Origin of the sequence: Nonomuraea coxensis DSM 45129, assembly GCF_019397265.1 — a bacterium.
GTDB lineage: Bacteria > Actinomycetota > Actinomycetes > Streptosporangiales > Streptosporangiaceae > Nonomuraea > Nonomuraea coxensis.
The window spans coordinates 1,396,294-1,453,964 of sequence record NZ_CP068985.1 but is presented as its reverse complement, the minus strand read 5'-3'; the positions used below and the strand labels follow the sequence as shown (position 1 = coordinate 1,453,964).

Annotated in this window: 44 protein-coding genes and 1 pseudogene (2 of these 45 only partly in view); 17 read left to right on the top strand and 28 right to left on the bottom strand. The window is 71.4% G+C overall.

The genetic code is table 11. From position 1 onward, the window contains the following. A pseudogene (locus Nocox_RS07145) lies at positions 1-110 on the top strand (sensory rhodopsin transducer) (it extends 209 nt beyond the left edge of the window). A gap of 52 nt (positions 111-162) precedes the next feature. Here Nocox_RS07145 and Nocox_RS07140 read toward each other — a convergent pair. Genes Nocox_RS07140 through Nocox_RS07130 form a run of 3 tightly spaced genes read right to left on the bottom strand, consistent with a single transcriptional unit; the run spans position 163 to position 1,866 of the window. Beyond that, positions 163-861 (bottom strand): cation efflux transmembrane domain-containing protein, encoded by a 699-nt coding sequence (locus Nocox_RS07140; RefSeq protein ID WP_020544488.1) that lies wholly within the window; start codon positions 859-861, stop codon positions 163-165. Then, positions 858-1,226: an ArsR/SmtB family transcription factor gene (locus tag Nocox_RS07135; RefSeq protein WP_020544489.1), complete on the bottom strand. Its 369-nt coding sequence runs from the start codon at positions 1,224-1,226 to the stop codon at positions 858-860. Before Nocox_RS07135 ends, Nocox_RS07140 begins: the two co-directional genes overlap by 4 nt. A 31-nt stretch (positions 1,227-1,257) precedes the next feature. After that, a complete protein-coding gene (locus Nocox_RS07130; RefSeq protein WP_020544490.1) occupies positions 1,258-1,866 on the bottom strand; it encodes a YHS domain-containing protein in 609 nt (202 codons plus the stop codon). Between the two features lie 308 nt (positions 1,867-2,174). Between Nocox_RS07130 and Nocox_RS07125 the strand changes: the two genes are divergently transcribed. The 4 genes from Nocox_RS07125 to Nocox_RS07110 are packed head-to-tail and all read left to right on the top strand — an operon-like array spanning position 2,175 to position 5,247. Then, on the top strand, positions 2,175-2,996 hold the full coding sequence (locus Nocox_RS07125) for a hypothetical protein (protein ID WP_157383181.1): 822 nt from the start codon (positions 2,175-2,177) through the stop codon (positions 2,994-2,996). Between the two features lie 22 nt (positions 2,997-3,018). Beyond that, positions 3,019-3,462 carry a nucleoside deaminase gene (locus Nocox_RS07120; RefSeq protein ID WP_020544492.1) on the top strand — a complete coding sequence of 148 codons (444 nt, stop codon included), beginning with the start codon at positions 3,019-3,021 and terminating at the stop codon, positions 3,460-3,462. A gap of 10 nt (positions 3,463-3,472) precedes the next feature. Next, positions 3,473-4,363, top strand: a complete 891-nt coding sequence (locus tag Nocox_RS07115) for a nucleotidyltransferase domain-containing protein (RefSeq protein WP_020544493.1) — start codon at positions 3,473-3,475, stop codon at positions 4,361-4,363. Between the two features lie 14 nt (positions 4,364-4,377). Next, positions 4,378-5,247 carry a radical SAM protein gene (locus tag Nocox_RS07110; RefSeq protein WP_084685737.1) on the top strand — a complete coding sequence of 290 codons (870 nt, stop codon included), beginning with the start codon at positions 4,378-4,380 and terminating at the stop codon, positions 5,245-5,247. A gap of 1 nt (position 5,248) precedes the next feature. Here Nocox_RS07110 and Nocox_RS07105 read toward each other — a convergent pair whose 3' ends face one another. From Nocox_RS07105 to Nocox_RS07040, 14 genes are all read right to left on the bottom strand, one after another. After that, on the bottom strand, positions 5,249-5,818 hold the full coding sequence (locus tag Nocox_RS07105) for a 2OG-Fe(II) oxygenase (RefSeq protein WP_020544495.1): 570 nt from the start codon (positions 5,816-5,818) through the stop codon (positions 5,249-5,251). 26 nt (positions 5,819-5,844) lie between these two features. Then, positions 5,845-7,116: an MFS transporter gene (locus Nocox_RS07100; protein WP_020544496.1), complete on the bottom strand. Its 1,272-nt coding sequence runs from the start codon at positions 7,114-7,116 to the stop codon at positions 5,845-5,847. After that, positions 7,109-8,275: an arginase family protein gene (locus Nocox_RS07095; protein WP_084685738.1), complete on the bottom strand. Its 1,167-nt coding sequence runs from the start codon at positions 8,273-8,275 to the stop codon at positions 7,109-7,111. Before Nocox_RS07095 ends, Nocox_RS07100 begins: the two co-directional genes overlap by 8 nt. Continuing rightward, a complete protein-coding gene (locus tag Nocox_RS07090) occupies positions 8,272-9,372 on the bottom strand; it encodes a JmjC domain-containing protein (protein WP_020544498.1) in 1,101 nt (366 codons plus the stop codon). Before Nocox_RS07090 ends, Nocox_RS07095 begins: the two co-directional genes overlap by 4 nt. Further along, positions 9,344-10,504: a cupin domain-containing protein gene (locus Nocox_RS07085; protein ID WP_020544499.1), complete on the bottom strand. Its 1,161-nt coding sequence runs from the start codon at positions 10,502-10,504 to the stop codon at positions 9,344-9,346. The genes Nocox_RS07090 and Nocox_RS07085 overlap by 29 nt, the downstream gene beginning before the upstream one ends. 82 nt (positions 10,505-10,586) lie before the next feature. Next, positions 10,587-10,736, bottom strand: coding sequence for a hypothetical protein (locus Nocox_RS07080; RefSeq protein ID WP_020544500.1), 150 nt, complete (start codon positions 10,734-10,736; stop codon positions 10,587-10,589). Between the two features lie 96 nt (positions 10,737-10,832). Beyond that, positions 10,833-11,525 (bottom strand): respiratory nitrate reductase subunit gamma, encoded by a 693-nt coding sequence (gene narI / locus Nocox_RS07075; RefSeq protein WP_020544501.1) that lies wholly within the window; start codon positions 11,523-11,525, stop codon positions 10,833-10,835. Continuing rightward, positions 11,522-12,235 carry a nitrate reductase molybdenum cofactor assembly chaperone gene (gene narJ, locus Nocox_RS07070; protein ID WP_020544502.1) on the bottom strand — a complete coding sequence of 238 codons (714 nt, stop codon included), beginning with the start codon at positions 12,233-12,235 and terminating at the stop codon, positions 11,522-11,524. Before narJ ends, narI begins: the two co-directional genes overlap by 4 nt. Continuing rightward, a complete protein-coding gene (gene narH, locus Nocox_RS07065) occupies positions 12,232-13,782 on the bottom strand; it encodes a nitrate reductase subunit beta (RefSeq protein ID WP_020544503.1) in 1,551 nt (516 codons plus the stop codon). Before narH ends, narJ begins: the two co-directional genes overlap by 4 nt. Beyond that, entirely contained in the window at positions 13,782-17,438 is a 3,657-nt protein-coding gene (locus Nocox_RS07060) for a nitrate reductase subunit alpha (protein WP_020544504.1), read from the bottom strand. Before Nocox_RS07060 ends, narH begins: the two co-directional genes overlap by 1 nt. A 166-nt stretch (positions 17,439-17,604) precedes the next feature. After that, the gene (locus Nocox_RS07055; protein ID WP_020544505.1) at positions 17,605-18,042 is read right to left on the bottom strand and encodes a hypothetical protein; all 438 of its coding nucleotides are present in this window, start codon (positions 18,040-18,042) and stop codon (positions 17,605-17,607) included. Further along, positions 18,039-20,690: a multicopper oxidase domain-containing protein gene (locus Nocox_RS07050; RefSeq protein WP_020544506.1), complete on the bottom strand. Its 2,652-nt coding sequence runs from the start codon at positions 20,688-20,690 to the stop codon at positions 18,039-18,041. Before Nocox_RS07050 ends, Nocox_RS07055 begins: the two co-directional genes overlap by 4 nt. Before the next feature lie 13 nt (positions 20,691-20,703). Beyond that, on the bottom strand, positions 20,704-21,927 hold the full coding sequence (locus Nocox_RS07045; protein WP_020544507.1) for an MFS transporter: 1,224 nt from the start codon (positions 21,925-21,927) through the stop codon (positions 20,704-20,706). A 23-nt stretch (positions 21,928-21,950) separates the two neighbouring features. Next, complete coding sequence (locus Nocox_RS07040) at positions 21,951-23,150, bottom strand: TIGR04053 family radical SAM/SPASM domain-containing protein (RefSeq protein WP_020544508.1); 1,200 nt, start codon at positions 23,148-23,150, stop codon at positions 21,951-21,953. A 264-nt stretch (positions 23,151-23,414) separates the two neighbouring features. Here Nocox_RS07040 and Nocox_RS07035 point away from each other — a divergent pair, with 264 nt between their 5' ends. Continuing rightward, positions 23,415-23,762 carry a hypothetical protein gene (locus Nocox_RS07035; RefSeq protein WP_157383182.1) on the top strand — a complete coding sequence of 116 codons (348 nt, stop codon included), beginning with the start codon at positions 23,415-23,417 and terminating at the stop codon, positions 23,760-23,762. A gap of 96 nt (positions 23,763-23,858) precedes the next feature. Here Nocox_RS07035 and Nocox_RS07030 read toward each other — a convergent pair whose 3' ends face one another. Both Nocox_RS07030 and Nocox_RS07025 read right to left on the bottom strand, forming a co-directional pair. Beyond that, positions 23,859-24,230: a DUF302 domain-containing protein gene (locus Nocox_RS07030; protein WP_020544510.1), complete on the bottom strand. Its 372-nt coding sequence runs from the start codon at positions 24,228-24,230 to the stop codon at positions 23,859-23,861. Between the two features lie 124 nt (positions 24,231-24,354). Further along, complete coding sequence (locus tag Nocox_RS07025; RefSeq protein ID WP_020544511.1) at positions 24,355-26,721, bottom strand: acetyl-CoA acetyltransferase; 2,367 nt, start codon at positions 26,719-26,721, stop codon at positions 24,355-24,357. A gap of 308 nt (positions 26,722-27,029) precedes the next feature. Here Nocox_RS07025 and Nocox_RS07020 point away from each other — a divergent pair, with 308 nt between their 5' ends. From Nocox_RS07020 to Nocox_RS07010, 3 genes are all read left to right on the top strand, one after another. Further along, positions 27,030-27,521 carry a transposase family protein gene (locus Nocox_RS07020; RefSeq protein ID WP_211212716.1) on the top strand — a complete coding sequence of 164 codons (492 nt, stop codon included), beginning with the start codon at positions 27,030-27,032 and terminating at the stop codon, positions 27,519-27,521. Beyond that, a complete protein-coding gene (locus tag Nocox_RS07015) occupies positions 27,478-28,356 on the top strand; it encodes an ISL3 family transposase (RefSeq protein ID WP_211212717.1) in 879 nt (292 codons plus the stop codon). The genes Nocox_RS07020 and Nocox_RS07015 overlap by 44 nt, the downstream gene beginning before the upstream one ends. A gap of 320 nt (positions 28,357-28,676) precedes the next feature. Then, entirely contained in the window at positions 28,677-30,140 is a 1,464-nt protein-coding gene (locus Nocox_RS07010; RefSeq protein ID WP_084685951.1) for an IS1380 family transposase, read from the top strand. A gap of 285 nt (positions 30,141-30,425) precedes the next feature. Here Nocox_RS07010 and Nocox_RS07005 read toward each other — a convergent pair whose 3' ends face one another. From Nocox_RS07005 to Nocox_RS06990, 4 genes are read right to left on the bottom strand one after another with little or no spacing between them, the layout of a single operon-like run. Continuing rightward, the gene (locus Nocox_RS07005; RefSeq protein WP_157383488.1) at positions 30,426-31,610 is read right to left on the bottom strand and encodes a hypothetical protein; all 1,185 of its coding nucleotides are present in this window, start codon (positions 31,608-31,610) and stop codon (positions 30,426-30,428) included. Between the two features lie 23 nt (positions 31,611-31,633). Beyond that, complete coding sequence (locus Nocox_RS07000; protein ID WP_084685955.1) at positions 31,634-38,998, bottom strand: LamG-like jellyroll fold domain-containing protein; 7,365 nt, start codon at positions 38,996-38,998, stop codon at positions 31,634-31,636. 25 nt (positions 38,999-39,023) lie between these two features. After that, the gene (locus Nocox_RS06995; RefSeq protein ID WP_219495485.1) at positions 39,024-40,031 is read right to left on the bottom strand and encodes an IS3 family transposase; all 1,008 of its coding nucleotides are present in this window, start codon (positions 40,029-40,031) and stop codon (positions 39,024-39,026) included. A 29-nt stretch (positions 40,032-40,060) separates the two neighbouring features. After that, positions 40,061-40,519 carry a hypothetical protein gene (locus tag Nocox_RS06990; protein ID WP_219495483.1) on the bottom strand — a complete coding sequence of 153 codons (459 nt, stop codon included), beginning with the start codon at positions 40,517-40,519 and terminating at the stop codon, positions 40,061-40,063. 460 nt (positions 40,520-40,979) lie between these two features. Between Nocox_RS06990 and Nocox_RS06985 the strand changes: the two genes are divergently transcribed. Beyond that, on the top strand, positions 40,980-44,117 hold the full coding sequence (locus Nocox_RS06985; RefSeq protein ID WP_026213986.1) for an ATP-binding protein: 3,138 nt from the start codon (positions 40,980-40,982) through the stop codon (positions 44,115-44,117). Between the two features lie 7 nt (positions 44,118-44,124). On the opposite strand, the gene Nocox_RS06980 is transcribed toward Nocox_RS06985, so the two are convergent. Both Nocox_RS06980 and Nocox_RS06975 read right to left on the bottom strand, forming a co-directional pair. Continuing rightward, positions 44,125-44,760 carry a response regulator gene (locus Nocox_RS06980; RefSeq protein WP_020541526.1) on the bottom strand — a complete coding sequence of 212 codons (636 nt, stop codon included), beginning with the start codon at positions 44,758-44,760 and terminating at the stop codon, positions 44,125-44,127. Further along, complete coding sequence (locus tag Nocox_RS06975; RefSeq protein ID WP_020541525.1) at positions 44,757-45,881, bottom strand: sensor histidine kinase; 1,125 nt, start codon at positions 45,879-45,881, stop codon at positions 44,757-44,759. Before Nocox_RS06975 ends, Nocox_RS06980 begins: the two co-directional genes overlap by 4 nt. Before the next feature lie 285 nt (positions 45,882-46,166). On the opposite strand from Nocox_RS06975, the gene fdhA reads away from it, so the two are divergent. From fdhA to Nocox_RS06960, 3 genes are all read left to right on the top strand, one after another. Further along, positions 46,167-47,390: a formaldehyde dehydrogenase, glutathione-independent gene (gene fdhA, locus Nocox_RS06970; RefSeq protein WP_020541523.1), complete on the top strand. Its 1,224-nt coding sequence runs from the start codon at positions 46,167-46,169 to the stop codon at positions 47,388-47,390. A 134-nt stretch (positions 47,391-47,524) separates the two neighbouring features. Continuing rightward, the gene (locus Nocox_RS06965; RefSeq protein ID WP_157382855.1) at positions 47,525-47,998 is read left to right on the top strand and encodes a hypothetical protein; all 474 of its coding nucleotides are present in this window, start codon (positions 47,525-47,527) and stop codon (positions 47,996-47,998) included. A gap of 521 nt (positions 47,999-48,519) precedes the next feature. Then, positions 48,520-49,059 (top strand): hypothetical protein, encoded by a 540-nt coding sequence (locus Nocox_RS06960; RefSeq protein WP_020541521.1) that lies wholly within the window; start codon positions 48,520-48,522, stop codon positions 49,057-49,059. A gap of 12 nt (positions 49,060-49,071) precedes the next feature. Here the strand turns inward: Nocox_RS06960 and Nocox_RS06955 are convergent, their stop codons facing one another. Beyond that, entirely contained in the window at positions 49,072-49,944 is an 873-nt protein-coding gene (locus tag Nocox_RS06955) for a GNAT family N-acetyltransferase (protein ID WP_020541520.1), read from the bottom strand. Then, the gene (locus tag Nocox_RS06950; protein ID WP_020541519.1) at positions 49,944-51,371 is read right to left on the bottom strand and encodes an MFS transporter; all 1,428 of its coding nucleotides are present in this window, start codon (positions 51,369-51,371) and stop codon (positions 49,944-49,946) included. Before Nocox_RS06950 ends, Nocox_RS06955 begins: the two co-directional genes overlap by 1 nt. A 125-nt stretch (positions 51,372-51,496) precedes the next feature. Here Nocox_RS06950 and Nocox_RS06945 point away from each other — a divergent pair, with 125 nt between their 5' ends. From Nocox_RS06945 to Nocox_RS06930, 4 genes are all read left to right on the top strand, one after another. Then, positions 51,497-52,102 carry a TetR/AcrR family transcriptional regulator gene (locus Nocox_RS06945; RefSeq protein ID WP_020541518.1) on the top strand — a complete coding sequence of 202 codons (606 nt, stop codon included), beginning with the start codon at positions 51,497-51,499 and terminating at the stop codon, positions 52,100-52,102. 81 nt (positions 52,103-52,183) lie between these two features. Further along, positions 52,184-53,857: an ABC transporter ATP-binding protein gene (locus Nocox_RS06940; protein WP_020541517.1), complete on the top strand. Its 1,674-nt coding sequence runs from the start codon at positions 52,184-52,186 to the stop codon at positions 53,855-53,857. Then, on the top strand, positions 53,854-55,575 hold the full coding sequence (locus Nocox_RS06935) for an ABC transporter ATP-binding protein (protein WP_020541516.1): 1,722 nt from the start codon (positions 53,854-53,856) through the stop codon (positions 55,573-55,575). Before Nocox_RS06940 ends, Nocox_RS06935 begins: the two co-directional genes overlap by 4 nt. 120 nt (positions 55,576-55,695) lie before the next feature. Continuing rightward, on the top strand, positions 55,696-57,273 hold the full coding sequence (locus Nocox_RS06930; protein WP_020541515.1) for a membrane dipeptidase: 1,578 nt from the start codon (positions 55,696-55,698) through the stop codon (positions 57,271-57,273). A gap of 42 nt (positions 57,274-57,315) precedes the next feature. Here Nocox_RS06930 and Nocox_RS06925 read toward each other — a convergent pair whose 3' ends face one another. After that, on the bottom strand, positions 57,316-57,671 hold the 3' portion of the coding sequence (locus Nocox_RS06925; RefSeq protein ID WP_033408304.1) for a GNAT family N-acetyltransferase. The gene runs 271 nt beyond the window's last position; 356 of the gene's 627 nt are visible here — the last part of the coding sequence; the start codon falls outside the window, past its right edge; the stop codon is at positions 57,316-57,318.

Here is a 57,671-nt window from a genome sequence, read left to right as displayed (position 1 = left end):
GCGACGTTCCCATCGTGGTGCAGCACACCCGGCTCGACTCCCGCCAGCCCGCGCTGGCGCTGCTGTCGACCATCGCCTTCCCGGCCGGGGCCGCGGCTCCCGTCACCTGAGCCGCTCGCCCTGGGCATCGCCGGCGGAGCGGTCCTTCCTGGGGCAGGGCGGTCATGCCGGGCCCTGCCGGTCGGAGGAGCAGCAGTCGTCGGCGCAGGCCGGCCCGGAGGGGGCGGGAACGGCGCAGCAGGCGTCCCCGCGCCAGGCTTCACGGCCTTCCTTGACCGCCACGGCGGCGATCACCAGGGCGGCGATCGGGTCGGCCCAGGCCCAGCCGAACAGGCTGTTGAGCGCCAGCCCCGCCAGCAGCACGCCGGACAGGTACGTGCACAGCAGGGTCTGCTTGGAGTCGGCCACGGCGGAGGCGGAGCCGAGCTCTCGTCCGGCGTGGCGTTGCGCCCACGACAGGAACGGCATGATCATCAGGCTGAGTGCGGCCAGGACCAGCCCGGGGGTGGAGTGCTCGGCCTCGCCGGCGCCGAGCAGCGCGCGGACGGCGCCGGCGGTGACGTAGGCGGCCAGCGCGAAGAACGAGATCGCGATGACGCGCAGCGCGGCCTTCTCCCGCTTCTCGTGGTCGGCGGCGGAGAACTGCCAGGCCACGGCGGCGGCGGAGGCGACCTCGACGACGGAGTCGAGGCCGAACCCGATGAGGGCGGCGGAGGAGGCGGCGGCGCCGGCGGTGATGGCGACGGCCGCCTCGATCACGTTGTAGGTGATGGTCGCCGCGACCAGCAGGCGGATCCGGCGCCGCAGCGCCGTGCGCCGGGCCGGGGAGGGGCCGAGGCCGGGCAGGTCGATCGCGCTCATGCCACCACTGCGCTGGGGGCGGGGCGGAGCGTGACCGGGTGGCCGGTGGCGGCCAGGAGCTGTTCGGCGGAGGCGAGCAGGTCCATCAGCTCGGGCCGGGTCAGGCTGTAGAAGGACTGGCGGCCTTCGGCCCGGTAGTCGACCAGGTCGCAGTCGCGCAGGCAGGCCAGGTGCTTGGAGACGGTGGACTGGGCCAGGCCGAGCTCCGCGACGAGGTCCACCACGCGGGCCTCGCCGCGGGCCAGGCGCTGCACGATGCGCAGCCGGTTCTCGTCGGACAGGGAGTGGAACAGCGCGGCCGCCGGGGGGACGCCGGCGGCGATGTCGGCGCTGACGCAGGGGCCGGCTTCACTTTCAATCGCCATAGGGCGATGATAGCCCGATGACGGAATGCTGTCAGGGGGTGCCGGCCTCCTGGAGGCTCCGGGCGAAGTGGCCCCGGCAGTGCGGACAGCAGAAACCGTAGGTGCGGCCGTCGCGTTCCAGCATGACCGCCTCCCCGATCGGCACGGTCGCCCCGCACACCGGGTCGACGACCGTCCCCTCCGGCGCGGGCTCCCGCGGCCCGGTCTTGGCCTGTTCGATGAGCCGGAGCAGGTCCGGCGAGCGGTGCACCCGGCCGCGCAGGCCGTAGCCGCCCTCCGGGACGGTGACGACGTTGACCATGACGTGCGGCTCCGGGCCCTGCTCGGCCTCGGTCAGCTCGGCCGTGATGCGCGTCACCAGGTGATCGCTCAGTTCCTTGCCCCACATGCCGGCGATCACGTTCACGACGTATCGGGCATCCCCCGCCGCCGGCCTCCCGCCCGCGACCCAGACCTCCTCCTCGCGCACCACCACGTCGGTGAGCGAGTCGAGAAGGTCGATCACGCCGGGATCGGCCGCGGCGATGTCGTCGTGCCCGCCGGCCGACAGCAGCCGGCGTCCGGTCAGCCGCTCGGCGAGAGCCTGGCGTCGCCGCATGTCGAACCGACCCTTCGGCACGACGATCTCGATGAACAACATCCTCCTACGCCCCTTTCGCGAGGTTCCGTCCTGGCCCCTCATCGTCTCGGGCCAGGCTCCTCACGTCGTCGGCCCAGGGAAGCGCCTTTCGGCTACCACCGCAGGAGTAGGCGGTCGGACGCGAGGCCCCCGAGTTGACGGAGTTTCGTTCGCGAATGGCGACATGGATCCATTAATTCGATGATCGCCCCGTTTCGGCCACGTCGATACGAGCATTAACGGGCGCTTGCTCCACCCCTGGATGGGCCAGGATATACGTGATACAAGTCGAAGGGAATTGCCCTGAACCGACAGAGCAGAATGTCCAGATGATGGCAACTTCACGAGCCGCGGGCGCGTCACCGCGAGGACATGGCGGGCGGATTTCTGTCACCCTGCGCATCCTGCTGAAGATATCCGTACCCACAACGTTGGGATTTTTTGCCAACTTGGTAGCGAACACCGTCTCCGACGGGCAGAGACTGGCGTCGGTGCCCGGTCGTCTGGGCTGGTGGAATCTCCTGCTACCCATAGGGGTTGCCTTGCTCATCTTCGACCTCATGAACGACATGTTGACGCGCCGGGCGGCCGCGACCGCAGAGCGCAACGCCCATCTGGAGTCCTTGCAACGCCTCAGGGAGAACAACAGGCAGATAATCTCGTCGTTGTTGCAGATGGTGGGCAGGAGCCCGCGCCGGGGGAATGTCAACATCCACCTCTTCTACGCCGGCAGCCTGGACGGCCGGACGGTGCTCCGCAAAGATCGCCTCGTGTATTACGAATGCGAGGACCTTCCGCAGAATTTCTCCCTCGACGTGGCCTATCCCGACACGGACGAGCTGGTCATCTGCGACTCCTACCGGAGCGACGAGATTCTGTACGAAGAGCTGCCCGTGACGCATCCGGAGCGATACAACGCGAGGATCAGGAACAAGGTCGATCCGCAGATCACATGGGTCCTGGCGCTGCCGATGCATCGCGAGGACGCCGCGCCGGCGGGCGTCCTCTGCGCGTTCGGCAACAAGAGGGTGCTGACGGACGCCACGACCCGCCGGACGTTCCAGAGCCTGGCGGTGGGCGTGACGGACGTCATCGTCCGGCTCAAGGCACTGGAGCTGGAAGAAGAGACGAGAGTGACCGAGCGTGCGTGAGGTACATCCCAGCAGACAGGCGATGAGTGAGGCGATCAGGATCGCCGGCAGTGCCGAGCCGTCGGGGAACTACCGGATCGGCGCCATCGTCATGGACGAGGAGATGGAGGTCATCGGGTCGGCCTTCACGGAGTTGCACTCCCGGCCGGACCCGACCGCCCATGCCGAGATACTCGCCCTGCGGCGGGCGTGCGCCGGCGTGAACAGCAGATATCTGCCCGGCTGTTTCCTCTACACCACCTTGGAACCGTGCCCGATGTGCACCTCCGCCGCCATCTGGGCCAAGGTCGGGGGGATCGTCTACGGAGCCGGCCTGGAGGACGCCTCCGACTTCGCCAGGAAGTCCGGTCCGGGCTTCTCGTGGCGGCAGATCGACATCAAGGCGTCCTACGTCGTGGCACGCGGCACCCCCGTCCTCCAGCTTCATGAGCGGTTCATGCGCGACGAATGCCTCAAGCTGATCTGAGCCCGCTCCCATGTATGAGCCCTATGACTACGTCGCGACCTCGAACGGCGTCCTGGGCTCCTTCCGGGCCTACACGGAGAGCGGCGACATCGCGTTCCGGCCCGTCTACCGCCGCTCTGGCGACAGGTGGACCAAGCTCACGCCGTCCGCCGCGGCGGCCCTGCCGGGACGGACCCATCTCCTGCTCGACCGGGACTGCGCGCTGGCCAGGGAGGAGGAGGTCACGCTCGTGGCCTCCTGGCGGTCGCGGGCGGTCGGCGCACCGGGAGCTTCGAGCGGCGAGCATCCTCCCGCGCTCCGCGGGCTGCTGTCCGAGCTCCGTTCCAGAGGGGCCCGGGTCCACCTCTACGGGTCGCGGCTGCTCGGGCGGCGCTCGGACGGCTCCGACTGGGACTTCGTCGTCGAGCACCAGGGCGACCTCGCCGAGCTCCTGAGAAGCTGCCGGACCCGTCCCGGCGCCTTTCTCGGGTCGAGGGAGATTTCGAGCATCGCCACGTCCTACGAGGTCAACACCGCCGGCTCGACCAGCAGGGCGGACGTTCTCCGGATACTCGGAAAGAGCTGGTGCGCGCTGCGGGTGGACGGGGCGGTGATCGATTTCTTCCTGGCCGGCCGGGAAAGCGCGATCATTCCGGACATGCAACTCGCACACCTCCCGCTGACCGATTGCGACGGAATTGTCGAGGAAAGCTCGGGACGGAGTTTCAGCATGCCGCGTCAGGTACGTATACGTATCTCTGCCACCCGGGTAGTCAACCTCCACCATCTTTCCTGGATACTCTGCGGACTTGAACAAATGGCCGGATCCAGAGTGACGCTTCGAGATGTTTTCGTGCGTGACACCGATGATCTCTGGCTGAGCCCTTGGATGTCCAAGCTCTCCTTCGACGCGGACGCATAGGATCACGATGGATCATGGCACGCCATTTCAGCACCCATCGCATTGTCTGCTGGCGCCTGTCCCGCCATTGCAACCGGGCGTGCCCGTTCTGTCTGTCCACCAGCGGCCCGCGCGTCGGACATCCGGAGCACGACCCGTTCGCGATCGCGAACCGGCTGCTTGAGCTGCGGGTGGAGAAGATCTCCTACTCCGGTGGCGAGCCTTTCGTGTATCCGTTGTTCCCCGCTCTCGTCGAGCATGTCCGCGGGCTGGGAATGCTCCAGCTCGTCACGACGAACGGGGACCGGCTGTCCGCCGGCATTCCCGGATGGATCCGCTCCTTCGAGTACGTGAAACTCTCGTTCTACGGGTCACGTCCCCTCCATGACCGCCTGATGGGAAAAGGGAACTACGACCAGCAGCTCTCGCTGGCCGAAAAACTGATCACGGTCCACGGGGTCACGGTGGGCGCCAACTACATGCTGTCCGCGGAATCCGTGCCTCAGGTCCAGGCCTTCATGGCGGACATGGCCGCGGGCGGATTCAACGACGTGTTGTTCCAGACCTACATTCATAACCGGCGCAGGCATGTCGACCGCAGGTTCGCCCTGCGGGACACGCGGCAGACGATAAGGAGCCTGCGCGAGGTGTTGTCCCTCCAGAGCGAGCGACTGCCGGGAGGGATGAAAGTACACGACTACGCGCAGCGCGACTGGTTCGTCGTGCTCGACGACTCGGGGCGGCTCATTCTTCCGACGAGCACCGTGGATCCGGATTTCGTCATGGGGCGGGTGACCGACGACCTGCTCCGGGTCGCCCCCGAGGTGACCACGCCGGCGCGGGACGCGCTGGAGACGATCTGGCAGCGGCGTCACGCGACCGAGGCGATCGTCGATCTCGGCTGAGCTACGGGGCCAGGAAGCCGGTGATGGACCGCCGGAGGTTGTCGCCCGCGCTCGCCTCCACCTTCCGCACCCGGTGGAACGTCCCGGCCACCATCACCACGAGCCGGTTCGGCCGCGGCGCTATGGACGTGGCCGGCACGGGAGCGTTCATGAGGTCCTTGGGGACGTCGACGTCGACGCAGGGCACCTCGTCCACGGGGCAGTCGAAGAGTTCGAGCTCGCCGCCCCACGTCGCCCGCCACTCGCCCGACAGGTAGAGCGTGTAGGCCGCGCCGCGCCCGCGCCCGTCGTCGTGCCAGCCCAGCCCGGAACCCCGGCCGTATCTCCAGAACCGGAAACGGTCGCTGTCCGAGACCCGTACGTCCAGGGCCTCCAGGCCCTTCCTGACGGCCGACCTCACCTCCTGGACGTGGTCGTCGCCGACGTCCACCGAGGCGAACGACGCGTCGGCGTGGAAGGCCACCCCGTCGAAGACCGGGTCGATGGAGCTGAAGGAGGGCCGATGCCTTACGGACCGCTCCTCGGCGGTCCAGGCGGCGAAGGCGTCCTCGGTGAGGGCATCGTCGATCATCACGAATCGTCGCCCCTGTACGGTGATCAAGATCGTCCCCTTTCGAGGTACGGGTCGCGCAGCCCCGTACGCGGGACCGCCCAAGCCAGCACCGCGCCCGCCGTCGCGACGACGACGACGGCCAGCCCGGCCAGGTACGCCGTGCGGCCCACGAGGGTCGCGAGCGGCAGCGCGATCACGAAGCCCAGCGGGACCATGGCGGTGGTCATGGTCGTCTCGAACGATCCGACCCGCGAGAGCATCGCCTTCGGAACGGTGAGCTGCACGAGGGTGTCGAAGACGACGCCGGCGACCCCTGCCGCGAGGCCCGCCAGGAACAGCGCGCCCGCGACGACCGGCACGGACGGGCCGTAGGCGAGGGCGAGCAGCTGCGCCGGCATCGAGATGACCAGCAGGGCGATGGTGAGCAGGCCGCGCCGCTCGCCGCGTACGTGCCCGCTCACCAGCGCCCCCACCAGCCCGCCCGCGGCCAGGAACGTCACGATGACGCCCCACTGCTCGATGCCGCCGAGCCTGTCCTGCGCGATGACCGGGCCGAGCACGCTCACCGAGGCCAGCCCGATCTGGACCGGAAGCCAGACGAGGACGGCGCCCAGGACCAGCGGCAGGCGCGGCATGATCCGCACCGCGTCGAGGAAGCGCACGGGTTCCTCCGGGTCGTCGCCGGCGGGGTCCTCGGCGGGCCGCGCGTCGCCACCGGCGGGGAGCAGCCGCCTCAGCCAGGCGAGTGAGATCAGGGAGACGACGAAGGTGGCGGCGTCGAAGAAGAGCGCCAGCGGCACGCCTCCGGCCACCACCAGCAGCGACGCGAGCGCGGGCCCGGCCAGCCTGCCGGTGTCCCCGGCGACGTCGAGCCAGGAGTTGGCCTTCTGCAACTGGGCGGGGTGCACCAGGTCGGGCAGCAGCCCGACCGCGCCCGGCGTGAAGAACGCCGCCGCCGCGCCGTAGACCGCCGCGGAGGCCACGAGGTGCCACAGCTCCGCGTGCCCGAGCGCGAAGGAGACGGCGGGGAACACCTGGGCGGCGAGGCGGACGGCGTCCGCCCCGATCATGACGGGCAGCCGCCCGATCCGGTCGGGGAGGCTGCCCCCGTGGGCGACGAGGACGAACCGCGAGATCCACAGGGCGAGGAGCACCATCGGGATCCCCCGGCCGTCGGGCGCGACGGCGAGGGCGGCGAACGCGAACGTGACCGAGACGACGCCGTCCCCCAGCCGGGAGACCGCCTGCCCCGCCAGGTAGACCCGGTACGGAGCCGACGACAGAGGCGAACCGGGCGCCTCGGGGAGGTCAGACATGCGCCCGCTCCAGCGACAGCGCGGCCTCCGCCAGGTGCACGGCCTCCACGAGATCGGCCAGCCGCATGGCGGTCGTGTGCCGACCGGCCGGTGAGGGGCACGCCTCCACCAGGTCCCCCGCGACCAGCCGGCCCGCCCCGATGACGTTCCGTACCAGGGCCGCCAGGGTCTCCGGGTCGAGCCCTCCGGAGGAGGGGTAGACCACGTCCGGCGCGTACACCGGGTCCAGCACGTCGATGTCCACCGTCAGGTAGACGGGCCGGCCGGCGCAGAAGCGCGCGATCGTCCCGGCCGCTTGCGGGGCGCGGGTCTCGTCGGCCGTCAGGTAGGAGACGCGCTCCTCCCTCGGGCTCGCGGCCAGGTCGAGCCGGGTGTCGACGCCGCGGACCCCAATGGTGAGCCATTCCAGACGGGGATGCTCGGCGAGCAGCCAGCTCACGAAGTTCCCGCAGTCCGCCGTGGCCGACTCCCCGATCGGGCGGCGGTCGGCGTGCGCGTCGAAGTGGACGACGCGCAGCTCCGGGTGGGCGTCGGCGACCGCGCCGACGGCCGGATAGCTGACCGCGTGGTCGCCGCCGATCACGAGGGGCCGGTGCCCCTGCGCCAGGACGGCGCGGACGAGGGCCCGCAGCCGCTCGTGGGCCGTCACTCCGGTGTCGGTACGCGGATCGACCAGGAGATCGCCGTGATCGACGACACCGGCCAAGCCCTCCCCCGGTCCGGCCCGGAGCGTCCACGCATACGCCGCAGGCTCGGCCAGCAGCCGGAACCGGCGCGAGAGCGCGTCGCGGACCACGGGGACCGCGTCCTTGGGCCGGGGGCCGGGGGGACCTCCCAGGTCGAGCGGCGCTCCGATCAGTCCCCAGACGGCCGCGCCGGCCCTGGCGCCCGCGGGCAGGGACAACGGGGTCGCGGCGGGGCGGGCGAGCCCGCCGGTCGCCGCCGACGACGCGGCCGGCGGCACGATCAGCCGGACCCTGCGGAGGACGTCCTCCGCCTCCTCCGTGATCCGCACGCCGTCGCGGCCCTCCCACAGCTCCCGCAGGGGCGGCGTCAGGGCGAGCCGTACGCCCTCCGCCGGGTTGACCAACTCGCCGCCCTGGACCAGGAACGCCGGGTTGAGCACCCACGGCGCCCCTGCCGGGTTCTCCCCCGTCATGCCTGCTCGACCAGGAGGAGCCCGGCCCGGACCAGCGTGTCGAGGGCCGCGTCGAGCTCGGCGTCGGTCAGCGCGAGGCCCGCCGTGTCGTCGCGCCGCGTCGCGCGGCCCGCCGACCACTCCTTCACCCAGGGCGCGAGCCGGCCGTCGACGGCGAGCCGGACGCCGAGGCTCTCGATCGACACCCGCCCGTCCCGGTACTCGACCAGCGGAGGGAACCGGGCCGCCCACCTGAGGAGGGTGCCCGTGTACGGGACGCTCTCCACGGACCAGGGAAGCGACAGGCCCTCGCGCCTTTCGAGCGACTGCGCGGAGCGCACCTCCCGGGCCCGGTGCACGTCGGTGGCGAGCGCGGTCATGAGGGAGTCGAGCACGCCGCCGTCGTCGCGCGTCGCGTCGCCCGCGCCGGTCCGGTTGCTCCAGGCGTCGAGCGCGGTCCTCGTGAGGTCTTCAGGGGTGGACACGTGCACGCCGAAGGTCCAGTGCAGGCTCGGTCCCGTGCCCGTGGCCTCGTGGTCCCATCCCCGCGGGACGTGCCACACGTCGCCGGCCCGCATGTCCGCCTCCTCGACCAGCCTCGCGTCCGGTCCGGAGCCCTCCCAGATCCGCCAGCGCTTGCTGCCCTCGGCCTGGAAGATCACGGTGGCGTGGCCGTCCGCGTGCCGCCCGAACGCCGATCGCATGGTCCAGCAGGCGTAGCAGTTGACCCAGGCCGGGTCGTCGGCGAAGTACTCGAACTCCTCCCGGAGCCGGGCGGGCCCCACGTGCAGCCGGTCGGCCCTGTTGGCGACGAGCGTCGCGCCGGAGCGGAGGTATTCGACCATGGCGCCGTAGCGCCAGTTGCGGTGGACGATGTCGCCGCCGTCGATGCGGGTGCTGATGTAGGTGCCGGGATAGGCGACCGGGTCGGCGGACAGCCGGATCATCATCGGCTCGATCGTGGTCGTCTTCATGATGTGGTCGATGACGCCCCAGCCGAGCGACGCCCGCCACGATCCCCGCGAGACGTGACCGGTCAGGAACTCGCGGCCGAACGACTTGCGCCAGACGGATTCTCCGCCGAGCGCGTCAACAATGGTGTCCCAGGACAGTGTCATGATGTGTCCCAACGCTCCTCAGGACGCCCACGCGGATCAGCGCACGCACGACGGCCGCACGTTCTGGGGTGGCGGCCGCGTCGCGAAGCTCGTCGGCGCCGACGAGGGCGCCGGGCTTCAGCAGCTCGGCCAGGCCGCCCAGCTCGACGGAGAGCTCTCTCCCCAGGGCGAAGACGCTCCGGCCTGCGACGACGATCGGTAGGCGGGTGACTGTGTAGGGTGGACCTTGATCAGGTGTTCTGGTGGGGAACCTCGGCGGTGAGCCGTGCCCGCACGACCGGCGCAGCATCGCTCCCCTGGTCACGGCCCGTTCGACGCCGTCGTCCTTGAGTGCGTCGCGGAAGGCGCCGATCGCGTCCGCGACCGTTCCGGGGGTCCGGCGGCGGGTCTCGTACGTCAGCGCGTCCGTCGCGGTCCGCTCAGGATCCTCCGGATACACCGTGAGGCCCAGGAGCAGCGACGGGCCGTCGTTGCGGAAGAGGTGATACATCCCCGCGGGCACCAGCAGGAAGTCGCCGGGCGCGAGGCGGACGCTGTCGGCCGCCGGCAGCAGGGGCTGCGCGTCCAGGGTCCGCGGGCGCCCGTGGGCGAGGGCGGGCAGGGCCGGCTCGGGCCAGGTCCACGCCGTCTTCGCCGCCGGGCCGAGGTTGAAGATGAAGGAAGGTTCGGGGTCGGTGTGCACGCCGAACGGGGTGGTGCCGGCGCTGGCCGCGAAGCAGTACCAGTCGACGCCCCTCGTCAGCGGCACGCCCGCGGTTTCGAGCGGGACGACGAAACGGGTGTAGAGGACCTCCGCGAGCTCCACGCTCCAGGACTCCAGGGCGTTGACCGCCAGGCAGATGCCGTCCCCGCCGCCGCGTTCCGCGAGCCAGGCATGGAGGTCCGATCCGGGGAACGCGCCCGACATCAGCCGCTCCGAGGCGGCGTAGTCGAGGCAGGCGCCCCGGAAGGCCCTCATCGCGGGCAGGTCGTCGTCGTGGTCGCCCAGCCGGGTGGTGGCGGCGCGTACGGCGTCGAGGATCAGCTCCGCGAGCGCGTCCGGCCTGCGGATCAGGCCGGTGAGGTGCGCCCGTTCGGCGAACCGCGGCCCGTGCCGGTGGCAGAGCTCCTGCCACATGCCTTCGTCCAGCACGTCTCAGACCTCCAGGAGTCGGCCGGCGGGCGCGGGACCCCGTCACCGAGGTCCCGCGCCCTGCGGCTCAACGGCGTACGGTTCAGTGGCCGACGTCCCGTTCGGGCCGCATCCAGAGCTGCCGGCCCTGCAGGGCCGAGACCGACTCCTCCGACACGATGATGTCCGAGATGTCGACGAGTACCTGAGCACGTCCGTCGTCGGCGGAATCGTGGTGCGAGACCGTCTCCATGATCCTCCTTCACTCGTTGGCGCGTGACACCAACTCTCGCGCGGAGGACCCGCGACGGCCCAGGTCACAGGCCGGGCATTCGCCGGACATCGGAGGTCACGTCATGCTTTTCGCTCGCGGCAGACGCCGCCGGTAGACGACGTACGGCCGCCACAGGTACGCGACCGGCGCGGACCAGACGTGCACCAGCCTGGTGAAGGGCCAGATCGCGGCGAGCAGCCAGGCGGACATGGCGTGCAGCTGGAAGACCAGCGGAACGCCGTCCATCAGGGAGGCGTCGGGGCGGAGGGTGAGGACGCCGCGGAACCAGACGGCGATCGTGGCGCGGTAGTCGTAGCCGCCGCCGAGCAGGTTCGCGCCGACGGTCGCGCTCATGCCGAGCACGATCACCACGGCGAGGACGGCGAACAGCACCTTGTCGGCGCGGGTGGTCGTGCGGCGCACCCGCGGGCTGGTGAGACGGCGGGCCAGCAGCAGCGCCAGGCCCGCCACCACCATGAGCCCGGCCACGGTGCCGGCGACCACCGACACCAGGTGGTAGAGGTGGTCGTCGATCCCGACGGCCGCGGTCCACGCCTTCGGCACGAGCAGGCCGAGCACGTGCCCGCCGATGGCGGCGAACGCCCCGAGGTGGAACAGCGGCGAGCCGAGCCGCAGCAGCCGGCTCTCCAGCACCTGCGTGGTGCGCGTCGTCCAGCCGAACTGGTCGACGCGCCAGCGCCAGACGTGCCCGACGACGAAGATCGTCAGCGCGATGTAGGGGACGACGACCCAGAGCGCGACGCTCACGGCCTTACCTCCAGTTCGGTGAGCGGCGGGCCGTACGGAGCCAGCCCGACCTCCTCGGCGGGCGGCCCGGCGAGGGCGAGGTCGGCGACGGAGGCGCGCTCGGCCTCCGACAGCCCGGGCAGCTCGCCGCAGAGCGCGTCGAGGACGAGCGCGTACGGCGAGCCGCTCTCGCGCAGCGCGGTGCGGATGAGCTCCAGGCCCTTGCGGTGCTGCCGGAGCGGCGCCTCCCCGGTGGCCGCGCCGGCCAGGGCGGCGAACTCGCAGACGACCGGCAGGAAGTCGGGCAGTTCGCCCTCGGGCGGGGTGAGCCCGGCGACCCGGTAACGCTGCTTGAGCGTGAGCAGGGCCATGCCGCGGCGGCGGGTGTCGCCGTGCAGGTAGTAGGTGAGGTAGAGGCTCGACCTGCGGCGCAGGTCGAAGGTCTGGACGTAGTGGCGGGCCGCCTCCATCGGCTCCCGGTCGCGGAACCAGGCCACGAAGGCGGTCAGCGACGCGCGGGCCGCCGACTCAGGAAGGGCGCGCACCGCCTCGGCCAGCTCGTCACGGGCGGCGAGCAGGCCGGCGTCGGGGTACTGCAGCAGGAGGGAGACCAGCCGGAGCAGGGTGGCGCGCTGGCCGGGAGAGAGTTCGTGGGCGGGCTCGCGGGCGGGCGGCGCGGAGCGGGTGCGGGCCCCGGACCGGGCGAGCGGCCCCCTGGCGAGGAGTCTCATGCCTGGTCTCCCTTGGCGACGAAGAGCTTCAGACCGAGGCGGCCGTCGCCGCGCCGGCCGGTGACGCCCGTGGGGTGGAAGTCGCTCATGCCGGGCCCGCCGTCGCCGTCGAGGCTGCACCCGCCGGCCTGCGCGGACAGGGCGGCGGCGTCCTCGCGGTGGGCGGCGGGCACGACGTAGCGCTCGTCGTACTTGGCGATGGCGAGCAGCCGGTACATGTCCTCCATGTCGGCGGCCGTCATCCCGGCCGACTCCAGCAGGTCCGTGGCGACGGTGCCGTCGATGGTGCGGGCCCGCATGTACCCGCGCATCGCCGACAGCTTCATCAGCACCCCGGCCACCACCTCGGTGTCGCCGGCCGAGAACAGGCTCGCCAGGTACTCCAGCGGGATGCGCAGGTCGGTGATCGCGTGGAAGACGTTGTCGGGGTCGTCGGCGTCGGCGCCCACGCCGGTGACGGCGTCGAGGACGGGCGAGAGCGGCGGGATGTACCAGACCATGGGCAGCGTGCGGTACTCCGGGTGCAACGGCAGCGCCACCCGGTAGCGCATGGCCAGCCGGTAGATCGGGGAGCGCCGCGCGGCCTCGATCCAGTCCTCGCTGATGCCGGACGCGCGGGCGGCGGCGGCGACGGCGGGGTCGTCGGGGTCGAGGAAGACCCGGCGCTGCGCCTCCAGCAGGTCGCGGGGGTCGGCGACGCGGGCCGCGTCGAGGACCGCGTCGGCGTCGTACAGGATGAGGCCGATGTAGCGCAGCCGGCCGACGCACGTCTCGGCGCACACGGTGGGCTGGCCGGCCTCGATGCGGGGGAAGCAGAAGGTGCACTTCTCGGCCTTGCCGGTCTTGTGGTTGACGTACACCTTCTTGTACGGGCAGGACGAGACGCACATGCGCCAGCCGCGGCAGCGTTCCTGGTCGACGAGGACGATGCCGTCCTCCTCGCGCTTGTACATGGCGCCGGACGGGCAGGCGGCGACGCAGGCCGGGTTGAGGCAGTGCTCGCAGATGCGCGGCAGGTGGAACATGAAGGTCTTGTCGAACTCCATCGCCACCTTCTCCGCCATGGCGGCGAGGTTGGGGTCGGCCGGGGCGTGCTCGGGGGCGCCGCCGAGGTCGTCCTCCCAGTTCGCGCCCCACGTGATGGCCATGTCGCGGCCGGTGATGGCGGACTTGGGGCGGATGACCGGGGTGTGCGGGCCTGCGGGGGCGTTGATGAGGGTGTCGTAGTCGTAGGTGGCCGGCTCGTAGTAGTCGTCGAGCGTGGGCAGGTCGGGGTTGGAGAACAGGTTGAGCAGGCGCTTGACCCGGCCGCCCGCCCGGAGCTTGAGCCGGCCGCGCCCGTCGAGCTCCCAGCCGCCGCGCCAGCGCTCCTGGTCCTCGTAGCGCTTGGGGTAGCCGACGCCGGGCTTGGTCTCGACGTTGTTGAACCAGACGTACTCGACGCCGTCCCGGTTGGTCCAGGTCTGCTTGCAGGTGACCGAGCAGGTGTGGCAGCCGATGCACTTGTCCAGGTTCATGACCATGGCCACCTGTGCCATGACGCGCATCAGTACGTCACCTCCTGGCCCCGGCGGCGGATCACCGTGATCTCGTCACGCTGGTTGCCGGTGGGCCCGTAGTAGTTGAAGGCGTAGGTGAACTGCGCGTACCCGCCGATGAGGTGGCTGGGCTTGAGCAGCAGCCGGGTGAGGGAGTTGTGCACGCCGCCGCGCCGGCCCGACTTCTCCGTCAGCGGGACGTTCACGTTGCGGTCCTTGGCGTGGTACATGTACACGGTCCCGGCGGGCATGCGGTGCGAGACGACGGCCCGCGCCACGACCACGCCGTTGCGGTTGTACGCCTCGATCCAGTCGTTGTCGGCCACCCCGATCCTGGCGGCGTCCTCGACGCTCATCCAGATCGTCGGCCCGCCACGTGACAGCGCCAGCATGTAGGCGTTGTCCTGGTACTCCGAGTGGATGGACCACTTCGAGTGGGGCGTCAGGTAGCGCACGGTGACCTCGGCCCCGTCCTGGCCGTCGCCCTGCTCGCCGTAGTGGCGGCGCATGTTGAGCGGCGGCCGGTAGGCGGGCAGCTGCTCCCCCAGCTCGATCATCCAGTCGTGGTCGAGGAAGAACTGCTGGCGGCCGGTCAGCGTGTGCCAGGGTTTGTCGCGTTCGACGTTGATGACGAAGGCGGAGTAGCGGCGTCCGCCGGTCTCCGACCCGGACCATTCGGGCGAGGTGATGACGGGCTGCGGCCTGGACCGGGTGTCGGCGAACGTGATCCGCTTGCCCTCGTGCTCGGCGGCCAGGTCGGCGAGCCGGGTGCCGGTGCGCCGCTCCAGCGTCTCGAAGCCCTGCGTGGACAGCCGGCCGTTGGTGGTGCCGGACAGCGCGAGGATGGCCTCGCACATGCGGTCGGCCGTGGCCAGGGAGACGCGGCCCTCGGGGGTCGCCCCGTTCCTGGCGAGCAGGTCGTCCAGCTCGGGCCCGACCCGGTAGGTGACGCCCTTGGTGGTCAGGCCCAAGTCGGCGAAGAGCGGCCCGATGCCGCGCATCCGCTCGCCGATCGCGCCGTAGTCGCGCTCGATCGCGACGATCTTCGGCATGGTCTTCCCGGGGATCGGCTCGCACTCGCCGTGCTTCCAGTCGCGTACGCGCCCGCCGGGCTGAGCCAGCTCGTCCGGCGTGTCGTGGGCGAGCGGGACGGCGAGGACGTCGGTCCGCTTCCCGAGGTGGCGGGCGGCCAGCTCGGAGAAGGCGTCGGCGAGACCGAGGAAGACGTCGTAGTCGGCGCGGGTCTGCCACGGCGGGGCGATGGCCGGGTTGAAGGCATGCACGAACGGGTGCATGTCGGTCGAGGACAGGTCGTGCTTCTCGTACCAGGTGGCGGCCGGCAGCACGACGTCGGCGAACAGCGCCGTGGACGTCATCCGGAAGTCGATCGTGGTCAGCAGGTCGAGCTTGCCCTCCGTGGCCTCCTCCCGCCAGGTCACCTCGGTGGGATGGACGCCTTCCTGGTTGCGGGTCTCGGCATCGGCGCCGAGCAGGTGCCGCAGGAAGTACTCGTTGCCCTTGCCGGACGAGCCCAGCAGGTTGGCCCGCCAGACGGTGAGCACCCGCGGGAAGTTCGCCGGGTCGCCGGGGTCCTCGGCCGCGAACCGCAGCCGGCCGGACTTCAGCTCGTCCACCACGTGCTCGGCCACGCCGACGCCCTTCGCGGCGGCCTCGTCGGCGAGCGTGAGCGGGTTCCTGTCGAACGTCGGGTGCGACGGCAGCCAGCCCAGCCGGGCCGCCTGGGCGTTGCAGTCGGCGAACGACCGCCCCGCGAACAGGCCGTCACCGAGCGGGCTGGACAGCTCGTCGGCCTGGATCTGCTCGTAGCGCCACTGGTCGGTGGCGAGGTACCAGAACGCCGTCCCCGCCATGTGCCGGGTCGGCCGCTGCCAGTCGAAGGCGAAGGCCAGGTGCTGGAAGCCGGTGATCGGGCGGACCTTCTCCTGGCCGACGTAGTGGCCCCAGCCGCCGCCGTTGACGCCCTGGCAGCCGGTCAGCAGCACCAGCGTCAGGAAGGCCCGGTAGATCTGGTCGGAGTGGAACCAGTGGTTGGTGCCCGCGCCCATCGCGATCATCGACCGGCCCTCGGTGACCTCGGCGTTGCGGGCGAACTCGCGGCCGATCCTGGCGATCGTCGCCGCGGGGACCGAGGTGATCTCCTCCGCCCAGGCCGGCGTGTACGGCTGCGCCGCGTCCTCGTAGCCCTGCGGCCACTCGCCGGGCAGGTCGCCGCGCGGCACGCCGTACTGGGCCATGAGCAGGTCGAACACGGTGGTGACGAGCTTGCCGCCCACCTCGGTCACGGGCACGCCGCGGCGCATGACCGAGCCGCCCTCGGTGGCGCCCTCGTCGAAGCGCGGCAGGTCGATCTCGACGGCGCGGCCGGCGCGGCCGAGCAGGCTCAGCGCGGGGGTGGCGCCGTCCAGGTCGAGGTTCCAGCGGCCCTCGCCCTGCTCGCCCCAGCGGAAGCCGAGCGAGCCGTTCGGGATCGTCGGCTCGCCCGTCTCCTCGTCCAGGAAGACGGTCTTGAACGCGGCGTTCTCGCCGGCGTCTTCAGCCAGGTCGGCGGCGGTCAGGAAGCGGCGCGGCACGTAGGCGTCGCCGCGCGGCTCCAGCGTCACCAGGAACGGCAGGTCGGTGTACTTGCGTACGTAGTCGGTGAAGTAGGGGACCTGCCGCTCGCGGAAGAACTCCGTCAGCACCACGTGCCCCATCGCCATCGCCAGCGCGCCGTCCGTGCCCGGATGCGGCGCGAGCCAGTCGTCGGCGAACTTGACGTTGTCGGCGTAGTCGGGGCTGACGGCCACCACCTTGGTGCCCTGGTAGCGGGCCTCGGTCATGAAGTGGGCGTCCGGGGTGCGGGTGACCGGGATGTTGGAGCCCCACATGATGAGGTAGCGGGAGTTCCACCAGTCGGCCGCCTCGGGCACGTCCGTCTGGTCGCCCCACACCTGCGGCGAGGCGATAGGCAGGTCGGCGTACCAGTCGTAGAACGACAGCAGCGTGCCGCCGATCATGGACAGGAACCGGGTCCCCGCCGCGAACGACGCCATCGACATCGCCGGGATGGGCGAGAAGCCCACCACCCGGTCCGGGCCGTACTCCTTGACCGTGTGCACGTGCGCGGCGGCCATCAGCTCCAGGACCTCGTCCCACTCGGCGCGGACGAACCCGCCCTTGCCGCGGGCCCGCTTGTACGCCCGCGACCGCTCCGGGTCGCCGGTCAGCTCCGCCCACGCCAGCACCGGGTCGCCCAGCCTGGACCTGGCCTCCCGCCACGCCTCCAGCAGCACCCCGCGCACGTACGGGTACCGCACCCGCGACGGCGAGTAGGTGTACCAGGAGAACGACGCGCCGCGCGGGCAGCCGCGCGGCTCGTACTCGGGCGACTCCGGCCCCACGGACGGGTAGTCGGTCGCCTGGTGCTCCCACGTGATGAGCCCGTCCTTGACGAACACCTGCCACGAGCACGAACCCGTGCAGTTCACGCCGTGCGTCGAGCGCACCACCTTGTCGTGCGCCCACCGGTCCCGGTAGAAGCGGTCCCAGCCGCTCGGATCGACCTGGTGCAGGGTCCGGCCGTCGGCCGACACCTCCGACCTGGTGAAGAACGCACGGGCGGCCAGCAGCGGTCCCATGCCGGGTACCGCGTCGATGTCGGTCATGGAACCTTCTTCGCCACAGGGATCACAAGGGTCACGAGGACAGACTTCCGGCATAGGCACCATGTCGGTCAGGGACCAAAGTCCCACCTGTGGTGCCGATGGGCCCTCGGGTGGCGGGTCCTCGGGTGGCGGGCCCTCAGGTGGCGGGCCCTCGGGTGGCGGGCCCTCAGGTGGCGGGCAGGGCTGTGGCGAGCAGCACGACGCCGAGCGAGCCCACCAGCGACGTGACCGCCATCACCCGGGCCAGCCTCGGCCGGCCCGACCCGGTCAGCCAGCCGTGCGCCGCGGCGGCGGCCATGACGGCGCAGAACAGCACCAGCTTGGCCGCCAGGATGCGCCCGTAGCCCGGCTCGGCGAGCGAGGCCCACGTGACGCCCTTGTGCCAGGCGATGGCCACCCCGGTGGCGAGCTGCACGGGCAGGAACACCGCGGCCGTGAGCAGGCCGAACCGGCGGCCCACGGCGCTCAGCACCTGGCCACGCCGATGCTCGTCCAGCAGCCGCCGGGCCAGGGGCAGCAGCACCAGCGACACCGCGAGCTGGCCGCCGACCCACAGCGCCGCGCCCAGCACGTGCAGGAACCGCACCACCGACCACCACGTCATGGCGCGCTCACCTCGAACATCCCGTGCGCGCCCGCCTCGGCCTGGCGCATCGTGTGGTCCACCACCGGGTACCGGCCCGGCTCGGGGAAGACCAGCTCGGCGAAGCCGCCCTGGGCCGGAGCCAGGTCGAGCACCTGGGCCCCGCCCGGGTCGCCTGTTCTCAGCGCGTACGCGCCCTCCTTGTAGACCGTGTCGAACGGCGCTCCGACCACGTGCAGCGCCGTGCCCGAGCTGGGCCCGGCGGCCACGGCCCACAGGCGCACCCGCTCACCGGCCTCGGCGCGCAGCGGGGCGTGGTCGTAGCCCGCGGCGGTGCCGTTGAACATCCAGCCGTCCGGCTCGCCCGCCCGCATCTTGGCGACCTGGGCCTCGCTGCCGGGCTCGCCGAGGTAGAGCTCGCCCTGCACCAGGAGGTATTCGCGGTCCACCGGCGGCAGGCCGGGCGGGTCGATGACGACCGCGCCGTACATGCCGTTGGCGATGTGCTGGGTCATGGGCATGGTCGAGCAATGGTACAGCCAGGCCCCGGCGAACTCCGCGCGGAACCGGTACGTCAGCCGCTCACCCGGCTGGATCGTCCGCATCACGCCGTCCGGCGCGTTCGCCCCGGCGTGGAAGTCGATGCCGTGGCCCATCGTGCCGCCGTTGACGAACGTCACGACGAACACGTCGCCGACCTTGCCGCGCAGCACCGGCCCCGGCATGGTCCCGTTGAACGTCCACACGCGCTGCCGCACCCCCGGCGCGACCTCCTGGACGGCGGTGTCGTCCGCGCGGATCTCGACGTGGTGCTCGGTGCCGCCGGGCGCGGGCCGCAGGGTCGCGTCGTACGGCTTCCATCCCGGCGACATGGGGGCGGCGAGGTCGAGGCGGGAGGGCCCGGCTGGTTGGGTGGCGGAGTGCGCGGTGTGACCGGCGGCGGCCGCGCCCGTTCCCGCGCCCGTTCCCGCGCCTGTTCCTGTGGGGACGATCCGCATGGTCATGCCCGCCGCCCGATGCCCGGCCACCGTGCACCAGCCGTCCACGGCCCCGCTCAGGGGCGCCAGCGTCAGCGTCGCGCTCTGGCCGGGGGCGAGCGCCGGGGTGCGTTCGCCGGTCTCCAGGCGCAGGTCGTGGCGCTGGGCGTCGGCGTTGGTGACCCGCAGCGTCAGGACCGTGCCCAGGGGCGCCTCGATCACCCCCGGGCGGACGCTCATCCCGGACAGCGTCACCTCGATCGTCCGGGAGCCGGTCGCGGTCACCGTGGCCGGGCCTGAGCCGCCGGTCGTGGCGACGACGACCGCCGCGGCCGTCAGCAGGCAGCCGGCGGCGACCCCGGCCACGGCCGGCAACGACCGCCGCCGGCCCCCGGCGCCCGCCGCCGGATCCTTCCCGCCGTCCGCCGCCGCGTCCTGCGCCGGCCGGGCGGGGCGGGCGCGGGTCAGGGCGGTGACGGCGAGGGCGACGAACGCCATGGCCGAGCCCAGCACGAGCGCCCAGCCCAGCAGCACCACCGGCCGCGGCACCGGCAGGACCAGCAGCGGCACACCGACGTTGAGCGCCGCCAGCCGGGCCGGCCAGCCGCGCTCCAGCAGCGCCGCGTTCTCCTTGAACCGGGCCGGCCCGCCGCCCAGCACCGCGGGCAGCAGATGCAGCAGCGAGCCGAACAGCACCTGGGCGACGAACCCGACGAGCACCAGCGGCAGCAGCGGCTCCAGCGCCGCGGCGACCCCGGCCGCCGGCCGGGTGGCGACGACCACCGCGGTCGCCGCCAGAGCCACCTCGAACCAGCCGATGGCCGCGCCCAGCATCCAGGCGGCCCCGGTGTGCGGCCGCCTGCGCCGCAGCGCGTCCACCAGCGGCACGAGCACCGCCAGCGCCCCCGCCGCGTACGCCACCAGCCCGGCCGGCGCGACCCACCGCCAGCCGGCCAGCAGCCCGGCCGTCGCGACCGCCAGCCCGGGAGCGGCCAGCAGCAGCCCCACGCGCGAGGACCGCCGCGTCCCGTCGGCCATGCGCGTGCGCAGCACCGTGGGCCAGAGCGTGAACAGCGTGCCGAGCACGGTCAGCCCGACCCAGCCGAACAGGTTCACCACGGCGTGCGCGGCCTGCATCCGTTCGTGCGCCGCCCCGTGCCCGACGTCCGCGGTCAACAGGCCGCCGAGGACGCCGCCGGCGGCGAGCGCCGCGGACGCGGCCACGTACCAGCCGATGACGTGGCCGAAGCGGCCGGGCAGCGCCTGCCGTACCAGCCTGACGAGCACGGCGGCGTGCCACAGCACCACCCCCGCCACCAGCGCCGCGCCGGCCGCGGCCACCTGCCACGGCCCCGCCGACACCCCGGCCAGCACCGCGACCGTGCCCGCGTTGAGCAGGCCCAGCCTGGCGAGGGTGCCGCGGCGCGACGGGGTGCGGGCGCGCAGCAGCGCCACCGTGAAGTGCTCGCTCCAGATGAGGATGGCGGTGCTGATCGCGCCCAGCAGGAAGACGTGGATCAGCAGCCAGCGGGGCGCCGGCAGCACGTCGCCGGCGAGCGCCGCCACGACGGTGAGGGCGAGCCAGCCGACGACGACCGCGTTCGCCCGCAGGTGCCACGAGGCGCGGGGGCGCGGCGGCGGCGGCTCAAGCGGCGGTCTGCCACGCTCTATGCGGATGTCGACCGGACTCACGTCGATGACCTCTCTATCGGGCGCCGGCCTGCTCGGCCGTGCGGCGGCCGGCGACCGAGCGGATCACGGTCGCCGTCAGTGCCAGGGTGAGCGCGGCGGTGACGGCCAGCAGGGCCAGGCCGAGTCCGTACGAGCCGAGCCGCCCGTAGACGAAGCCCATCACCAGCGGCGGCACGAAGCCGCCGAGGCCGCCCGCCGCGCCGACCAGGCCGGTCACCGTGCCGACCTTGTCGGCCGGCGCGACCTGGGCGACGAGGGCGAAGGTGGCGCCGCTGCCCGCGCCGAGCGCGGCGGCCATGGTCAGGAAGGCGATCGTGCCGACCGGCATCAGCCCCGGCGTCAGCGCCTGCACCCCGGCCGAGACGGCGATGACGACGAACACCCCGGTCAGCACGGGCACCGGCCCGACCCGGTCGGACAGCCAGCCGCCGAGCGGCCGGGCCAGGACCGCCAGCACCACGAACCCGGCCATGCGGTTGGCGGCGTCGGCCTGTTCGAGCCCGTAGCCGGTCTGGAGGTAGGCGGGCAGGTAGACGGAGAAGGCGACGTAGCCGCCGAACGCGACCGCGTACAGCACGCACGCCTGCCACGTGATCGGCAGCTTCACCGTGGCCGCCATGCGCGTCAGCAGGGGCTGGGTCGCGACGCTGCGGCCGGGCGCGTCCCGCAGCACCAGCCAGGCGACGACCGCGTACGCGGCGAGCACGGCGGCGGTGATCAGGAACGGGGTGGCCGAGCCGCCGGAGCGCACCAGGGGGACGGTGGTCAGCGCGCTGATCGCGGTGCCGCCCATCCCCGCGCCGAAGACGCCGACCGCGAACCCGCGCCGGCGCGGCGGGAACCAGGCGTTGACGAACGGCACGCCGACCGCGAAGACGGTCCCGCCGATGCCGAGGAAGAACCCGCCGACCAGCAGCGCGGCCAGCGAGGTCTGCCCGGCGACGCCGATGAACAGGACGGGCACGATGGTGGCCGCCGAGATGAGCGGGAACATCACCCGCCCGCCGAAGCGGTCCGTCAGCGCGCCGACCGGGATGCGGCCGAGCGAGCCGACGATCACGGGCACGGCGACCAACAGCGCCTGCTGCCCGGCCGACAACCCGAGCAGTTCCTTGAACCGCGGCCCCAGCGGGCTGAGCAGCGCCCACGCCCAGAAGTTCACCGCGAAGCCCAAAGTGGCCAGGCCGAGCATGAGCGCGGGCGTGCGCCCATGCGGGGTGGCCGGTACGTTCGTCATCTCGTCCTCACGTGATCGTGGATTCATGGGGTGGCCGGGGCCGGGACGCCCGCGAGGTGGCGGGCGAGGTCGTCCTGGTAGGGGAAGCTGCCCGGCTCGTAGCCGCACCAGGGCTCCTCGGCGAGCACGTCGCCGGTGCAGGCGTACGCGCGCGACCGGGAGCCCCCGCAGACGGTCCTGAACTCGCACGCCCCGCACCGCCCGCCCAGCCGGTCGGGGTCCCGCAGCGCGGCGAACAGAGGCGAGGACCGGTAGATGTCGGTCAGCGGCCGGTCACGTACGTTGCCCGCGCCCAGCGGCAGGAAACCTGACGGGTGCACGGTCCCGGTGTGGGAGACGAACACGAAGCCGCGACCGGCGTTCACGTCCACGGGCGGGCGGCGTACGCGGGTCTCCTTCACCAGTCCCGCCCGCCGCGCCCGGCGGTTCAGGCTCCGGTAGAGCGGGCCGAGCGTCGCCGTGTGGTCGGCCCCGTGCTCGGCGAGGATGCGCCGTTGCACGGCCACGCGCCGGAAATGGTGTGCCTCGGTGGTCTTGACCGGGATGGTGGTGCCGAGGTCGTAGAGGAAGTGCAGCACGTCCTCCACCTCGGCCGGGGTCAGGGCCGACAGCGCGCGGCCCCGGCCGGTCGGCACCAGGAAGAAGACGCTCCACAGGAGCGCGCCCTGGTCGCGTACCAGCCGGGCGATGTCCGGCAGCCGGGTCAGGTTGCGGCGCGTCACCGTGGTGTTGATCTGCACCTTGAGCCCTGCCTCGCGGGCCGCCCGCCAGGCCGCCGTGGTGCGGGCGAAGACGCCGTCGTAGCCGCGGAACTCGTCGTGCCCGGCCGCCGTCGCGCCGTCCAGGCTGAGCGAGATCGCCGCGGCGCCCGCCTCGTGCAGCCGGGCGAGGTTGTCCGGGGTGAGGGCCGGGGTGGCCGACGGGGACACCGCCGGGGACAGGCCGAGCTCGCGGCCTCGCCGTACCAGCTCGAACAGGTCGGGCCGCTCGAACGGGTCGCCGCCCGTGATCACGAACAGCGGCGCGGGGCGGCCGAACTCGGTCACCTGCCGCATCAGTTCGGCGGCCTCGCCGGTGGTCAGCTCCTTCGGATGCCGGTCGGGCACGGCCTCGGCCCGGCAGTGCAGGCAGGCCAGCGGGCAGGCCCGGGTGGCCTCCCAGATCACGATGAAGGGGCGGTCCGCGGCGTCCCTGCGGACCCGGCGCAGCGCTGGAGCGGGCATGGATCCAAACTCGCGCCCCTCCCGGTGCCGCCGTCAGGGACCAAAGTCCCTCAAACCCCGGCGGACGGCCCGTTCTGGCCCCGGATGCCGCGGTCCCCGGGAAAGGGAAAGCAGCAGAAAGCAAAAGGTTGCTCCGGGCGGGTTTCGCCGCGAAAAATGCGCGCTGCCGAGCATGAATAATTTCCGGCCGACTGTCTTGACGCTTCTCCGCGAGGGGGGTTCACGATGGAGGGGTCAGCGGAAACACGAACCGCGGGAGGAACCGTGCTCAAGGAAGCCTGCGCCGTCAGCGCCCTTGTGGCTGCCGCTCTCGTCCCTTCGATGCCTTCGCAGGCGCAATCCGGAAACGTCCCCGCCGCCGCCTCGTCCGAGACCCAGGCCCCGAAATGCAAATGGCTCGAAGAAGACGGCAAGAGATGCCATTACTGCCGCGGCAAGAAAGGCAGCGGATACAAGAGGCAGTACTGCGAGCGGCGGCGCGAGCCCATGGGGCCGATGGAGCTCGAATGCGTGACCACCAAGGAGCCGACCGCGACCAGCCCGAACCGCTCCTGCAAGACCTGCACGGACGCCAAGACCGGCAAGCGCGTCTCCAGACAGTGCGACAGCTAGAGCCCGCAGGGCGCCCCTGACCTGCGTCTGCGTCCTGCGCCTGAAAGCCCCGCCCGGGCGTTCGTCCCCGGGCGGGGCGGGCGCGGCCCACCGTCGTCAACCAGCGAGGGCGGTCTCGACGAGCCGCCCGATGCCGGCCAGGGGCGCGATCAGCTCGTCGGAGAGGCCGTAACGCCGCTGCCAGTCGGCGGGATCGTTCCTGCTCACCCACACGCGCCCCTCGTCATCGGCCCAGACCAGGGCCTTCGACGGCAGCTCCAAGGCGAACAGGGGGCGGGCGACCATGGCCGGCGTCCCCGCCCGGGGGTTGCCGAAGAGCAGCAGCTTCATGTCGTTCATGGCGAGGCCGGCCCGATGGGCGCCCTCGCTGTGGTCCACCACGGCGAACAGGTGCAGCTCCGCCTCCTCGATCGCCCGCTTGAGCCGTTCCACGGTCTCGGCGACCGGGAAAGGGCTTGCCGTGGTCACCGTTCCCGGCGCCTCCGGCAGGTCATTCGATGTCGCTGGAGAAGACACATTCCGCCCCTCCCCCACATTCGGTACGGACCAGCCTCGGTGCCGGTCAGGACCGTCCCTCCAGCCCACCGGGCGGTCAGCGGTTGCGCCAGCGGGGCGGGCGTTTCTCGGCGAACGAGGTCAGGCCCTCCGTGACGTCCTCGCTGACCATGAGGTCGTCCAGCGCCGGCGACGGGTACGTCACCGCGTCGACCACGTCCGCGATCCCCTGCGTCTCCGCCATGATCTGCAGGGACGCCCGCACGGACGTCGGCGAGCTCTCCAGGATCTCCCTGGCCAGCGCCCGCGCGCCTTCCAGAGCCTGTCCCGGCTCGGTCACCCGGTTGACCAGGCCGTGCTCCAGGGCCTCGGCGGCACTGAGCCGGCGGCCGGTGAGGATCATCTCGGTGGCGAGCTTGCCGGGCAGCGCCCTGGGGAGGCGTACGAGGCCGCCCGCCGCCGCGACCAGGCCCACCTTGACCTCGCTCAGCGCGAAACGGGTGGTCGCGTCGGCGACCACCAGGTGGCAGGCCAGCGCGATCTCGAACCCGCCGCCCATGGCGAAGCCGTTGACCGCCGCGATGACCGGTTTCGTCATGTTCCGGCGCGAGGTGAGGCCGGCGAAGCCGTTCTTCGGCACCCACATGGGCCGGCCCGAGGCCGAGTAGAGCAGGTCGTTCCCGGCGGAGAACGCCTGGTCGCCCGCGCCCGTGATGATCGCCACCCACAGGTCAGGGTCGGCGAAGAAGGCGTCGAAGACCTGGTCGAGCTCGTCGTTCGCGGGCGGGTGGAGGCTGTTGCGGCTGTCCGGCCGGTTGATCGTGACCTCGAGGACGTGGCCGTCGCGGCGTACCAGCACGTGCTCGTAGTCGTCGCGCAGGACGGCGGGCCGGGCCGGGAACAGCTCGTCCATGAGGGCGTCGTCCACGGCGACGCGGTTGCCCTGCCCGAAGGAGCGGACGTAGACCCGCTGCCCGATCGGCTCGCCGGTGCTGAGCAGGCCGAGCGTGCGCTCGTCGCCGGCCGTGGCGAGGAACCGCCGGCCATCGGCCTCCAGCCGTCCGACGACGATCCCGGTGCGCTTCCCGCCCCGGCCGTGCTTGACCGTGTAAGTCTCGATCGTGGCCCAGCCGTCGGCCTGGAACGCCTGCTCGACGCCGGGCCGGGAGTCGAGCTCGGCCTGGAGCGCGGCGCTGCGGTCCGCCCGCCATGGGGTGGGCGTGGTGGAGTAGACGCCGGCCGAGTACTTGCTGAGCGAGCCGCCGTTCGCGCCGACCAGCCCGTACGTGCCCGGCTGCGCCCGCAGCCGCTGCACGGTCTCGGCGATGGCGTGCATGGAGTAGTTGTTGCCCGCCCCGCCGAAGAACGGCAGCCCACCGGTCACGGTCAGCTCGCGCGAGCCGTCGGCGGGCAGCCCGAGCCCGTCGCAGACGGCGGACACCGCGATCGGGAAGCACGAGTAAAGATCGATCACGGCCAGCTCGTCCACCCCGACCCCGGCCTGCTCCAGCGCATGCCGTACGGCCAGCACGGCAGCGGGACTCCCGCTGAGATCGGCCCGCTCCAGCAGGCCGCGCTCGCGCAGGTCGGCGTGACCGTGCAGGAACACCCACCGCTCCTCCGGCACCCCCAGCCGCCGCGCCTCGCCCACGGACATCAGCAGCACCGCCGCACCCTGGTTGACCTTCTCGCGGGCCACGACGTACCGCGTGTAGGGCTCCGCGATGAACCGGTTCTTCTCACTGGGCGTCACGAGTTCCTCGGCGGTCCGCTCGACGGGCGCGGCGGCATGCGGGTTGGCCGCCGCGACCTTCGTGAACGGCGCGAACAGCGCGCCCATGCCGGCCGCGTACTCCTCCCGCCTCTGGCCGAGGCGGGCTCGGCGGGCGTTGTCGAACAGCGCGTACTGGCTGGGCGCGTCCGTCAGCCCGTGCGCCACCTGATGCCGCGACACCAGCCCCTTGAGCCCGTAACCGCGGTCCTCCAGGTCCCCTTCGACGCTCTCACCGAAGTCGGGCTTGTCCTCGGCCTTGGCGAGATGCTGCGCCGTCGAGATCGCCTCGGACCCGAAGACAAGCACCACTCCCGCTTCGCCGTTCGCGATCGTGGCCGCCATCTCGTTCACCAGATGCTGCGGCCCCTGCCCCCCGACGACCTCCAGGATCGCCCGCCGAGGCGCGGCCCCCACCCGTGCGGCGACCGAACGCGGATAGTTGGTGGATCTCCCCAGCGGCGACGGAATGCCGGGAGCCGAGATCTCGAACTGCCGCACCCCCGCGACCGTGTCCACGGCCCCTGCCACCGCACCGGCATCCGCGCCGCTGTCCGCCAGCGCCTCCCGCACCGCCGCCGCAGCCAGCTCGACCGCCGACAGCCGCCGATACCCGGGCTCCCCGATCCGCTCCGACGCCTGCCCCACGCCGACGAGCACCGGCGTGCGCGGATCAAGCTCCTGGTACGTCATCCACCTGCTCCCGCCATTTGCAGACGCACATCGTCTCAAACACGGCGAGAGTATCCCCACCCACCAGACCGGACAACCATGCTGCCCGGTGCGACCGTCCTCCTGTGCAACGCTCCCCGTCGAGGCCTCGATCAAGCAACGACTGACTCTGCGAAGTCAAGCTGTACAGCCGAGCCCATCATGGCGGCTCTTCGAACTTGATCGGGGTGTGAGGGTTCGCCTGGCCCAGGAGGCTTGAGAGGGCTCGTGGCTCTCGGCGATTCTTCTTGTTGTCGAAGCAAGATGATCACAACAGAGAAGCCACGAGCATGGTCAACGATACGACGCTGCTGCTCGGCCTGGACGGGGTAACCGTCACGAAGGTCGTCGCCGCAGGTGACGAGGGACACGACGGGCCGGTGGTGCACCTGGCCACCGCCGACGAACGTGCCCGATGCTGTCCTGCGTGCGGGACGGCCGCGGCCCGGATCAAGGAATGGGTGACCACCCGCCCGCGGGACCTGCCGGTGGCGGGCCGGCGGTGCGCGCTGCGTTGGCGCAAGCGCCGCTGGTGGTGCGATCAGGCGTCCTGCCCGCGGCAGACGTTCACCGAGCAGGTGCCGCCGATCCCCGCCCGCGCCCGACTCACGCGGCGATTACGCCAGGCCAGCGGTGCCGCCGTCGGCGACGGCGGGCGAACGGTGATCCAATCAGCGCGCGATCACGGCGTGTCCTGGCCGATTGTGTCGGCTGCGTTCACCGAACACGCCCGCAGGGGTGCTGCCCGCCCAGCCCGCACCGGTCAGCGTGCTCGGCATTGACGAGGTGCGCCGGGGACGTGCTCGCTGGGTGCTGGACGAGGACACCGGCACCTGGAGCACAGCGGGGGATCGCTGGCATACCGGGTTCGTCGATTTGTCCGGCGATCAGGGGCTGCTGGGGCGAGTCGAGGGCCGTACCATCGCCGCGGTGACCGGCTGGCTCGCGCAGCGGGAAGCATCCTGGCGAGCGCGGGTGGCCTTCGTCGCCATCGACATGTGCACCATCTTCAAAGCCGCTGTACGAGCCGCGTTGCCGCACGCCCGCCTGGTGGCCGACCACTTTCACGTCGTGCAACTGGCCAACCAGGCCCTGACCGAGGTTCGCCGCCGCCTCACCGTCCAGGTGCAAGGCCGGCGGGGCCGCGAGGGCAACCGCGAGTGGGAACTACGCAACCGGCTGACCCGCTCGGCCGCCCGGATGCATGGCAGCCAGCTCGATCCGATGATCGATGACCTGCACGCGCTACCGGCACGGCTGGGCCGGCCGATCCTGGCCGCCTGGAACGCCAAGGAAGACCTGCTGGATCTGCTCGCCCTGGCCCGCACTCACCCCGACCGCGCCGTGATCGCCGATCGGCTGTTCCGCTTCTACGACCGCTATGCCGCCTCCGGCCTGCCTGAACTCGAACGGCTGGCCACCACCGTGGACACCTGGTGGCCGGAAATCCTGGCGTTCATCCGCACCGGCATCACCAACGCCGGTTCCGAAGGCACCAACCGCGTCATCAAAACCGTCGCCCGCGACGCCTACGGCTTCCGCAATCCCGACAACCAACGACTACGCACCCGCTGCGCCACCACCCGACGTGCCCGCGGACACCTCAACCCCGCCTAAGTTCGAAGAGCCCCTTTCACCAGGCCGGATTACCCACGCCCAGCTCGCCGCCCTGATCCGCGGACACTGGAGCGTCGAGGTCCTGCACCACACCCGTGACGTCACCTACCGCGAAGACGCCTCCCGCGCCCGCACCGGCACCGCCCCCCGCATCATGGCCGGCTCCGCAACCTGGCCATCGGCCTGGCCCGCCTGATTGGTTGGGCCAACATCGCCGCAGCCACCGACCACTACCCTCGGCTATTCAGCCGGTATTTCGTTCTGAAGATCCATAACTAAAGAAGGTGCCTCCGACCTGCGATGATCTGACTGCTGAGATCATGAACATCGCACAGAACGGACGCACCTTCCGGGTGAACGCTACGGCATGGGACCGCCGATTGTCTGTACGAGGGGACGGCAAGGGGCTCGTCGGACACGCGGGAGCCGTGCTCCTGCGCAAATGCGCTGATCAGACGGGGTTAACCGGAGCGCTGGGCGGTGTGTTCGCCCGGCTGGGCGGATCTCCGGTGTGGGACCGGGGCGTGGTGCTGGTCCAACTCGCGGTGGCGATCGCGCTGGGAGCGACCAGCATGCGGCAGATCGCCCTGCTGGCCCATCAGGAGCAGCTCTTCGGCGCGCCGCCCTCGGACTCCACCGTGCGGCGAGCGCTGGAGCCCGTCGGACAGTCGGACCAGCTGCAGGCCTGGATCGCTCGGGCTCGGGCGCGGGTGCGGCGGCACGTGTGGCAGCTGGTTGCCGCGACCGAGACGGGATTCCCCTGGCTGCAGGTGGCAGGCAAGGTCCTGACCGGCTGGATCGTGATCGACCTGGACGCCACGCTGATCACCGCGCATTCGGGCAAGCAGGGCGCTTCGGCGACGTTCAAGAAGGGCTATGGTTTTCACCCGCTGGCGGCCTGGTGCGCCAACACGCACGAATCGCTGGCGATGTTGCTGCGCACCGGATCGGCCGGCTCCAACACCGCCCTCGACCACGTGCGGGTGCTCACCGAAGCCATCAGGCAGATCCCCGACAGCTTCCGGGCCAAGATCTGGATCCGGATCGACGGCGCGGGCGCCACCCATGAGCTGGTCGAACACATGAAGGGCTTGAACACCACCCGGCGCACCGTCCGCTTCACCGTCGGCTGGAAGATCACCGGCGCCGACGAGACCGCGATCGCCAAATTGCCCGAGACCGCCTGGCAGGCCGCCATACGGCAAGACGGCAAGGTCCACGCGCACGCACAGGTGGCCGAACTCACCGGCCTGGACGAACGCGCCAGGCTGTGGGGCGTGCGGTTGCTGGTCCGCCGCGTGCGCCCCTCGGCCCGCGACGCGGCGCAGCTCACCAACCTGGAGAAGAAGACCGGCTTCAAGTACGCGATCATCGCCACCAACCTCGGGCCAAGCGGCCTGCGCGGCATCCCCGGCAGCCATCAGCTCGCCTTCATCGACGCCGTCCACCGCGACCACGCCGAAGTCGAGGACCGGGTGCGCACCAACAAGGCCATGGGGCTGCGCAACCTGCCGTCCAAGACCTGGAACGTCAACGTCGGCTGGATGCTCGTGGCCAATCTCGCCGCCGATCTTGACGCCTGGACCCGTCTGCTCGGCCTGCACGACGACCCGGAACTGGCCCGCGCCGAACCTCAGACTCTCCGCTACTGCCTGTGGCACCTGCCCGCCCGGCTGGTCTGTCATGCCCGTCGGCGGATCCTGAAGATCAGCGCCACCTGGCCGTGGAAGAACGCCTTCCTGATCTGCTGGCAGCGCCTATGCGTCCTGCCAGCACCCCTCTGACCAGCTCGAATGTGCCCCACCGAGAAGAGAAAGGAGTGACCAGCAGCCGCGCGGGCCCGTGGAAACCGCCGCCCACCGAGCGCCTCGGGCGGCCACCCACACCGCGGCGCATGAAGGAAACAGACGATCAGGTGGAAACCTCCGCCTGTCCGCACAGCTCAACCGGGACGGCCGTCCCCTGAGTCATCGAGGCTACCGCAGCCATCCCGCGGACGGCCTTCAACTACTCGGTCTTACGACATGAGAACACTTCAGCCCTGTCGAGCTGCCGGCTTCTCCTGCTTCCTAGCGACGTTCTACGCCCTCTCCATTTTGTTCGCCTGATTCTGGCAGCATCAAATACGGATGGACGACCTCACCAGGAAAAGGTGCAAACCACGTGTCAGGTCTAGGCAAATCTTGCGGACTTGTACCATCCCATACGTCAGGCACGAACGACAGCATCCGGTGCAGATGCCAGAGCGATGACGACATATAGGTGAGGGAAGCGTCAAAAGCATCCTCGCGCAAATCAAACACATCATCTATCACGGATCCCATAGATGCCGATAGTTGATCACCCGTGTCCGACAGCTCGTCAAGTATGCGTTCAGCCTTCAATTTCAGCAGAATGATTATCAACTGATCCGCGACACATCTAGCTCGAACACGTGCAGGCGCATGCAGCATGTCCGTAAGAGAGATTACGCAGACCAGAAGGCGGCGCGCGAAACCGACGTCATAATAACTCCTGAATCGACGAGGCAACTTCGAGAGTTCGCGTGGAGCCAATGCTCTATCTGCTGTTGTCTCAAATGTCGGCAGATCGTGCAGTAGGCCGCTGATAAGCGACGACGCTGCGTAGGCTACTGCGTTTCTCGCCGCCTTCCGGTCCGGGAGCGAGAAGACGGAATGGGTTGCATATGCGTCATTGGCGACTGCCGACCAAGTAGATAGCGTAGGAAGTCGCATGAGATTCGCCTGAATTATTCCGTCGTCGACACTAGCATCCAGGCCAGAATCCCACAGAGTATTTCCCTCGCCGCCAGCGCCTTCGCGGGCGACCAGAGGAGGGGATGTCAACACATTGAAATACTTCAGCAGTTCGCGCCGATAAGCATCCCATCTCGGCGTGCTACCCCACTGGCCATACAGTGGGTTGTGACCAATGCGTAGCGAGTACGGCTCCATTGCATAGCGCAAGAAATCGCGAGCAAGAGTGCGGAGTTCATTCACTTCGGAGGCAGGAAGATCATCGGTGATCCTTCTTAGTGAAGCAGCCCCTGCATCTAGGCGCGGGTCTTTCTCCAAGGCGATTTTTGCGCTAGCCGCCACGCCAATCTCGAACGCCAAGCTCGTGACACATTCGTCCTCATTCAGGATGGCCAGCAGTATGTCGCGCAGATCCCTCTCCGGACTGTCCGCGTCCTCAAGATACTCAAGTAGCCCAAGGGCGGAGTCGTTTCCAAGAAGGTCGACTTCTTCACTCATCGCCTGAAATCCTCTCTACAGGCTCAGCGGAACTTTGGTGGCACTATTCTACCTATCGCTCCTCTTCTTCCAGGCGGCAGGAACTCATAGTACTGGCCCGGCTTATAGTTCCCTATTTGGAACTTCATATTCGATCTCAGATAGTTGAGTGCGGGAGTATGATATTTCTGCTGAATCTTCTGCTGGTTCGCTCGTTCGGTAGATTTCACTGTCGCTGGAAGGGCGATAGGACGGTTACCTCCATGCATGCGCAACGAATGATTACTCGTTGCAGCTATAATATCGTACATAATATCCTCGAGGCCGCGGGCAGTTTGAACGTCTTCCACTCGCCACAAAATCATCATGCGCTCATGTCCGGGCTTGTTGAGATTTGGCAGCTTACGACTACGATACATAGCGATTCTCTTGGTGAAACCGTCCGCATAGCCTACTTTGAGAATGTCGCCATCTTTATCCATGATGGCGTAAGTGCCTCCGACGTCAGTCCCAGCTAGGCCCACGTCCCCATTGTACGCCAGGGCCATTTTGCCATCGAATCCCGCGTATGCGAGAGTGACGCGCATGGTCAACTCTTGTGTCCACCGAACTAAATCTGCATCCGAAGTCAACTGCGTGCATGTGACCCGCGAAGACCCGCAAATCCCTTTGCGAAGCTTCTCTTCCGAATTCAGTCCCCATGCGATGCCAGTGTCCGTGCATGGATACCGAACACAAATCTTTCCCGCTGCGACCATCTTGTCAATGTAAGCTTTGGCCGCATTTCTGCTGGGGAACGCAATCCTGTACGCGTCCCAATACACGACATAGTCGCCACCTTCATGACACGGGGTGCAACTCCTTCCTCCCGCTCCCATTGCTGGCCTGCTGCCGCGACTGTTCAGTCGACTCCAGATCTTCTTAAGCGTGGCATCGCTAATGGACGGGTCGATCGCCATCAGAGTCTCAACCGTCGACAAGTAGCGTCCGCGTTTTTTCGCAGTGGCCTTCCAGTAGCCTCTAGGGGCGTTCAAACCGGTGGTCGTCAATCCAGCGCGTCTCGCCTCCTCCTCGGAGATGCCTGGGTTCCACTCGGGTACATCAAATGGCGCCAGCGTGCACAGCCCGGCAGCGTCCATCAAGCAGGCGCTTCCTCCCGTGGGGACGTAGTTACCACTACTGTCCGGCACGTAGAGGGTCGAGTGTCCGGTGGGGTCGATGCCGGTGAGGGGGGTAGCGTTGGCGTAGGTGTAGCGGTTGACCTGGACGGACGGGTTCGGATTGAGGGTGGCGGTGTCGCGACTGGTGAAGGTGCCGGTGCCGGGCTGGTACCAGCGGGCGTGCATGTTGACCTTGCCGTTGTCCGGGTCGGTATATTCACCCTGGTAGCCGAGGTTGGCCTTGGTTCCCGTACGTGCGGTCACCGTGCCAAACGGGTCGTAGGCGGTGGAGGCCTGCAGAGTGGTGGTGTAGGTGGCCACTAGGTCACCGTGCAGGTCGCTCATGGTGGCGGCCGCCACGCCCGCGCCTTCTCTCAGGCCGAGTGGGCCGCCTCCGGGGTCTCGGGCGTACTGCGCCTGCACCGAGCCGCCAACACTGACGCCGGCCAGGTCGTTGCCTAGCCCGGCATACAGGTGCGTCTGCTTGGTCGGGCCGGTGATGCGGGAGACGAGCCGGTCGAGGGCGTCGTAGGCATACAGGCTGTCGCCGTCGGAGATCATCCGGTCGAAGGCGTCGAAGGTGTAGCTGGTGGTGGCGCCGTTCTTGGTCTCGGTGGCCAGGGTGCCGCGCGCCGCATAGGTGTAGGTGCTGCCGTCGCCGGAGGTCAGGCGGTTGCGTTCGTCGTAGGTGAAGGTCTTGTCGCCGGCCTTGGTGCGGTTGCCTGCGGCGTCCCACTCGTAGGCGGTGACGGCGCCGCCGGGGGCGGTCCAGGAGGTGAGCCGGCCGGCGTGGTCGTAGCCGTAGCTGTTGGTGCCCGCCCCGGCGGTGCCCGTGGTGGTCTTGGTGTGCAGGTTGTCGTCGTTGTCCCAGCCGTAGGTGATCGTGGCGAGCTGGGTGCCGGAGCCGTTCTTGAGCGTCTGGCTCTTGAGCCGGTTCAGGTCGTCGTAGTCGAAGCTCTGGCTGCCGGCCTGGCCGCTGGTGGCGGTGATGGTCTTCAGCCGGCTGGCCGCGTCGTAGCCGTAGGTCAGGGTGCGGCTGGTGACCGGGTCGGTGGCGGTGGCCAGCCGGTTGGCGTTGTCGTAGGTGAAGGTGGCGGTGCCGGCGGCGTCGATGCGCTGGCTGGCGTTGCCGAGAGCGTCGTAGGCATAAGCGCTCTCCTGCACGCCGTTGCGGGAGATCTTCAGCGGCAGGCCGCGGTCGTTGTAGTCGATGGTCAGGTCGCCGGCAGTGGTAGTGCGGCCGGCCAGGTCGTAGCCGAAGGTGCGCTCGGCGCTGGCGGCGTCGCCGCCAGCGCCGGTCTCATGGGTGAGCCGGTCGAGGTGGTCGAAGGTGCGGTCGATGCGGACCCCGCCCGGCTGCAGGTCGGCGGTCGGGTTGCCGGCCGCGTCGTAGATGTGCGTCCAGGTGCGATCGGCCGCATTCGGGTGGGCGGTGGTGGCCGGCTCGGTCACCGTCTCAGGCAGGCCGAGGCTGTTGTAGCCGGTCCACGTGACATTGCCGCGTCCGTCGGTGAGGCGGGTGCGGGCGCCGGTGGCGTCGTACCCGAACCGGGTGGTGATCGACTCGGTCGCTGACACCGGCTCGATGAGCGAGGTGGGTTGGTTGAGCGCGTCGAAGGTCTGCTGAGTGACGTGCCCCTCGGGTGAGGTGGCGCTGATCGGGTTCCCGGCCAGGTCGTAGCCGTAGCCGAAGGTACGCAGCACCGTGCCGGAGCTGTTGAGGTCCTTGACCGCGCTCTTGCGGCCGGCCAGGTCGTATTCGGCGACGGTGGCATTGCCGTTCGGGTCGGTCGTCTTGACCAGCCGTCCGGCCAGGTCGTAGTCCATCTTCGTGACGCTGGAGATCGGGGCCGGCTGGGTGACGGTCTCCACCTCGCCGGCCGCGTTGACGGTGAAACTGGTCGCCTTGTTGCCCGGGGCGATCTGCTTGGTCAGCCGGCCGGCGTCGTCGTACTCCATCTTGGTGATGTAGGCCGCGCCGGCGGGCTTGCGCTCGATCTGGGTGGCGGTGATCTGCCGGCCCAGGTCGTCGTAGGTGGCCTGAGTGCGGGCGCCGGTCGGGTCCACCTCGGCCAGCGTTTCGCCCACCAGGTCGTACTCGCTCACCCACGTGCCGGCGGCCTGGCCGTCGGGGGCCGGGTCGGTGGTGCGGACCTGGCGGCCGAGCTGGTCGAACTCGAAGGTGGTGACGTAGCCGCGCGGGTCCTTGACCGCGGTCAGCTGCCCGGCCTTGTCATAGGTGTTGACGACGGTGGGAGTGATCGCCGTGCCGCCGGGCGGCGTGTACGACGGCGCGGTGGCACTGGCCAGCCGGCCCGCCTTGTCGTAGGCCGAGACTAGGACGCGGCCCTCGGCAGTCATCCGATGCGTCACATTGCCCACTACGTCGTAGCCAGTCTTGCTGGTGGGGCGGCCTTGGCTGGTGCTGCCCGCCTTGTCGATGCTCACCGTGGGCGCGACCGTTTCCACCAGGCGATCCAGCGCGTCATAGCGCATCGTGGTGGTGTAGTCGGCCGCGGTCACGCCGTCGGCGGCGCCGCGCGGATCGGTGATGGCGACGGCCAGGCCCCGGTCGTCGTAGCGGGTGGCGGTGATGAGGTCCTGATCGCCGTTGTCGACGCTCTGCTGGGTGGGCTGGTTCAGCTTGTTGTAGGTGAACTCGGTGGTCTCGGCGCGGCCGGCGTCGGCCGCGCCGGTGGCGACGCTCTTGACGACGTTGTTGTTGGCGTCGTAGCTGAAGACGGTCTTGCGGTTCAGACCAGCAGGGTCGAGGGTCTGCGACGACAGACGGGCGGCGGCGTCGTAGACGAAGCCGACGGTGACCTTGCCGCCGCCGCTCACCTTGGTGAGCAGGTTGCCCGCGGCGTCGTAGGTGTTGGCCTCCAGCACCACATCGCGCGGCGGGTTGGCCGGGTCGTTGAGCCTGACGTCGTCGCCGATGGTGTCCTTGAGCAGGTTGTCGCCGTAGTAGGTGTAGGAGGTCTTGCGGCCCATCGCGTCCACCCGCGCGGCCAGCCTGCCGGCCGGGTCGTAGGACCTGGATTCCAGCACCACGTCGGCGGCCGGTTGCGGGGTGACCGGGCTGCCGGTCCAGCCCTTCAGCGTGGTGGTGGTCGGCTCGCCGCGCTTGCTGTAGCCGTAGGCGGTGACCGTGCCGCGGGCGTCGGTGCTGCTGGTCTTCTGGCCGAGGGCGTTCCAGCTCTGGCGGGTGATGCCGCCCTCGGGGTCGGTGACCGACTCCAGCCGCCCGAAGCCGTCGTAGCCGTAGACGGTCTTGCGCTCCGGATCGCCGCCGGTCAGGTCCGTGACCGCCTCGGACAACTTGTTGCCGTCCGGGTCATAGCCGTACGTGGTGCGGGCGGTGTGAGTGACGCCGGTGATCTCGTTCTCGACCGCCGCGCCGGTCGCCGTGGCCACCCGGCCCCGGGCGTCGTAGGTGAACGTCGTGCTCACCCCGTCCGGGAATGCCTGCGACAGCTTCGCCGACGAAGTCGGTCGGCCGAGCGCATCGTAGCCTAGTTTTGTGACCAGCCCTTCCGGGTCAGTTTGCTCGGCCAGGTCACCGGCCGCGGTGTAGGCATACGACCAGCTGTTGCCGCGGGCGTCGGTGCGCGTCTTCACCAGTCCCGCCGGGGTGGTACCGCCGCCGACGGCGGGCTCGCTGCCGTCGGTGTAGGCGATCGTGCCCGAGCGGCCATTGGGAAAGTCGAGCGTGGCCGGACTGGTCTGCTTGGTCAGCTCGCCGAAGGCGTTGTAGTCGTAGCTGACGGCGTAGGTGTTGTCGGTGGCGGAGGAGGACCGGGCGTCGCGGACCACGGTGTAGCGGTCGTTGCGCGGATCGAACTTGTCGGTCTTGTTCAGGTAGTACGCGGCGTACGTGGTCTGGCAGCTGGTGGCGGTGCGGCAGGTGGTCTGGCTGATCGCATTGCCGCGCTCGTCGTTGCTGTAGGTGGTGACATTCTGGTTGGCGTCGACGATGTGTGACAGGAAACCGGCCGTGTCGTACTGGTACTCGGTCTGTTCCTGCAGTTGGTCGACGCTCTTGATCAGGGCGTAGCCGCGCCAGAGATCGTGGACGGTGCTGAGCTTTTCGTTGCCCGGGTCGGTCACCGTCACGGTGGCGGTGCCCTCGACCTTGTCCAAGACCGGCTCGCCGAGCTGCCAGGTGCCCCCGTTGGGGTCGGTGTGAGTCTTGATGCGGTCGGTGGCCGGGTCGTAGGTGTTACTGGCCCAGACCCGCCCGGCCGGGGTGGTGACCTTGGTCAGCTTGTTGCGCGCGTCGGTGCGGGCCGCGGCGTAGTGCGCCTGGACCTCGGCCGCCGACAATGCCCGGTCATACACCGCCGGCTCGTCCAGCTGGCCGTTAAGGTCGAAGTTGCCGGTATTGCCGCTCGGCATGCGCCAGTTCAGCGGGCCGATGGCAAAGCGGGCCTCCTCCTGCCAGGACAGTATGCGCGGCCTCGACAGGCTGCCTACCAGCTGCCCGTCCAGATACAGCCGGTCGGTGCCGTTGTCGGCGGTCAGCACCACATGGTGCCATTGCCCGTCGTTGACGGCCGTGGTGCTGGTGATCGGGGTGAACCATTCGGTGTCGTCTTCGGACCCGGTCGGCAGGAACTGGCCGCGGAGCTTGCCGTCAGTGCCGACGTAAAGAGCCGAGTCCGCCGATCCGGCGAGCCCGGCCGAGAAGATGGTGCCGGCCCTGGTGGTCTTGAACCACGCCTCGACCGAGGTCTGACCGGCAAGCCGACCAAGCGCGTCGGCAGGCAGCATCATGCCGCCGCCTTGGAATTTCGCTGAGAGGTCGGCGGTGCCCGCCAGCGCCCCCGGCTGCGCCAGCGTCGCGCCGGTCAGTGTGCCGGGACCGGCGCCCCAGCCCAGGTCGGCGGCCTGGGTGCCGGCGGCCTCGTTCAGCCGCCAATAACCGTAGGCGCCGGAGTCCAGTACGGCGGCGCGGTAGTTCGAGCCGCTGCCGTACTCGTAACGGGTGCAGTCAGGCGCGGCGGACGGCGCGCACACCGTCATCAGCCGGTCGCCGTCGTAGCTGTAGGTCCACGTCAGCGCGGCACCGTCCACGGGGTCGGTGGACACGCTGGTGACATGATTGCCGGTCCAGGCCAAGTGCAGGGAACGGCCGCCCACCGCGGTCACCGCCGACAACTTGCCGGCATTGTCGTAGGCGAGGTCCTGGCTACGGCCCCGCGCGTCGCTGATCTTCGTCAGGCGGCCGTCGGCGTCGAACAGGTACGAGGTGGAGGACTTGTCCATCAGCCGCCAGCCGCCGCCCGTCTGCGGAGCAAGGGTGGCATACATGCCCGGCGGCGGCTGGAAAGTGCCGTCGGCGTTCGCGCCGAACCGCAACACCCGCCCGTCCGGCCACGTCACCAGCAACGCCGGATCGTCCCGGCTGATCTTCATGTCCCAGCGGGTCGACCAGCCCGCACCGAACAAGCCGCTGCTGCGCGGATCGAGCGCATTGTAGGAACGCGCCACCGACAACGGCGGGCCCGCCGCCGCCACCTGCACGTCCATCACCTGCGTGGTGTAATTGCCCGAGACTTGCTCGAACTCCTGGCCGTCCACCCCGCGCATCGCCAGCCGGGAGCTGAGGGCAGGCTGGCGCACCCCGGTGGTGAAGGACTCGGCGCTGGAGACTGTCTGCGCCAGCGTGCCCCGGTCCTTGATAGTGACCTGCCAGAAGTACTGCCTGCCCCACTTCAGCTTGTTCGCCGGCACCCGCCAGGTGTAGACGTCGCCTTGCACGCTCGATGAGAAGCAGCCGGTCAGCATCGAGTAGTCGTTGCAGACCTTGAAGGTGTAATCCATCCCGTTGGCGCTGTCGGCGTACACCAGCAGCAACGGCGTCAGCGTGTCGACCAGCGCGAAATCCAGCGGGAAACGATCCTGGATCACCGGTGAGCAGCAACCGGCGGTGGTGGCCTCCGCCGCCTCGGCCCGTAACGTCCCGCCCGGCAGCGCACGTTCAGGCTTCTTCACCGGCGGCTGGGAGCCATAATCGCGCTGTTCAAGTGGCACAGCACCCTTCAAACGCTGAGCCGCAGCCTCAGCGGATGCCGGCTGCGCCGCCAGCTGCGTTACCGAGGTCGGCACCAGCGTCGGTCGGCCGGCCGCCGTGCCCATCTGCTGCCGCGGCACGTCATCCAGCGAGACAGCGCCGGCTTGCATCTCAGCCACAGGCTGCTGGGCCCGCGCGGGCCCAGCAGCGAGCCCCAGCAGCCCGGGCAGCACGGTGCCTGTCAAACCGAATGAGACATCAGGCTACTTGTGTGGTTTGAGGTGAAGCGTCGCTCTGGAGGGTCGTAGGTGGCCTGTTGATCCACACTCTGGCCGGCAGCGACGGCGGGTAGGGGCGCCGGCCGCGGAACCGCTCGGGGCGGGCCAGGAAGGCCGCGTTCAGCGTGGCGACCCGCTGGGCGTGGATCTTGACGGCGGTGCCGTCGTGCACGGACGCGGGAGTGTGCATCGCGATACCCGAATGACGATGCTCGTTGTTGTAATAATCAAAGAACTGCTCACAGAAGATACGGGCGTCTTCGATCGAGCCGAACCTCCCGGGAAACGCCGGGCAATATTTGAGTGTCTTGAACTGCGCCTCCGAGTAGGGGTTGTCGTTGGACACGCGCGGCCGTGAATGCGACTGATCGATCCCGAGCTGCGCGAGCAGGCCAGTGACGGTGTTCGACGTCATCGACGTGCCGCGATCGGCGTGGATCGCGTCAGGTGCGATCCCGCCGTTGCGCTCGATGGCGCGCTCGATGAACTCCTTGGCCAGAGTGCCGTTCTCGGTCGGCCAGATCTCCCACCAGATGACCTTGCGGGAGAAAATGTCGAGGATGACGTAGAGAAGGTAGTGGACGCCGCGCGCCGGGCCTTTCAGTTTCGTGATATCCCAGCTCCATACTTGATTCGGTCCGTCGGCCTCCAGTTCGGGCTTCTTCTTCGCCGGATGGGTGGCCTGCGCGCGCCGCTCGCCGGACTGGCCGCGCTCGCGCAGCAACCGGTACATGGTGGCCTGCGAGCACAGGTAGGTGCCCTCATCCAGCAGGATCGCCCATACCTGGCCCGCCGACTTGTCGGCGAACCGGGACGAGTCCAGCACCGCCAGCACCTGCGCCCGTTCCTCCTCGGACAACTCCGCCGGGTGATGAAACGGCCGGCGCGGACCTTGCCTGCGCGGCTTCGGATTTCGCTGCCGGTACAGGCTGGCGCGGGCCTTGCCGAGTACCTCGCACGCCTTGGTCGTGCCGACGGCCGTCTCCATGCCCGGGAAATGCTCGTCGATGATGCGGTTCAGGTCTCGTCGGAGTCCGCGCTGCGTGAGATGTCGTCCAGCAGCGCGAATGCTTTTCCCGCGATATTCAGCGCGGTCTTCGTCTTCCCCAGTTCGCTGGTGAGCTTTTCGTTCTTGGCCTCAAGCTTGGCCGCGTCGGCTTTGAGCTTCTTGTTCTCGGCCCGCAGCCGGGCCAGTTCCTCAGATTCCGTGTCCTTCTTCGGTTTACCTGTCGAGGAGGCCAGCGTCCCGTTCTCCTGCTGCTTTCGCCAGTGTTCGATGTGCGAGTGATACAGCCTTTCCCGGCGCATCAGGGCGCCACGCTCGGAGCTGCCCTCGGGCAGAGCGTCGAAGGCCGCCAGGATCCGTGCCTTGTAGGCCGCGGTGAACGTCCGGCGCGTCGGCCGGCTCACCTGCTTGTCGGTCGCCTGACCGTTCTGCCCGCTCATGGCGGCCTGGTCGGCGAGGGTCATCGTCACTGTCTCGATCGTCCTGTCTCGCCCTGCTTCGTATCAAAAGGACTCGTTCATCCCATGTCTCACAGCAGTCTGACAGAGAGGGGCAGGGCGACGAGGAACGACGCTGCCAGGAAAGGCGAACGAGCCCATGCCGAATACCGGCGCATGCGCCATCACACTCCGAACTACAACGACAGACACCGACGGGGCATCAACCGCCGCTCTCCGCTACAGGGCGAAGGTCGCTCTGCCAGGCAGCTCGGAGCCGATCAACATCCGACGATCAACGTAAAAAAATCCGACCTGTCCAGCAAGACGGATGATCATCACAAATCGGAAAACAGACTTATCTGGTACATGACATTCCGTTAGGGACGTACGGGACAGCATTGGGCGCTGGCGGGCTGATCGGCGGCGGGTCGCGCCTCGGGGTCAGGTGGGCGGTGCGGCGGACATCCCCGGCATTCGGCACAATGCTCGTGTGCGCGTCGGATTGTTGGGGCCGTTCGAGGTCAGGGGCGGCGACGGGGGCGTGGTGGAGGTCCCCGGGGTTCGGTTGCGCGCGTTGCTGGCGGCGCTCGCGCTCGAACCCGGGAGGGTCGTCGGGCGGGCGAGGCTGGTCGACTGGATCTGGGGGGAGCGGCCGCCCTCGGACGAGGTCAACGCCCTGCAGGCGCTGGTGTCGCGGTTGCGCAGGGTGTTGCCGGACGGCGTGGTCGAGGCGGACGCCGGTGGTTATCGGCTGGCCGTGGAGGCCGAGGCTGTGGACGTGTGCCGGTTCGAGCGGCTGGTCGGGCAGGCGCGGGGCGCTGAGCCGGCGGCGCGGGCGGAGGCGCTGCGTTCGGCGCTCGCGTTGTGGCGTGGCGGGGCCATGGAGGGGATCGCGTTACGCGACAGCGATCTGTTCGACGCCGCCGTCGCGCGGCTGGAGGAGGTGCGCGTCGCGGCGCTCGGCGAGCGGGTGGAGGCGGACCTCCGGCTCGGGCGTGGCGCGGAGCTGGTGTCCGAGCTGACCGACCTGGTCGCCACATATCCGTTGCGCGAGGGGTTCGTGGCGGCGTTGATGCGGGCGCTCGCCGAGGCGGGGCGCGGCAACGAGGCGCTGACCGTCTACCAGCGAACCCGCGAGCGGCTCGCCGACGAGCTGGGCGCCGATCCGTCGGCCGAGCTCTCCGCCCTGCACACCGCGCTGCTGCGGGGCGAGCTGGGCGGTGCGCGGGCGGACAGCCGCAGGACGAACCTGCGCGCCGAGCTGACGAGCTACGTCGGCAAGGACGACGACCTCGCCGCGGTGGCCGGGCTGACCGCCCGGCACCGGCTGGTCACGCTGACGGGGCCGGGCGGCTCCGGCAAGACCAGGCTGGCCACGGAGACCGCGCGGGCCGCGCTCGCCGGGCTGCCGGACGGCGCGTGGCTGGTCGAGCTGGCCTCGGTACGGGCGGGCGGCGACCTCGCCCAGGCCGCGCTCACCGCGATCGGCCTGCGTGACCAGGCTCTGCTCGGCGGGGCGCGGGCCGGGGAGCCGATGGACCGGCTCGTCGTCGCGCTGCGGGAGCGGGCGATCCTGCTCGTCCTGGACAACTGCGAGCACGTGATCGAGGCGGCCGCGGCGTTCGCTGACCGGCTGCTGGGCGAGTGCCGGGGGCTGCGGATCCTCGCCACGAGCAGGGAGCCGCTCGGCATCACCGGGGAGGTGCTGTGGCAGGTCGAGCCGCTGGCGCTGCCCGCGGACCCCGCCGGGGCCGGCTCCTCGCCCGCGGTGCGGCTGCTGCGGGAGCGGGCCGGGCTGGTACGCCAGGACCTCGGCGGCGAACCGCGCACGCTGGCGGCGATGGCGCGGATCTACCGGGCGCTCGACGGCATACCGCTGGCGATCGAGCTTGCGGCGGCACGGCTGCGCACCATGTCCGTCGAGCAGCTCGCGCACCGGCTGGACGACCGGTTCCGCCTGCTGACCGGCGGCAGCCGTACGGCGTTGCCCCGGCACCGGACTCTGCGCGCGGTCGTGGACTGGAGCTGGGACCTGCTGACCGAGGCCGAGCGCGGGGTGCTGCGGCGGCTCTCGGTGTTCGCCGGCGGGGCGAGCCTGGACGCGGCCGAGGCCGTGTGCGGCGCTGGACTCGGGGGTGATCAGGTGCTGGACCTGCTGACCGCGCTCGTGGAGAAGTCGCTGCTGCTCGCCGACGCGGGCTCCGGGGGCACGCCGCGCTACCGGATGCTCGGCACCATCAGCGAGTACGCGGCCCACCGGCTCGCCGAGGCCGGCGAGGACGAGGCGGCGCGGCGGGCGCATCTCGCGTACTTCACCGAGCTGGCCGCGACCGCCGACCCGCACCTGCGCGGCGCCGGGCAGCTGGAGTGGTTGTCCCGGCTGGACGCCGAACGCGACAACATCAGCGCGGCCCTGCGCGGGGCGATCGCCGAGGGCTGGGCCGAGGAGGCGATGCGGCTGGTCGGGGCCGTCGGCTGGTACTGGTTCCTGCGGGGGCACCGGGTGGAGGCCATCGAGCTGAGCATCGCGGCGGCCTCCCTGCCCGGCGAGGTGCCGGACGACGTGCGGGCGCTGGCGTACACGATCGTGGCGTTCTTCATGACCTCAGGGCCCTACCGCGACCAGTTCCAGGCGCGGGAGTGGATCCAGGAGGCGCACCGGCTCAGCCGCCACGGCTACCGCAACCCGCTGATCGGGTTCGTCGAGCCGCTGGAGCGGCTGGTGCGGGAGCCGGCGGGGTTCCTGTCCGCGTTCGAGCCGCTGATCGGCGACGACGACCCGTGGGTACGCGCGCAGGCGCGGCTCTCGCGCGGCCGGCTGCGGCTCACGGTCGGCGGCGACGAGACCGACGTGGACACCGACTTCGAGACCTCCCTCGCCGAGTTCCGCGCGCTCGGCGACCGGTGGGGGATCTCGCTGGCGCGGACCTACCTGGGCGACCGGCTCGCCCTGCGCGGTGAGCTCGGCCGCGCGTGCGAGCACTACGGGGAGGCGGCCGCGGCGCTGGAGGAGGTGGGCGCGCCCGAGGACGTGATCGTCCTGCGGGCGCGGCAGGCGCAGCTCCGCTGGCTGCTCGGCGACGAACGGGCCGGCGCGGAGGCGATGGCCGACGCGGAGCGGCGCGCGGGCGGGCTCGCCTGGCCGGGGGTGCTCGCCGACCTGGCGCTCGCCAAGGCGCAGCTGGCCCGCTGGCGCGGCGAGCCGGACCAGGCGCGCCGGGAGCTGGCCGCCGTGGGGGGCGCGGGTGCCGACGCGGAGGTCGCCGTCTCCTTCCGTGCCTTGGCCATGGATCTGTACGGCTACCTCGCCGAGGATCTGGAGGAGGCGCGCGCGTACCGCCGTGAGGCGTTCGAGGCGGCAGCCGAGGCGTCGTACCCGCCGCTGATCGCCGCGGTGCTGGTCGGGATCGCGGATCTCGCGCTGCGCCAGGGGCGGCACGAGGAGGCCGCGCGGCTGCTCGCGGCGAGCGAGGCCGTGCGCGGCACGCCGGACCACTCGCAGCCGGACGCCGCGAGGATCGCCGCGGACGTACGGGGCCGCCTCGGGGAGGCGGGGTTCGCCGAGGCGGCCCGCGAGGGCCGGCTGCGGGACTGGCGGGAGCTGGCGGAGCTCGCCCTCGCTCCGTGAGCGCGCGTCAGAGACCGTGCTCGCCGGCGTAGCGGGCGGCCTCGACGCGGTTGCGTACGCCGATCTTGGCGAAGGCGTTGTTGATGTGCGTCTTCACCGTGGCCTCGCCGATGAACAGCGTCCCGGCGATCTCCTGGTTGGTCAGGCCACGGGCGATCAGTGCGAGCACCTCGGCCTCGCGGGCGGTCAGCCCGTCGGGCAGCGCGGCGCGGGCACGCGGGGGCGGCTCGTCCAGGGCGGCCACCAGGCGGGCGGACACCCTGGCGTCGAACGTGGACTGGCCCGTGGCGGCCGAGCGGAGCGCCGCCCCTATCTCGGCGCGACCGGCGTCCTTGGTGAGGTAGCCGCGCGCGCCCGCCTTGAGCGCCTGGACGATGGACTCGTCGTCGGTGTACGTGGTCAGGACGACGACCGCGGTGCCCGGATGCTCCCGGGTGATCCTGCGGGTGGCCTCGACGCCGTCCATCACGGGCATGCGCAGGTCCATCAGGACGACGTCCGCGGGCCGGTCGGCGAGCAGGTGGAGCGCCGCCTGGCCGTCCGCCGCGGTGCCCACCACCTCCACGTCGCCGAGCAGCCCGAGCAGGGCGGCCAGCCCTTCGCGGATGAGCTGCTGGTCGTCCACCACGGCCACCGTGATCATTCCCGCACCTCGGCCGTCACCAGCCACCGCTCCCCCTCCCGGCCGCAGGTCAGTGCGCCGCCGGCCAGCGCCAGGCGTTCCCGCATCCCGGTGAGGCCGAACCCCGGCGTCCCTGGCGGGCCACCGGTGAGCGCGTTGGCGACGCGGAGGCGCACCCGGTCGGCGGTGAAGGCCAGCTCCAGGTGGACGGGGGCGCCGGGCGCGTGTTTGGCCGCGTTCGTCAGGGCCTCGCGCGCGGTGGCGAGCAGCGACACGGTCGCGGCCGACGACAGCGGCCGGGGCGGGCCGCTCCGCTCGAAGCGTACGGGGGAACGGTGGTCGTCCTCGTGGGTCCTGGCGAGCCCGCCGAGCGCGTCGGACAGCGTGGGGACGTCCTGGCGCAGCGCCGCGACCGCGTTGCGGGCCTCGGCCAGCCCTTCACCGGCCAGTCTGCGGGCGCGGGCGATCGTGTCGATCGCTCCCGGGACGTCGCGGCGCTCCTCCAGCACGGCCTGCGCGAGCTCGAGCTGGACGCCGAGCGCGCCGAGCGAGTGGGCCAGCACGTCGTGGATCTCGCGGGCGATCCTGGTGCGCTCGTGGAGCGCCGCCGCGCGGGCTTGGACGGCAAGCGTGCGGCGGGTCTGTTCGAGCAGCAGCTCCGCCTGGCGGGCCTGGACGACGTGCTGGCGGTGGTTGACGCCGATGAGCGCCACCGCGAGCAGCAGCACCGCCTGCTCGGAGGCGTCGGCGAGCGTGTCCTGGCCGAGGATCGCCAGCACGATGGCGACGCCGGTCGTCACCATGATCACGGTCACCGGCGGCGCCGCGAGTGCGGCGAACCTGGCCAGGAAGATGCAGGTCAGGATGACGGCGGAGCTGTCGGCTGCCGGGCCGAGCGCCGCCGCCGACACCAGCGTGGCCGCCGCCAGGAACGCCGCCGCCGGCGCGGGGCGTCGCGGGTCGAGCGCCACGAACGCCAGCCAGCAGCCGGCCGCGGTCCCGTACAGGACCCAGACCAGGGGCGTCCCCTCGCGCGCTGTGAGCAGGGTGGCGGCCACGATGAGCGTGCCGAACACCTGCACGACCAGCCAGCCGGGCGCGATGGTGTCGGGCAGCGCCCACCTTCCGCGGGTCTCGGGCATCTGCTGATTCCACCAGATCAGCGCAGGCTGGTGATGAGCTCGACGAGGATCAGCCGGTACGCGATGAACCCCACCACCACGACGATCCCGAGCGCCGCCAGTGCGATCCAGCTCCTGCCACCCATGTTGTGCCTCCCTGTGTGCCGGGTCGTTCTCCTTCGTGACCTGGAACGTTAGGGATCGGGGTGGGTGGAGCGGCACCACCGGACGGTGGAGACGGGGGTGGAGAGGCGCTGGCGCTATATTCAGAAAGGGGGACAAAAGCCCCGAGGAGGGAGAATCCTCATGCCTGGCAACAAAGGCGTCAAGTACGAAGGCCCAGGCAAGGTCGAGGTCCACGAGATCGACTATCCGGAATTCACGCTGCAGGACGGCCCCGGCGTGAACCCCGGCAACGTAGGCCGCAAACTGCCGCACGCCGCGATACTCAAGTCGGTCGCCACCAACATCTGCGGCAGCGACCAGCACATGGTGCGAGGTCGCACCACGGCGCCGCCCGGCCTCGTCCTAGGGCACGAGATCACCGGTGAGGTCGTCGAGACCGGCCCCGACGTGGAGTTCATCAAGAACGGTGACCTGGTGTCCGTGCCGTTCAACATCGCCTGCGGGCGCTGTCGCAACTGCAAGGAGGGCAAGACCGGCATCTGCGAGAACGTCAACCCCGACCGGCCCGGCTCGGCGTACGGTTACGTCGACATGGGCGGCTGGGTGGGCGGGCAGGCCCAGTACGTCCTCGTCCCGTACGCGGACTGGAACCTGCTCAAGTTTCCCGACAAGGACCGGGCGATGGAGAAGATCCTCGACCTGGCCATGCTCTCCGACATCTTCCCGACCGGTTTCCACGGCTGCGTGACCGCCGGGGTGGGGCCGGGTTCGACGGTCTACGTCGCCGGCGCGGGCCCGGTCGGGCTGGCCGCCGCGACGTCGGCGTTCCTGCTCGGGGCCGCCGTGGTCATCGTCGCCGACCTGAACGAGCAGCGCCTCGCCCAGGCCCGCAGCTTCGGCTGCGAGACCGTGGACGTCACGAAGGGCGACCCGAGGGACCAGATCGAGCAGATACTAGGCGTGCCGGAGGTGGACTGCGGCGTGGACGCGGTCGGCTTCGAGGCGCGCGGCCACGGCCGCGAGGCGGAGTCGGAGCGTCCCGCCACCGTGCTCAACACGCTCATGGACGTCACCAGGGCGGGCGGCGCGCTCGGCATTCCCGGCCTGTACGTGACGGGCGACCCGGGCGCCGCCGACGAGGCGGCCCGGCAGGGGTCGTTGTCCATCCGCATCGGCCTGGGCTGGGCGAAGTCGCACAGCCTCGCCACCGGGCAGTGCCCCGTCATGCGCTACAACCGCCAGCTCATGCAGGCGATCCTGCACGACCGGGTGCAGATCGCGAAGGCGGTCAACGCCACGCCGATCCCGCTGGAGGAGGCGCCGCGCGGATACCACGAGTTCGACGAGGGCGCGGCACGCAAGTACGTCCTCGACCCGAACGGCATGCTGCCCAAGGCGGCGTGACGCCGGCGTCCGGACAGGTTTAGTCATGCTTTTCCCGACGAATCATCAATAACAGCCTCATTGCATTGCATTTCCGGCATTGCTTTGAGGGGATTCGTACCATTACAACCCCTTCTGAAGACTGGAGGGGTTGTATGGCGGGAATGACTGGCCGGCGCGTGATCCGGGTGCTGGCGGCGGCCTTGGGGGGCGCCGTCGCGGCCGGGGTCGTGGTCGGCGGAGCGGCACGGCTGCTGATGAGCCTGATCACGATCGCGGCGGCCGAGGAGAGCACCTTCACGCTGGGCGGCTCGCTGGGCGTCGTGCTCGTGTTCACCGTGCTCGCCGCGCCCGCCGCGCTGACCGCGACCGCCCCGGCGGCGGTGCGGGTGGGCGGACGGTGGGTGACCGCCGCCCTCACCGGGTTCGGCGTGGCCACCACCGGCTTCTCGGACGGCGCGGCCATCATCCTGGCGCCCGACTCGCGCATGACGCTCATCGCGATCCTGGTCGTCGGGTTCGGCGCCGTCGTGGTCGCGGAGGGCATGCTGGCCCAGTACGCCGCCCGCCGCCTCGCCGGTGACGCCCCCCGCCCGGCCGCCGCCGAACCGGAGCCCGCCCTGGCCTGACCCGGCTCCCGCGGTCCGGCCGGCAGCGTCGGCGATTCTGTCGGAGCCGGTCGTTACCGTCCCGCCCATGATCGCTTCTTCGGACGTGGCGGCGTGGTGCGGCCAGGTGACCGCATGAATCCCTGGCAGGAGGTCCTCGACCGCATCGAGGCGGGCGACGACCAGGACCTGGCGACATTCCTGGACGGCCTGAGCGACCTCGGCAGACGGGCGGTCGCCGTGCAGCTTCCCGGGCACATGGCCGAGGAACTGCGCGGCGGGTTCCTCGCCCGGGTCGACATCGAGGGCCTGGCGACCGGCTACCGGCTGGCCGGAGCGGCCTGCTTCACCGGGGCCAGCAGGTCGCGGCCTGGCTCGACCGCAGGGAGCTGCGCCGGCCGCGCGATCCCGGGCGGGACACCGCCCTCCTCCTCCCGCTGCTGCGCCGCCGCCCCCTGGAGTGGCGGCGCGACCTCGCCGCCCGGCTGGCCGCGCGGCTCAGGACGGCGACCGGTGGCCGGAGGTGGCGGCGGGCGGAGGGCGTGCCCGGCTGGGACCTCGCCGCCGCGCTGGTCGCCGACACCGGCCTGGAGCCGCCGGACGGCGACGCCTTCGTCGTCGGATGGCTGTGGCGGCCGGCCCGGCGGTGGCCTGGCGATGGCCTGGGCCTCGACGGCGATCCGCTGCTCGACACCCTGCTGCCGCGGCTGTTCCGTACGCAGGGCGTGGCCGAGCCGCTGGAGCGGAGCGGGGCCGCGGGCGAACTGGCCGCGCTGGCGAGGGCGGGCCGGGTGCCGCGCGCGACGCTGGTCGCCGGGTGCGTCTCCCGGTTCCTGACCGGGGGCACCGACGCGGAGACGAGGCCGTTCGTGCGGCTCTGGCGGCTGCTGGAGCCGGAGCCCGCAGAGGTCCCTGTGCTCGACCTCGTACGCCTGCTGCCGTCGGCCGGCACCTCCCTGGCCGAGCTGGCGGCAGTGGCCGCGTGCAAGGGGTCGAGCCGCTTCCTGCACGAGGCCCGCCGCCTGCACGAGACGCTGACCGCCCCCGGCCCGGCACCGCGTGACCCTGCCTGCGGGCCCTGAGGAGACCCGTCGTCAGCTCTCGTAGCGGGCCCGGCGGGCGACCGGCTCGAATCCGAGCCCGCGGAAGAGCGCGGCCGAGGCCGGGTTGTTCTCGTTGACGTCCAGGAAGACCTCCGTGGCGCCGGCCGCGCGCATCCGGCCGAGGGCGGCGACGGCGAGCGCCCGCGCCAGGCCGCGCCGCCGCCAGGAGGGCACGGCGCCGACCTGGATGAGGAAGCCCTCGGCGCACGCGACGAACCCGGCGGCGGCGCCGTCCGCCGTACGGGCGACCAGGGAGCAGCCGGGCAGGAACTCGTCGTCCACCAGCCAGTCCACCCACTCCTGCCGGGACCAGCCGGGGAAGCCGGGCCGGTCGGCGAACGACGCGGAGTAGGCCGCGTGGAACAGCTCCTCGGTGGCGGGCGACCACTCCTCGACGGCCAGCTCCCGCGGCAGCGGCGCGTCCGGCAGCGGCCGGGCCAGGTCGCGGCGGAGGACGTCCTCGGCGAACGTCCGCCGGAAGCCGCGGGCGCGGAAGAGCGCGTCGGCCTCGGGCGTCAGCGACTCGGTCTCCAGCCGTACGGGGCCGTCGGCGAGCCGGTCCAGCAGGCCCGACCCGAGGCCCCGCCCCCGGTGTGCCGGATCGACGAGGCCGGTCACGGCCGTCGCCTGCCCGGCGGGGCGGGCGGCCGCGCAGGCGACCAGGCGGCCGCCGGCGTAGGCGCCCACGCCGGGTCCGGCGGCGTACCTGCGTTCCAGGAAGGACGGGGACGTCGTCGCGGGGAGTCCGCCGTCGTGCGCGAGGCACCGCCGGGCGAGGTCGGCGATCGCCGGCAGGTCGGCGGCGGACAGGGGGGCCCACTCGATGGTCACCATCTGCTCCTTCTCCTGGTGGTGGCCGATCATTATGTCGTGATTCGCCGCTCACGGGGCGCGCGCAGGAAGACGGCGGCGACGAGGACGCCGAGCAGGACGAGGGCGGCGTTGACGGCGACGGCGACGACGACGCCGTGCCGGATCGCGCCGGCCGAGACCGCGCCGCCGGTCACGGCGGTGACGATCGCGGACATGATCGGCGTCCCCATGGTGATGCCGACCTGCTGGGACATCGACGCGAGCCCGGTGGCGAGGCCCTGCTGGTGGTCGGGCAGTCCCGTGGTGGCGGTGACCATGAACCCGACGATGACCAGCATGTTGCCCACTCCGCCGAGGAACGTGGCGGGCAGCAGCAGCGCCATGGTCGCCGCCGTGTCGCCGAGCGCCAGCAGGGCGGCGGTGCTGACGGTCTGGAGCAGCCCGCCGCCGACCAGCACGGCGGTGGTGGAGGTGCGGGCGATGGCCTTCGGCGCGAGCAGGCCGCCGGCGACGGTGCCGAGCCCGAGGACGCCGAAGGAGAGCCCGGCCGCGAGGGCCGAGAAGCCGAGGGTCTTCTGCAGGTAGAGCGTGAGCAGGTACACCAGGGACGTCTCGGTGACGAACGCGAGCAGCCCGATCAGGTTGCCCCAGGCCACGGCCGGCCTGGCCAGCACCCGCAGCGGGACGAGGGGCTGGGCGGCCCGGCGTTCGACGAGGAGGAAGAGGACGAGCAGGGCCGCCCCGGCGAGCAGCCCCGCCACCGCGCGCGGGTCCGTCCAGCCGTGCTCGCCGGCCTGGGTGAGCCCGTAGACGACGCCGAGCAGGCCGAGGGTGACGCTCAGCGCGCCGGGCAGGTCGAGCCGCGGCCGGTCGGCGGGCCGGGACTCGGCGATGACGGCGGGCGCGACGGCGAGCACGGCGAGCGCGACGGGCACGTTCACGAAGAACGCCCAGCGCCAGGAAAGCACGTCGGTGAGCACGCCGCCGAGCACGGCCCCGGCGGTGAATCCGGCGGACATGAGGGCGCCGTTGAGCCCGAGCGCCTTCTGCCGCAGCGGCCCTTCGGGGAAGGACGTGGTCAGCAGGGCCAGCCCGGAGGGGGTGGCGGCGGCGGTCGCGAGCCCTTGGGCGACCCGGGCGGCGACGAGGATCTCGGGCGTCGGGGCGAGCCCGCCCACGAGCGAGGCCACGCCGAGGATTGTGAGGCTGCCGAGGAAGATGCGCCTGCGGCCGAGGAGGTCGCCGATGCGGCCGAAGAAGAGGGTGAACCCGGCCGCGCACAGGGCGAAGGCGGTGGCGACCCACTGCAGGCCGCCCAGGGAGAAGCCCAGGTCGTCGCCGATGGCGGGGAGGGCCACGTTCAGGATGGAGAAGTCGACGGCCAGCATGAACTGGGCGACCAGGAGCACCGCGAGGACGACCCGGTGGCGGCCGGTCAGGAGGCGTGGGGGTGCCGGGAGGGGATGGGTGATGGACATGAGGGGGCTTCCTCTCGACCCGTAAATGGGTCTGGAGTTCCGTTAAGATGAGGGAACGGTAGCACCAGCTCCCGCCTTAAGGGAACTCCAGTCCCGATAAGGTTCGAGAGGAAGGGAGGTCCGACATGTCCGGCGCTGTCCAGCCCGGCGCCGTCCGGCCTGGTGGGCGTACCGCCCGGGTGCGCGCGGCCGTGCTCGGGGCCGCCGCCGACGTCCTGGCCGAGAAGGGCTTCCACGGGCTCGACCTCGGCGAGATCGCCCGCGTCGCGGGCGTCGGCAAGACCACCGTCTACCGCCGCTGGGGCTCGCCCGGCGCGCTCGCCGCCGACCTGCTCCAGGACATGGCCGAACGCTCGCTCCCCCGCTCACGCAACGGCGACGCCGGACGGGACCTGCGCGACAACGCCCGCCTGGTCGTCAGGACCCTCACCGACCCCCTCCAGGGCAGGCTGTTCAAGGCGCTGATCGCCGCCGCGCTCTGCGACGAGCAGGCCGCCGCGGCGCTGCACCGCTTCTACGCCGTACGCCTCGGCGAGTGGGCCGGCTGCGTCAGCGACGCCGTCGAGCGCGGCGAGCTGCCGCCGGGCACCGACGCGCGCCGGGTGATCGCCGCCGTCTCCGCGCCCCTCTACTACGCGCTGCTCAACACCGGCGAACCCCTCGACGACGCCGCCGCCGACCGGGCCGCCGCGGCGGCGCTGGCCGCGGCGCGCGCCGGCGCCATGCGCTGATCAGCGCCGGCGGGCATACACCCTCCCGGCCGGACGTGTTAGGTTAGCCTCGCCTTAGTATCGATCTTCGGGAGCGCGCGCTTGCACACCGGGCGGGACGTACTGCTGCGCACGGTCGCGAGCCAGTGGCGCAGGCTGGCCGGGGGCTCGTTGCTCGGCGCCGGGCACCAGGCGGGCGAGGCCCTGGTGCCCGTCCTCATCGGGGTCGCCATCGACCAGGCCGTCGCGGGCGGCGACTGGGGACGGCTGCTGCTGTGGCTGGCGGTGCTCGCCGCCGTCTACGTCGGCCTGTCGTTCAGCTACCGCTTCGGCGCCCGCGCCGGCGAGCGCGCCGCCGAGGAGGCCGCGCACGAGCTGCGCACCGCCGTCGTCGCCAGGGTGCTCCACCCCGGCGGCGGCGCCGAGGACCGCCTGCCGGGCGCGCTGACCGGCATCGCCACCGAGGACGTACGACGGGTCGGCGCGGTCCTGATGGCGGTGCTGGCCGGCGTCGCCGCGCTCACCGGCCTGGTCGTGGCCGGGGTGCTGCTGCTGAGCACCTCGGTCCAGCTCGGGCTGATCGTGCTGGCCGGCACGCCGGCGCTGCTGTGGCTCGGACACCTGGTCAGCAAGCCGCTGGAACGCCGCAGCGCCGTCGAGCAGGAGCACGCCGCGCGCGCCTCGGGCATGGCGGCCGACCTGGTGACCGGGCTGCGGGTGCTCAAGGGGATCGGCGCGGAGCGGGCCGCGGTCGAACGCTACCGGCGCACCAGCCGCGACTCCCTCGCCGCCACCCTGCGCGCCGCCCGCGCCGAGGCCGTGCAGAACGGCGTGGTGCTCGCCCTCACCGGCGCCTTCATCGCGCTCATCGCGCTGGCCGGCGGCTACTTCGCCACCGCGGGCGACCTCACGCTCGGGCAGCTCGTCTCCGCGGTCGGGCTGGCGCTCTTCCTCCAGGGGCCGTTGCAGCTCCTCGCCTACGTGAACGCCGACTTCGCGCAGGCCCGCGCGTCCGCCGCCCGGGTCGCGGCGCTGCTGTCCGCGCCGCCCGCCGTGCCCGCCGGCGACCGCGAGCCGCCGCGGGACGTGGCGGGCGCGCTGCGGTTGCGCTCGGTCACCTACGGGCGGCTGCGGGACCTCGACCTGGACATCGCGGCCGGCGAGCTGGTGGGGGTGGCCGCCACCGACCCCGCGGCGGCGGCGTCCCTGGTGCGCTGCCTCGGGCGGCAGGCCGACCCCGAGGAGGGGACTGTGGAGCTCGACGGCGTACCGCTGCGGGACCTCGATCCGGGGCGGCTACGGGAGGCGGTGCTGGTGGCCGAGCACGACGCGGTCCTCTTCGAGGGCACCGTCGCCGAGAACGTCGCCGCGGGGCAGGCGGGGACAGGACAGGCGGCGGCGGTCGTGACCGAGGCGTTGGAGGCCGCGGGCGCCGGGGACATCCCGCCCGGCGCCCCGGTCAGCGAGCGCGGCGGCTCACTCTCCGGCGGCCAGCGCCAGCGGGTGGCGCTGGCGCGGGCCCTCGCCGCGGCCCGCCCGGTGCTCGTCCTGCACGACCCCACCACCGCCGTGGACGCCGTCACCGAGACGAGGATCGCCGACGGCATCAGCCGCCTGCGCCGCGACCGCACGACCGTGCTGGTGACCACCAGCCCCGCCCTGCTCGCGGTGACCGACCGGGTGCTGCTGCTGGACGAGGGCCGCGTCGCCGACGAGGCTCCCCACGCCGACCTGCTGCGCCGCAACCCCGGCTACCGGGCGGCGGTGCTGGCATGACGAGGGAGCTGCTGCCGACCGCGACCCCGGCCCGCACCCGGGCGGCCGTCCTGCTGCTCGTCCGCCCGCACCGGCGGACCGCCGTGGCCGGGTTCGGCCTGCTGATCGTGGCCACCTCCGTGGGCCTGCTCATCCAGCCGCTGCTCGGCCACGTCGTCGACCTGGTGGCCGGCCGCGAGCCGGCGGCGGCGCTGGCCGTCCCCGCCGCGCTGCTGGTGCTCGTCGGCCTGGTCCAAGGGGCGCTGACCGCCTGGGGCCTGACGCTCGTGGCCAGGCTGGGCGAGACCGTACTCGCCGACCTGCGCGAACGCTTCGTCGAGCGGATCCTCGCCCTGCCCCTCGACCGCGCGGAACGGGCCGGCTCCGGCGACCTCACCGCCCGGGTGACGGGCGACGTGGCGCGGGTCGCCGAGGCCGTGCGCACGGCGCTGCCCGCGCTGGCCCGGTCGCTGTTGTCGATCGTCCTGACGCTGGCCGCCCTGGCGCTGCTCGACTGGCGCTTCCTGGTGGCGGCGCTGCTCGCCGTGCCGGTGCAGGCGCACACCGCCCGCTGGTACGTCCGCAACGCGGTGCCGCTCTACGCGGCCCAGCGGGTGGCGACCGGCGAGCAGCAGCAGCAACTGCTCGACACGATCGCGGGGGCGTCCACCGTACGGGCGTTCCGCGCCGAGCGGGAGCACCTGGAGCGGGTCGCCGGCCGTTCGCGGGCCGCGGTGGAGCTGACGATGCGCGGGGTGCGGCTGGTGCTGCGCTTCTACAGCCGCCTGCACGTGGCCGAGTACGTCGGCCTGGCCGCGGTGCTCGCGGCCGGGGTGCTGCTGGTCCGCGACGGCTCGGCCACCATCGGGGCCGCCACGGCCGCCGCGCTGTACTTCCACAACCTCTTCGGCCCGATCAACACCGCCCTGGCCCTGCTGGACGACGCCCAGGCGGCCACCGCCAGCCTGGCCCGCGTCGTCGGCGTCGCCGACGCCGACGCCCAAGATGACGTCGTGCCGGCCTCGCGGAGGCAGGGCGGAGGCGGGGTGAGCGTGCGCGGCCTCGCCCACGCGTACGAGCCGGGCAGCCCGGTGCTGCACGGCGTCGACCTCGACATCCGCCCCGGCGAGCGGGTCGCGCTGGTCGGGGCGAGCGGCGCGGGCAAGACGACGCTGGCCAAGCTGGTCGCCGGCGTGCACGAGCCGTCCACCGGCACGGTCGAGACGCCGCCAGGGGTCGCCATGGTGACCCAGGAGGTGCACGTCTTCGCCGGCCCGCTGGCCGACGACCTGCGCCTGGCCCGCCCGGACGCGACCGACGACGAGCTGCGCGCCGCCCTGGCCACCGTGGACGCCCTCGCCTGGGCGGAGGCGCTGCCCGACGGCCTCGCGACGGTCGTCGGCGCGGGCGGCCACCGCCTGACCGGCGCCCAGCGGCAGCAGCTCGCGCTGGCCCGGCTGGTGCTGGCCGACCCGGCGGTGGCGGTCCTCGACGAGGCCACGGCCGAGGCGGGCAGCGTCGGGGCCCGCGTGCTGGAGCGCGCGGTCGAGCGCGCCGTGGACGGGCGTACCGCGCTCATCGTCGCCCACCGGCTCACCCAGGCAGCCGCCGCGGACAGCGTGGTGGTGATGGAGGACGGCCGGGTCGTGGAACGCGGCTCGCACGCGGACCTGCGCGCCGCGGGCGGGCGCTACGCCGCCCACTGGTCCGCCTGGAGCGACCACCGCCCCCACGCCTGACCGTCCGCGGCCGGAGTTGCCGAACAGTTAGGCGAGTGAGGCTCATGTTCATCTTGCCGAGCCCGCGACCGCGGTGGATGCTGACGGCGACCCCGGTTACGCAGCCTGGGAGGTGGTCCCGTGTTCCACCCGCTCAGGACGGCCGCGGCCGTCCTCCTCCTGACCGGCGCGCTGGTCGCGCCCGTCGCCCCCGCTCCCCCGGTCGCCGCCGCCACTCCCGTGAGCGGTTTCGTCGACGGCCACAGCCACCTGTTCTCCTACGAGACGTTCGGCGGCATGCTGATGTGCGGCAAGCCGTTCGATCCCGGCGGCATCGCGCGCGCCCTGGCCGACTGCCCCGACCACTACCCCGACGGCCGGCTCGCGTGGTACGAGAACTTCACCCGCACCGGCTCCCCCACAGGCACCCACGACCCCGCCGGCTGGCCCACCTTCCGCGACTGGCCGGCGCACGACTCGCTGACCCACCAGCAGGCGTACTACACCTGGGTCGCGCGCGCCTGGCGCGGCGGGCTCCGGGTGCTGGTCAACCATCTGGTGGCCAACCGGCAGCTCTGCGCGATCTACCCGCTGAAGAAGTACTCCTGCGACGAGATGGCCTCCATCAGGCTCCAGGCGCAGCGGGCCCGCGAGCTGCAGGCCCACATCGACGCCGAGGCGGGCGGCCCGGGACAGGGCTGGTTCCGCATCGTCACCGACCCCGCCGAGGCCAGGCGGGTGATCGAGGCGGGCAAACTGGCCGTCGTGCTCGGCGTCGAGACCTCCGAGCCGTTCGGCTGCCGCCAGGTCCTCGGCATCCCGCAGTGCACGAAGGCCCAGATCGACCGGGGCCTGGACGAGATGCACGCGCTCGGCGTGCGCGGCATGTTCGTCTGCCACAAGTACGACAACGCGCTGTGCGGCGTGCGCTTCGACTCCGGCACCCAGGGCGCGATCGTCAACGTCGGCAACCTGCTCGGCACCGGCTCCTTCTGGCAGGCCCGCACCTGCACCGGCCCCGAGCACGACAACACGATCGACCCGGCCGGCGTGCTCCCCGACCAGATCGCCCGGCTGCTCCCGCCCGGCGTGTCGCTGCCGCTCTATCCGCCGGCGCCGCACTGCAACACCCGCGGCCTGACCGCCCTCGGCGAGCACATGGTCCAGGGCATGATGCGGCGCGGCATGCTGATCGAACTCGACCACATGAGCGTCAAGGCCGCCGATCGTACGCTCGACCTGCTGGAGGCCGCCCGCTACCCCGGCGTGATCTCCTCGCACAGCTGGGCCGACCCGAACTTCCTGCCCCGGATCTACGCCCTCGGCGGCATGGTCACCCAGTACGGCCACGACGCCACGGAGTTCGTCGCGGAGTGGCAGCGCACGGCGCCGCTGCGGCAGCGCTACCAGGTGCCGGGCTACGGCTACGGCCTGGACGTCAACGGCATGGGCCAGTTGCCAGGACCGCGCGCGGGCAACGCCGCGAACCCGGTGACGTACCCGTTCGCCTCGTACGACGGGAGCGTGTCGCTGGACCGGGCGCGCACCGGCGAACGCGTCTGGGACGTCAACGTGGACGGGGTGGCCCACTACGGCCTGGTCCCCGACTGGATCGAGGACATGCGCCACCTGGCCGGCCAGGACCTGGTCCGCGACCTCGCGGCGGGCGCGGAGTCGTACCTGCGGACGTGGGAGGCCGCCGTCAGACCGCCGTCGTGAGCGTGACCTCGGCCACCCGCAGGCTGACCGGCACGGCAGATGTCAGGCGGGCGGGGTGGTGGCGCGGCCGAGGTAGGTGACCGGGCCCGGGTCGGGGACCGGGAGCTCGTGGAAGCCCAGCCGGTCGTAGAAGGCGCGGGCGCGGGTGTTGGCCGTGAGCATGCTCAGGTGCACGGCGGCCACGCCCCCGTCCGCGAGCGCCCCCAGGAACGCGGTCATCAGCGCCCGGCCGTGCCCGGCCCGCTGGTGGCCGGGCAGCAGGTCGATGTGCAGGTGGGCGGGGTATCCGGCGAGTTCGGGCAGGATCATCCGCTCCGGGTCGTGCAGCAGGGCGACCAGCTGCTCGGTGGGCGTGGCGGGCACGTGCCCAGGCGCCGGGGCCGGATAACGGCCGGCCA

Excerpts from the sequence above, each read along its gene's own strand:
- Nocox_RS07100 (WP_020544496.1), bottom strand. The coding sequence starts at position 7,116 with ATGTCTGACCTCCCCGAGGCGCCCGGTTCGCCTCTGTCGTCGGCTCCG.
- Nocox_RS07055 (WP_020544505.1), bottom strand. The coding sequence starts at position 18,042 with ATGACGTGGTGGTCGGTGGTGCGGTTCCTGCACGTGCTGGGCGCGGCG.
- Nocox_RS07105 (WP_020544495.1), bottom strand. The coding sequence starts at position 5,818 with ATGATCGACGATGCCCTCACCGAGGACGCCTTCGCCGCCTGGACCGCC.
- Nocox_RS06965 (WP_157382855.1), top strand. The coding sequence starts at position 47,525 with ATGGCGGGAATGACTGGCCGGCGCGTGATCCGGGTGCTGGCGGCGGCC.
- Nocox_RS07010 (WP_084685951.1), top strand. The coding sequence starts at position 28,677 with ATGAACATCGCACAGAACGGACGCACCTTCCGGGTGAACGCTACGGCA.
- Nocox_RS06995 (WP_219495485.1), bottom strand. The coding sequence starts at position 40,031 with ATGGAGACGGCCGTCGGCACGACCAAGGCGTGCGAGGTACTCGGCAAG.
- Nocox_RS07005 (WP_157383488.1), bottom strand. The coding sequence starts at position 31,610 with ATGAGTGAAGAAGTCGACCTTCTTGGAAACGACTCCGCCCTTGGGCTA.
- Nocox_RS07080 (WP_020544500.1), bottom strand. The coding sequence starts at position 10,736 with ATGGAGACGGTCTCGCACCACGATTCCGCCGACGACGGACGTGCTCAG.
- Nocox_RS07140 (WP_020544488.1), bottom strand. The coding sequence starts at position 861 with ATGAGCGCGATCGACCTGCCCGGCCTCGGCCCCTCCCCGGCCCGGCGC.
- Nocox_RS06935 (WP_020541516.1), top strand. The coding sequence starts at position 53,854 with ATGACGAGGGAGCTGCTGCCGACCGCGACCCCGGCCCGCACCCGGGCG.
- Nocox_RS07095 (WP_084685738.1), bottom strand. The coding sequence starts at position 8,275 with ATGACGGGGGAGAACCCGGCAGGGGCGCCGTGGGTGCTCAACCCGGCG.
- Nocox_RS06945 (WP_020541518.1), top strand. The coding sequence starts at position 51,497 with ATGTCCGGCGCTGTCCAGCCCGGCGCCGTCCGGCCTGGTGGGCGTACC.
- Nocox_RS06950 (WP_020541519.1), bottom strand. The coding sequence starts at position 51,371 with ATGTCCATCACCCATCCCCTCCCGGCACCCCCACGCCTCCTGACCGGC.
- Nocox_RS07115 (WP_020544493.1), top strand. The coding sequence starts at position 3,473 with ATGTATGAGCCCTATGACTACGTCGCGACCTCGAACGGCGTCCTGGGC.
- Nocox_RS07060 (WP_020544504.1), bottom strand. The coding sequence starts at position 17,438 with ATGACCGACATCGACGCGGTACCCGGCATGGGACCGCTGCTGGCCGCC.
- Nocox_RS07135 (WP_020544489.1), bottom strand. The coding sequence starts at position 1,226 with ATGGCGATTGAAAGTGAAGCCGGCCCCTGCGTCAGCGCCGACATCGCC.
- Nocox_RS07020 (WP_211212716.1), top strand. The coding sequence starts at position 27,030 with ATGGTCAACGATACGACGCTGCTGCTCGGCCTGGACGGGGTAACCGTC.
- Nocox_RS07040 (WP_020544508.1), bottom strand. The coding sequence starts at position 23,150 with ATGCCCGCTCCAGCGCTGCGCCGGGTCCGCAGGGACGCCGCGGACCGC.
- narH (WP_020544503.1), bottom strand. The coding sequence starts at position 13,782 with ATGCGCGTCATGGCACAGGTGGCCATGGTCATGAACCTGGACAAGTGC.
- Nocox_RS06975 (WP_020541525.1), bottom strand. The coding sequence starts at position 45,881 with ATGCCCGAGACCCGCGGAAGGTGGGCGCTGCCCGACACCATCGCGCCC.
- Nocox_RS07120 (WP_020544492.1), top strand. The coding sequence starts at position 3,019 with ATGAGTGAGGCGATCAGGATCGCCGGCAGTGCCGAGCCGTCGGGGAAC.
- fdhA (WP_020541523.1), top strand. The coding sequence starts at position 46,167 with ATGCCTGGCAACAAAGGCGTCAAGTACGAAGGCCCAGGCAAGGTCGAG.
- Nocox_RS07045 (WP_020544507.1), bottom strand. The coding sequence starts at position 21,927 with ATGACGAACGTACCGGCCACCCCGCATGGGCGCACGCCCGCGCTCATG.
- Nocox_RS07025 (WP_020544511.1), bottom strand. The coding sequence starts at position 26,721 with ATGACGTACCAGGAGCTTGATCCGCGCACGCCGGTGCTCGTCGGCGTG.
- Nocox_RS06980 (WP_020541526.1), bottom strand. The coding sequence starts at position 44,760 with ATGATCACGGTGGCCGTGGTGGACGACCAGCAGCTCATCCGCGAAGGG.
- Nocox_RS07125 (WP_157383181.1), top strand. The coding sequence starts at position 2,175 with ATGATGGCAACTTCACGAGCCGCGGGCGCGTCACCGCGAGGACATGGC.
- Nocox_RS07110 (WP_084685737.1), top strand. The coding sequence starts at position 4,378 with ATGGCACGCCATTTCAGCACCCATCGCATTGTCTGCTGGCGCCTGTCC.
- Nocox_RS07090 (WP_020544498.1), bottom strand. The coding sequence starts at position 9,372 with ATGACACTGTCCTGGGACACCATTGTTGACGCGCTCGGCGGAGAATCC.
- Nocox_RS07130 (WP_020544490.1), bottom strand. The coding sequence starts at position 1,866 with ATGTTGTTCATCGAGATCGTCGTGCCGAAGGGTCGGTTCGACATGCGG.
- narJ (WP_020544502.1), bottom strand. The coding sequence starts at position 12,235 with ATGAGACTCCTCGCCAGGGGGCCGCTCGCCCGGTCCGGGGCCCGCACC.
- Nocox_RS06955 (WP_020541520.1), bottom strand. The coding sequence starts at position 49,944 with ATGATCGGCCACCACCAGGAGAAGGAGCAGATGGTGACCATCGAGTGG.